The 51,093-nt window shown below is 28.0% G+C and carries 61 protein-coding genes and 2 tRNA genes; 25 read left to right on the forward strand and 38 right to left on the reverse strand.

Annotation, left to right across the window (positions count from 1 at the left end; translation table 11 throughout):
* Positions 1-9 precede the first annotated feature (9 nt).
* Both ACTTA5_RS01015 and ACTTA5_RS01020 read right to left on the reverse strand, forming a co-directional pair.
* Positions 10-525 (reverse strand): hypothetical protein, encoded by a 516-nt coding sequence (locus ACTTA5_RS01015; RefSeq protein ID WP_440647232.1) that lies wholly within the window; start codon positions 523-525, stop codon positions 10-12.
* Positions 522-1,052, reverse strand: coding sequence for a hypothetical protein (locus ACTTA5_RS01020; protein WP_440647234.1), 531 nt, complete (start codon positions 1,050-1,052; stop codon positions 522-524). Before ACTTA5_RS01020 ends, ACTTA5_RS01015 begins: the two co-directional genes overlap by 4 nt.
* 92 nt (positions 1,053-1,144) lie before the next feature.
* Between ACTTA5_RS01020 and ACTTA5_RS01025 the strand changes: the two genes are divergently transcribed.
* Genes ACTTA5_RS01025 through ACTTA5_RS01040 form a run of 4 tightly spaced genes read left to right on the forward strand, consistent with a single transcriptional unit; the run spans position 1,145 to position 6,024 of the window.
* Complete coding sequence (locus ACTTA5_RS01025; RefSeq protein WP_440647236.1) at positions 1,145-3,367, forward strand: DEAD/DEAH box helicase family protein; 2,223 nt, start codon at positions 1,145-1,147, stop codon at positions 3,365-3,367.
* Positions 3,351-3,521 (forward strand): hypothetical protein, encoded by a 171-nt coding sequence (locus ACTTA5_RS01030; RefSeq protein ID WP_440647238.1) that lies wholly within the window; start codon positions 3,351-3,353, stop codon positions 3,519-3,521. The genes ACTTA5_RS01025 and ACTTA5_RS01030 overlap by 17 nt, the downstream gene beginning before the upstream one ends.
* Complete coding sequence (locus ACTTA5_RS01035; RefSeq protein ID WP_440647240.1) at positions 3,518-5,518, forward strand: coiled-coil domain-containing protein; 2,001 nt, start codon at positions 3,518-3,520, stop codon at positions 5,516-5,518. The genes ACTTA5_RS01030 and ACTTA5_RS01035 overlap by 4 nt, the downstream gene beginning before the upstream one ends.
* Positions 5,515-6,024 (forward strand): hypothetical protein, encoded by a 510-nt coding sequence (locus tag ACTTA5_RS01040; protein WP_440647242.1) that lies wholly within the window; start codon positions 5,515-5,517, stop codon positions 6,022-6,024. The genes ACTTA5_RS01035 and ACTTA5_RS01040 overlap by 4 nt, the downstream gene beginning before the upstream one ends.
* Here ACTTA5_RS01040 and ACTTA5_RS01045 read toward each other — a convergent pair whose 3' ends face one another.
* From ACTTA5_RS01045 to dndB, 5 genes are read right to left on the reverse strand one after another with little or no spacing between them, the layout of a single operon-like run.
* On the reverse strand, positions 6,025-7,947 hold the full coding sequence (locus tag ACTTA5_RS01045) for a DNA-directed RNA polymerase subunit alpha C-terminal domain-containing protein (protein WP_440647244.1): 1,923 nt from the start codon (positions 7,945-7,947) through the stop codon (positions 6,025-6,027). It lies immediately after the preceding gene.
* A 5-nt stretch (positions 7,948-7,952) separates the two neighbouring features.
* Complete coding sequence (gene dndE / locus ACTTA5_RS01050; protein ID WP_440647246.1) at positions 7,953-8,330, reverse strand: DNA sulfur modification protein DndE; 378 nt, start codon at positions 8,328-8,330, stop codon at positions 7,953-7,955.
* The gene (dndD, locus tag ACTTA5_RS01055) at positions 8,330-10,297 is read right to left on the reverse strand and encodes a DNA sulfur modification protein DndD (RefSeq protein ID WP_440647248.1); all 1,968 of its coding nucleotides are present in this window, start codon (positions 10,295-10,297) and stop codon (positions 8,330-8,332) included. The genes dndE and dndD overlap by 1 nt, the downstream gene beginning before the upstream one ends.
* Positions 10,297-11,784, reverse strand: a complete 1,488-nt coding sequence (gene dndC / locus ACTTA5_RS01060) for a DNA phosphorothioation system sulfurtransferase DndC (protein ID WP_440647250.1) — start codon at positions 11,782-11,784, stop codon at positions 10,297-10,299. The genes dndD and dndC overlap by 1 nt, the downstream gene beginning before the upstream one ends.
* Positions 11,774-12,859 (reverse strand): DNA sulfur modification protein DndB, encoded by a 1,086-nt coding sequence (gene dndB / locus ACTTA5_RS01065; RefSeq protein ID WP_440647252.1) that lies wholly within the window; start codon positions 12,857-12,859, stop codon positions 11,774-11,776. Before dndB ends, dndC begins: the two co-directional genes overlap by 11 nt.
* A gap of 81 nt (positions 12,860-12,940) precedes the next feature.
* Here dndB and dndA point away from each other — a divergent pair, with 81 nt between their 5' ends.
* From dndA to ACTTA5_RS01090, 5 genes are read left to right on the forward strand one after another with little or no spacing between them, the layout of a single operon-like run.
* Complete coding sequence (gene dndA, locus ACTTA5_RS01070; protein WP_440647254.1) at positions 12,941-14,074, forward strand: cysteine desulfurase DndA; 1,134 nt, start codon at positions 12,941-12,943, stop codon at positions 14,072-14,074.
* Positions 14,075-14,650 (forward strand): DarT ssDNA thymidine ADP-ribosyltransferase family protein, encoded by a 576-nt coding sequence (locus tag ACTTA5_RS01075; RefSeq protein WP_440647256.1) that lies wholly within the window; start codon positions 14,075-14,077, stop codon positions 14,648-14,650.
* On the forward strand, positions 14,640-15,311 hold the full coding sequence (locus tag ACTTA5_RS01080) for a DarT1-associated NADAR antitoxin family protein (RefSeq protein ID WP_440647258.1): 672 nt from the start codon (positions 14,640-14,642) through the stop codon (positions 15,309-15,311). Before ACTTA5_RS01075 ends, ACTTA5_RS01080 begins: the two co-directional genes overlap by 11 nt.
* Positions 15,312-15,351: 40 nt before the next feature.
* On the forward strand, positions 15,352-15,957 hold the full coding sequence (locus ACTTA5_RS01085) for a hypothetical protein (RefSeq protein ID WP_440647260.1): 606 nt from the start codon (positions 15,352-15,354) through the stop codon (positions 15,955-15,957).
* Complete coding sequence (locus tag ACTTA5_RS01090) at positions 15,957-16,409, forward strand: hypothetical protein (protein ID WP_440647262.1); 453 nt, start codon at positions 15,957-15,959, stop codon at positions 16,407-16,409. Before ACTTA5_RS01085 ends, ACTTA5_RS01090 begins: the two co-directional genes overlap by 1 nt.
* Here the strand turns inward: ACTTA5_RS01090 and ACTTA5_RS01095 are convergent.
* The 8 genes from ACTTA5_RS01095 to ACTTA5_RS01130 all read right to left on the reverse strand — a co-directional run bounded on the left by ACTTA5_RS01095 (position 16,406) and on the right by ACTTA5_RS01130 (position 19,863).
* Positions 16,406-16,783, reverse strand: coding sequence for a hypothetical protein (locus ACTTA5_RS01095; RefSeq protein WP_440647263.1), 378 nt, complete (start codon positions 16,781-16,783; stop codon positions 16,406-16,408). The two genes, ACTTA5_RS01090 and ACTTA5_RS01095, sit on opposite strands and share 4 nt — an antisense overlap.
* A gap of 4 nt (positions 16,784-16,787) precedes the next feature.
* Entirely contained in the window at positions 16,788-17,162 is a 375-nt protein-coding gene (locus ACTTA5_RS01100; protein WP_440647272.1) for a hypothetical protein, read from the reverse strand.
* 1 nt (position 17,163) lies between these two features.
* Positions 17,164-17,736: a hypothetical protein gene (locus ACTTA5_RS01105; protein WP_440647273.1), complete on the reverse strand. Its 573-nt coding sequence runs from the start codon at positions 17,734-17,736 to the stop codon at positions 17,164-17,166.
* Between the two features lie 407 nt (positions 17,737-18,143).
* Positions 18,144-18,344 (reverse strand): hypothetical protein, encoded by a 201-nt coding sequence (locus ACTTA5_RS01110; protein WP_440647275.1) that lies wholly within the window; start codon positions 18,342-18,344, stop codon positions 18,144-18,146.
* Between the two features lie 50 nt (positions 18,345-18,394).
* Positions 18,395-18,535, reverse strand: a complete 141-nt coding sequence (locus ACTTA5_RS01115) for a hypothetical protein (protein ID WP_440647277.1) — start codon at positions 18,533-18,535, stop codon at positions 18,395-18,397.
* A complete protein-coding gene (locus ACTTA5_RS01120; RefSeq protein WP_440647279.1) occupies positions 18,519-18,755 on the reverse strand; it encodes a hypothetical protein in 237 nt (78 codons plus the stop codon). The genes ACTTA5_RS01115 and ACTTA5_RS01120 overlap by 17 nt, the downstream gene beginning before the upstream one ends.
* 76 nt (positions 18,756-18,831) lie before the next feature.
* Positions 18,832-19,401: an HD domain-containing protein gene (locus tag ACTTA5_RS01125; RefSeq protein ID WP_440647281.1), complete on the reverse strand. Its 570-nt coding sequence runs from the start codon at positions 19,399-19,401 to the stop codon at positions 18,832-18,834.
* Between the two features lie 9 nt (positions 19,402-19,410).
* Complete coding sequence (locus ACTTA5_RS01130) at positions 19,411-19,863, reverse strand: hypothetical protein (RefSeq protein ID WP_440647283.1); 453 nt, start codon at positions 19,861-19,863, stop codon at positions 19,411-19,413.
* Between the two features lie 124 nt (positions 19,864-19,987).
* On the opposite strand from ACTTA5_RS01130, the gene ACTTA5_RS01135 reads away from it, so the two are divergent.
* Positions 19,988-20,788: a hypothetical protein gene (locus ACTTA5_RS01135; RefSeq protein ID WP_440647285.1), complete on the forward strand. Its 801-nt coding sequence runs from the start codon at positions 19,988-19,990 to the stop codon at positions 20,786-20,788.
* A 4-nt stretch (positions 20,789-20,792) separates the two neighbouring features.
* Here the strand turns inward: ACTTA5_RS01135 and ACTTA5_RS01140 are convergent, their stop codons facing one another.
* The 13 genes from ACTTA5_RS01140 to ACTTA5_RS01200 all read right to left on the reverse strand — a co-directional run bounded on the left by ACTTA5_RS01140 (position 20,793) and on the right by ACTTA5_RS01200 (position 29,923).
* Complete coding sequence (locus ACTTA5_RS01140; RefSeq protein ID WP_440647287.1) at positions 20,793-20,984, reverse strand: hypothetical protein; 192 nt, start codon at positions 20,982-20,984, stop codon at positions 20,793-20,795.
* A gap of 197 nt (positions 20,985-21,181) precedes the next feature.
* Positions 21,182-21,865: an ATP phosphoribosyltransferase gene (gene hisG / locus ACTTA5_RS01145; RefSeq protein ID WP_440647289.1), complete on the reverse strand. Its 684-nt coding sequence runs from the start codon at positions 21,863-21,865 to the stop codon at positions 21,182-21,184.
* On the reverse strand, positions 21,862-22,908 hold the full coding sequence (locus ACTTA5_RS01150) for an ATP phosphoribosyltransferase regulatory subunit (RefSeq protein WP_440647291.1): 1,047 nt from the start codon (positions 22,906-22,908) through the stop codon (positions 21,862-21,864). Before ACTTA5_RS01150 ends, hisG begins: the two co-directional genes overlap by 4 nt.
* Complete coding sequence (hisS, locus tag ACTTA5_RS01155) at positions 22,886-24,280, reverse strand: histidine--tRNA ligase (protein WP_440647293.1); 1,395 nt, start codon at positions 24,278-24,280, stop codon at positions 22,886-22,888. Before hisS ends, ACTTA5_RS01150 begins: the two co-directional genes overlap by 23 nt.
* Before the next feature lie 318 nt (positions 24,281-24,598).
* Positions 24,599-24,811 carry a cold-shock protein gene (locus ACTTA5_RS01160; protein WP_075505957.1) on the reverse strand — a complete coding sequence of 71 codons (213 nt, stop codon included), beginning with the start codon at positions 24,809-24,811 and terminating at the stop codon, positions 24,599-24,601.
* 116 nt (positions 24,812-24,927) lie between these two features.
* Positions 24,928-25,002 (reverse strand) — tRNA-Phe (locus ACTTA5_RS01165).
* A 5-nt stretch (positions 25,003-25,007) separates the two neighbouring features.
* Positions 25,008-25,223, reverse strand: a complete 216-nt coding sequence (gene infA, locus ACTTA5_RS01170; RefSeq protein WP_440647295.1) for a translation initiation factor IF-1 — start codon at positions 25,221-25,223, stop codon at positions 25,008-25,010.
* A 2-nt stretch (positions 25,224-25,225) separates the two neighbouring features.
* Positions 25,226-26,512 carry a histidinol dehydrogenase gene (hisD, locus tag ACTTA5_RS01175; RefSeq protein WP_440647297.1) on the reverse strand — a complete coding sequence of 429 codons (1,287 nt, stop codon included), beginning with the start codon at positions 26,510-26,512 and terminating at the stop codon, positions 25,226-25,228.
* A 2-nt stretch (positions 26,513-26,514) separates the two neighbouring features.
* Positions 26,515-26,907: a DUF2948 family protein gene (locus ACTTA5_RS01180; RefSeq protein ID WP_440647299.1), complete on the reverse strand. Its 393-nt coding sequence runs from the start codon at positions 26,905-26,907 to the stop codon at positions 26,515-26,517.
* Positions 26,904-28,166: a UDP-N-acetylglucosamine 1-carboxyvinyltransferase gene (murA, locus tag ACTTA5_RS01185; protein WP_440647301.1), complete on the reverse strand. Its 1,263-nt coding sequence runs from the start codon at positions 28,164-28,166 to the stop codon at positions 26,904-26,906. The genes ACTTA5_RS01180 and murA overlap by 4 nt, the downstream gene beginning before the upstream one ends.
* A gap of 3 nt (positions 28,167-28,169) precedes the next feature.
* Positions 28,170-28,730 carry a dCTP deaminase gene (gene dcd / locus ACTTA5_RS01190; RefSeq protein ID WP_075505953.1) on the reverse strand — a complete coding sequence of 187 codons (561 nt, stop codon included), beginning with the start codon at positions 28,728-28,730 and terminating at the stop codon, positions 28,170-28,172.
* Positions 28,731-28,827: 97 nt separating this feature from the next.
* The gene (locus tag ACTTA5_RS01195) at positions 28,828-29,028 is read right to left on the reverse strand and encodes a hypothetical protein (RefSeq protein ID WP_075505952.1); all 201 of its coding nucleotides are present in this window, start codon (positions 29,026-29,028) and stop codon (positions 28,828-28,830) included.
* Positions 29,029-29,200: 172 nt separating this feature from the next.
* Positions 29,201-29,923: a TVP38/TMEM64 family protein gene (locus ACTTA5_RS01200; RefSeq protein WP_440647303.1), complete on the reverse strand. Its 723-nt coding sequence runs from the start codon at positions 29,921-29,923 to the stop codon at positions 29,201-29,203.
* A 94-nt stretch (positions 29,924-30,017) separates the two neighbouring features.
* Here ACTTA5_RS01200 and rpmH point away from each other — a divergent pair, with 94 nt between their 5' ends.
* The 10 genes from rpmH to ACTTA5_RS01250 are packed head-to-tail and all read left to right on the forward strand — an operon-like array spanning position 30,018 to position 37,404.
* Positions 30,018-30,158: a 50S ribosomal protein L34 gene (gene rpmH / locus ACTTA5_RS01205; RefSeq protein WP_023854404.1), complete on the forward strand. Its 141-nt coding sequence runs from the start codon at positions 30,018-30,020 to the stop codon at positions 30,156-30,158.
* Positions 30,159-30,162: 4 nt separating this feature from the next.
* Positions 30,163-30,504 carry a ribonuclease P protein component gene (rnpA, locus tag ACTTA5_RS01210; RefSeq protein ID WP_075505950.1) on the forward strand — a complete coding sequence of 114 codons (342 nt, stop codon included), beginning with the start codon at positions 30,163-30,165 and terminating at the stop codon, positions 30,502-30,504.
* Complete coding sequence (gene yidD, locus ACTTA5_RS01215) at positions 30,504-30,752, forward strand: membrane protein insertion efficiency factor YidD (protein ID WP_075505949.1); 249 nt, start codon at positions 30,504-30,506, stop codon at positions 30,750-30,752. The genes rnpA and yidD overlap by 1 nt, the downstream gene beginning before the upstream one ends.
* Position 30,753: 1 nt before the next feature.
* Entirely contained in the window at positions 30,754-32,430 is a 1,677-nt protein-coding gene (gene yidC, locus ACTTA5_RS01220) for a membrane protein insertase YidC (protein ID WP_440647305.1), read from the forward strand.
* Positions 32,430-33,296: an acetylglutamate kinase gene (argB, locus tag ACTTA5_RS01225; protein ID WP_440647307.1), complete on the forward strand. Its 867-nt coding sequence runs from the start codon at positions 32,430-32,432 to the stop codon at positions 33,294-33,296. Before yidC ends, argB begins: the two co-directional genes overlap by 1 nt.
* The gene (locus tag ACTTA5_RS01230; RefSeq protein ID WP_075505946.1) at positions 33,293-33,964 is read left to right on the forward strand and encodes a pyrimidine 5'-nucleotidase; all 672 of its coding nucleotides are present in this window, start codon (positions 33,293-33,295) and stop codon (positions 33,962-33,964) included. The genes argB and ACTTA5_RS01230 overlap by 4 nt, the downstream gene beginning before the upstream one ends.
* 4 nt (positions 33,965-33,968) lie before the next feature.
* Positions 33,969-34,796, forward strand: a complete 828-nt coding sequence (dapD, locus tag ACTTA5_RS01235; RefSeq protein WP_440647309.1) for a 2,3,4,5-tetrahydropyridine-2,6-dicarboxylate N-succinyltransferase — start codon at positions 33,969-33,971, stop codon at positions 34,794-34,796.
* A gap of 1 nt (position 34,797) precedes the next feature.
* On the forward strand, positions 34,798-35,955 hold the full coding sequence (dapE, locus tag ACTTA5_RS01240) for a succinyl-diaminopimelate desuccinylase (protein WP_440647311.1): 1,158 nt from the start codon (positions 34,798-34,800) through the stop codon (positions 35,953-35,955).
* Positions 35,952-36,881, forward strand: coding sequence for a histone deacetylase family protein (locus tag ACTTA5_RS01245; protein WP_440647313.1), 930 nt, complete (start codon positions 35,952-35,954; stop codon positions 36,879-36,881). Before dapE ends, ACTTA5_RS01245 begins: the two co-directional genes overlap by 4 nt.
* A gap of 31 nt (positions 36,882-36,912) precedes the next feature.
* Positions 36,913-37,404, forward strand: a complete 492-nt coding sequence (locus tag ACTTA5_RS01250) for an SET domain-containing protein (protein WP_440647315.1) — start codon at positions 36,913-36,915, stop codon at positions 37,402-37,404.
* Here the strand turns inward: ACTTA5_RS01250 and truA are convergent.
* Genes truA through ACTTA5_RS01275 form a run of 5 tightly spaced genes read right to left on the reverse strand, consistent with a single transcriptional unit; the run spans position 37,384 to position 41,506 of the window.
* On the reverse strand, positions 37,384-38,124 hold the full coding sequence (truA, locus tag ACTTA5_RS01255; RefSeq protein ID WP_440647317.1) for a tRNA pseudouridine(38-40) synthase TruA: 741 nt from the start codon (positions 38,122-38,124) through the stop codon (positions 37,384-37,386). The two genes, ACTTA5_RS01250 and truA, sit on opposite strands and share 21 nt — an antisense overlap.
* The gene (fmt, locus tag ACTTA5_RS01260; protein WP_440647319.1) at positions 38,125-39,045 is read right to left on the reverse strand and encodes a methionyl-tRNA formyltransferase; all 921 of its coding nucleotides are present in this window, start codon (positions 39,043-39,045) and stop codon (positions 38,125-38,127) included. It abuts the gene before it with no gap.
* A 3-nt stretch (positions 39,046-39,048) separates the two neighbouring features.
* Positions 39,049-39,567, reverse strand: a complete 519-nt coding sequence (def, locus tag ACTTA5_RS01265; protein WP_440647321.1) for a peptide deformylase — start codon at positions 39,565-39,567, stop codon at positions 39,049-39,051.
* A gap of 24 nt (positions 39,568-39,591) precedes the next feature.
* A complete protein-coding gene (locus ACTTA5_RS01270) occupies positions 39,592-41,349 on the reverse strand; it encodes a hypothetical protein (RefSeq protein ID WP_440647323.1) in 1,758 nt (585 codons plus the stop codon).
* Complete coding sequence (locus tag ACTTA5_RS01275) at positions 41,324-41,506, reverse strand: hypothetical protein (protein ID WP_075505937.1); 183 nt, start codon at positions 41,504-41,506, stop codon at positions 41,324-41,326. The genes ACTTA5_RS01270 and ACTTA5_RS01275 overlap by 26 nt, the downstream gene beginning before the upstream one ends.
* Before the next feature lie 57 nt (positions 41,507-41,563).
* Here ACTTA5_RS01275 and ACTTA5_RS01280 point away from each other — a divergent pair, with 57 nt between their 5' ends.
* Both ACTTA5_RS01280 and aroB read left to right on the forward strand, forming a co-directional pair.
* Positions 41,564-42,076 (forward strand): shikimate kinase, encoded by a 513-nt coding sequence (locus ACTTA5_RS01280; RefSeq protein ID WP_440635168.1) that lies wholly within the window; start codon positions 41,564-41,566, stop codon positions 42,074-42,076.
* The gene (aroB, locus tag ACTTA5_RS01285) at positions 42,063-43,166 is read left to right on the forward strand and encodes a 3-dehydroquinate synthase (RefSeq protein ID WP_440647325.1); all 1,104 of its coding nucleotides are present in this window, start codon (positions 42,063-42,065) and stop codon (positions 43,164-43,166) included. Before ACTTA5_RS01280 ends, aroB begins: the two co-directional genes overlap by 14 nt.
* Here aroB and ACTTA5_RS01290 read toward each other — a convergent pair.
* The gene (locus ACTTA5_RS01290) at positions 43,158-43,418 is read right to left on the reverse strand and encodes a BolA family protein (protein WP_440647327.1); all 261 of its coding nucleotides are present in this window, start codon (positions 43,416-43,418) and stop codon (positions 43,158-43,160) included. The genes aroB and ACTTA5_RS01290 overlap by 9 nt on opposite strands.
* A 17-nt stretch (positions 43,419-43,435) precedes the next feature.
* Between ACTTA5_RS01290 and ACTTA5_RS01295 the strand changes: the two genes are divergently transcribed.
* From ACTTA5_RS01295 to ACTTA5_RS01305, 3 genes are read left to right on the forward strand one after another with little or no spacing between them, the layout of a single operon-like run.
* On the forward strand, positions 43,436-43,969 hold the full coding sequence (locus ACTTA5_RS01295; protein WP_428079254.1) for a J domain-containing protein: 534 nt from the start codon (positions 43,436-43,438) through the stop codon (positions 43,967-43,969).
* Entirely contained in the window at positions 43,953-44,927 is a 975-nt protein-coding gene (cobS, locus tag ACTTA5_RS01300; RefSeq protein ID WP_440647329.1) for a cobaltochelatase subunit CobS, read from the forward strand. Before ACTTA5_RS01295 ends, cobS begins: the two co-directional genes overlap by 17 nt.
* The gene (locus ACTTA5_RS01305; protein ID WP_440647331.1) at positions 44,928-46,727 is read left to right on the forward strand and encodes a cobaltochelatase CobT-related protein; all 1,800 of its coding nucleotides are present in this window, start codon (positions 44,928-44,930) and stop codon (positions 46,725-46,727) included.
* Here ACTTA5_RS01305 and ACTTA5_RS01310 read toward each other — a convergent pair.
* From ACTTA5_RS01310 to ACTTA5_RS01325, 4 genes are all read right to left on the reverse strand, one after another.
* Positions 46,724-48,004 (reverse strand): ActS/PrrB/RegB family redox-sensitive histidine kinase, encoded by a 1,281-nt coding sequence (locus tag ACTTA5_RS01310; RefSeq protein WP_440647333.1) that lies wholly within the window; start codon positions 48,002-48,004, stop codon positions 46,724-46,726. The two genes, ACTTA5_RS01305 and ACTTA5_RS01310, sit on opposite strands and share 4 nt — an antisense overlap.
* 2 nt (positions 48,005-48,006) lie before the next feature.
* On the reverse strand, positions 48,007-50,070 hold the full coding sequence (locus ACTTA5_RS01315; RefSeq protein WP_440647335.1) for a DNA gyrase subunit B: 2,064 nt from the start codon (positions 50,068-50,070) through the stop codon (positions 48,007-48,009).
* Between the two features lie 113 nt (positions 50,071-50,183).
* Positions 50,184-50,273: transfer RNA gene (locus ACTTA5_RS01320), tRNA-Ser, on the reverse strand.
* 244 nt (positions 50,274-50,517) lie between these two features.
* Positions 50,518-51,093 (reverse strand): TIGR02466 family protein (locus ACTTA5_RS01325; protein WP_440647337.1); only part of this gene is annotated, 576 nt, incomplete at its 5' end.

Below are 51,093 nucleotides of genomic sequence, written 5' to 3' on the forward strand. Positions count from 1 at the left end.
GCATTTTTACTAATAATACTTATACTTTTTTTCAATTCTCCATTGTTGTGATGAACCTAATTTATTTTGATTAATTGGCTTATTAGGGTCTACCCAATAAATATATCTCCGTTCTTTCTCGAATGTCTCACGGTTATATCTAAGTCGTTCTTGTTCTTTTCTTTCTTTTTCTCTTTTGATCTTTAATGCTTGTTCCTTTTCTTTTCGTTCACTAATTTGTTTTTCTAAAGATTGATCAAGTTCTTCCCTACTCATCCTTGATTGAGGAGGTATATAAGAATTCACAGGTGTTATTACTTTTTCTTCTTTAATATACTTTTTAGGCAGTTTTCTATTGATCATTGAGTAATAAATCTCAGGCTTATTTGCTAACAAATAATCTTTATTTTCTCTTAGAAATTTATCAGTCTCCTTTTTAATTAACCGCATATAATAATGATGATTTGGGTTCGTTTTTCCAAGATTAGATTTCCTCCATTTACAGGTATAATTAGTAAAATGATCTCTTTTATTTCTCCAGCTCATCTTGCCTCCTGCATCATCTTTAAAATATCTAACAATCGGTAATATTTATTCATCAGCTTATCCTCGATGGTATTAAGCTTTAAAATAGCACTTCCATATTTACTATCTCTGCAGAAAGCTAAACCCTTTAAATTGATAGATTTATCTGAAGACTGAACCAATTCCTCCTCCTCTTTGAACTCAATCTTTTCAGCTATTTTATTTTTATATTCATCTGCCTCGTGATGGAGAATCTCCTGGTTGTAAATACCAGCCTCAATTCCCCCTATTCTTCGAAGTCTAAAACCTACATCAATGATCTTGAATACTACTTGTTCTTCTAAAATCCCCTCAGGTTTTAAAGCATCAATCATCCGATCTCGGTATTTTTCAAACTCCTTTAAATTTTCACCAATCACTAATTGCTTAGCGGTCAGTCCATGTTTCAATGAGTTTTTAGATGAATTAAGCTTACCAAGTTTAGACGTTGGTCCCCTTGATAGTAATGCATTTTTTCTATTAGCATTAATCTGTTTAATTGTTGCCATAAGGCCTCCTTTAAGTAATTTGTAGAATTATTCCTACAAAAGTTGATTTATTGATTTTAAAGGCTCACCTAAAAGGCTTTATTTAAGGCCGCATGGCTACTTGCCAAGAAAGATTCTTTATTAAAAGAATAAGTCATTATAACATAAGTTATCTAAAAGAAAAGATGTCTAATAAAGATTTAATTAATAAAGTTGAAAATCTTAAACGTAGATACAAATCTATAAGAGGAGATCATATAGCAAAAGATTTTTATGCTCCCTGTTTGCTTGCAAGTAAAAAGCTTAAGAGAGCAACATGTGATTTTACTAGTAGTGTTTTGTTTCAATATGGAGAAGCTTTACCTAAATTAGTTGATGTAGAAAATGAAAGTTGCCAAATTCAAATTCTAGCAGAGCCTAAATTGTCACCTGAGGACATTAAAGTTTTAAATGAAGGATTAAATAAAAATAAAAATATCGATGACTTTTATGATGAAATACAAAACCGTATTATTGAAGATGCTATGGCTATCGCAAACGGTGATCAGGATAGATCTAAAATATTTGCAGTTTTAGCGTGGTTAATTAAGACCAAAAGATTAATTCTTAAATTTGCCTATGTTAAACACGTGGCTAATTCAAATTTGTTCCATGACAAAGAAGGTGTGTTTTATTTAGATTGGGAAAATAAGAAAATTGGATTTAATGGTAGTGAAAATGAAACATATAGTGGGATGGAGAGAAACGGAGGAAGTTTCTCTTTGTTTAAAAGTTGGGTTCCAGGCCAAAAAGAATACGTTGATGACATTGAAGAGGCATTTGATTTGGCATGGGAAAATGAACTCGATGGTTTGGAAGTAAGAAATTTAAATAAAAAAATTCTTGAAGCTATAAAATCTAAAGCACCAGAAAATATTAAAGAATTTTTTAAGAAAAATAATTTTGTAACAAAAGAAAATTGGAGAAATTATATTAAAGATTTAGATCAGGAAGATAATAGACCATTTGAAAATGCTATTGCAGAGGATGTTAGAAAAAAATTAAAGGAAAAATTTTTAAATCAATTAAATCAAAATAAAGAAGATTATTTAGAAGTGACAGAAAAAAAATGGGAATTCCAAAAAAAAGCAAGGGAGACTTTTATTGAGGCAAAAAAAGGATTGCTAGAAATGGCAACAGGCACAGGCAAAACAAGGACTGCTTTATCAATAGCTACACAATTAATTAATGAAGGAAAAATTAACAAAATTATAATTCAAATGAAAGGAACTGATCTTATAAGGCAATGGAGAGATAATATAATTAAATGGACCAGTTCAAAAATTTCAGAAACAGTAAATTTTTTAGAATATAGTGCAGATAAAAATGAATTTGATTCTTTTCTCTTAGCTTATGAAAAACCTGGGGTAGATTTAATATTAATAAGACAGAGTAATTTTCCAGACTTGTTAGATAAAATTAGTGATAAAGATCAAAGCAAAACCCTAGTAATACACGATGAGGTGCATGATCTTTTTGCGCCAGATATTGGATCAAAGGTAATTGGAAAACAAAATAAATTTGAATATAAATTAGGTTTATCAGCAACAATTAGAGAACCTTTCGACAAAGAAAGAGAAAAAACACTATTCAATGAAATTCAAGGTGGTGGGGAAGATCCAATTGTGAGTTACAAATTAACTCAAGCAATTAAGGATGGTGTCTTGGTGGAGTCTAAATTAATCCCTTTAACTTACAAATTATATCCAGATGAAAAATCGAAAATTACCGCCCATAGGCTTAGATATGATAAGAGAATTGAAGAAGGGGTTCCAAAACATGAAGCTGAAGCTGAGAGAAATATTGCAATTTCAGATGTAAGAAAAAATGCAAGAAATAAATTAGAAGTTTTTGAAGAGAATATTAATTTTCTCAAAGAAAAACTACATAGAAGTTTTATTTTTGCTGATGAAACTGATTATGGAAAAGATATTTTAAATTTATTAATCCCTCATATAAATGTAAAAACTCATTTTCAGGATGCAGATAAAAAAAATTTAGAAAATTTTTCAAAAAATAAGATTGATTGTATTATAAATGTTCTAAAATTATCTCAAGGAATTGATATACAAAATTTAAATTGTATTGTTCTTTTCGCTACTCCAATAGGACGGCAATTCATTCAAAGAATAGGCAGAGTTTTAAGAAAAGATAATGATAATCCAGATAAAAAAGCAATAATTATTGATTTTTTTGATGAAGATGATTTAAAAGATGAGGATGAAGATTCTTCTGACTATAGAAGATACTTAGAATTGCAGGAGATCACAGGCACTAGTTATGAGCATAGACAATAATATCACAAGTTCAATTGAGGAAAAAATAAAAGAAGCTAAAGAGAGTGATCAAATATCAAAAATTCTAATCAAATGGCTAGATGAAATTGATGATGGTAAAAAAGATATTGATACTGAAAAAGTAATTCAAGAACTTATCGATAAAATTAAATGAGTACAAAAGTTCAAAATTTAAAAATTACTGGATGGGAATATAAAGGTTTTAAAACTCCAGATGTAATCGTAAATATTGATGATAAAAATAACACAAGAGATTTTACATTATATCAAATGCTAAGTGGTGAGGGAAAAACTACAACCCTCAATCTTCTTAGAAACTCTTTTTATGATATTAATAAAAAAAATAACGCTACAGAAATCAAAAGATATATAGAGGAAGTAAGAAGTGACGATTCTGATATAAAAAAAGGAACTTTTGAAGTTAGATTTAAAATAAACAACGAAATTAATTATAGAGTAAATGTGTCTTTTGATTATTCAGAAGATACAATTAAGTACTCTACTTTTAAGGGAGATGGATCAGGTTATGAAGATGGCCTAGTTTTGCCAGATGGTATTAGCAGATTCATTACACCCGAATTTTTAGAAATAACATTTTTTGATTTAGAATTAACCGAAAGCTTGTACAGAGCTGATAGACAACAGACTGACAAGATTATTAAGAAACTTTGTAAATTGGATTATTTGGATGAGATATCTAAAAGTTTAGAAGCATTCATTAAGAATTTTAGAAAAAAAAATCAGGGTAAATTAAAAGATAGTCAATTAGAAAAAAATGAACAGACATTAGAAAAAATTATTAAACATCATGAAAAAATAATAGAGAAATCTGAAAAACAAAAAGATAAAAAATCTAATCTTCAAAAAAAAATTAAAGATATAGAAAAAAAAATGGAAGAAATTAAAAATGAAAAATCAGATATTAAGGAACAAATTTCTATAGCAAAGGAAATTTTGGATGAAAAAAATGAAAAATTAAGAGAAGCATTTGAGATTGTGTTTAATGGTCTCAAAAATCCTATGTCTATAAATAAAGAAATTAAAAGTGAATTAGAATTATTTGAAAAAAATCTAACAAAAAAAAGAATTCCAAAAGGAGTTGGAGAAGCTTTCTTTGATGAAATTATTGAATCAGCAGAGTGTTTGTGTGGAAATCACATGACACCCGAAATGCAAGAAAACATTAAAGAAAGTAAAAAATTGTTTCTTGATGAAGAAAATATAGCAATCCTCAATCCCATTAAAACAGCTATCAAAAATTTTGAGGCAACAGGTAATTATGAAAAAATTTCTGATGATTTAATTTCTTTTGAAAGAGAAGTTAAAATAGCAAAAAATACTTTTGACCAAGTATATCAAAATACTGATGACGAAATGTTTAATGAATTAGCTCAAAAAAAAGCAAAACTTGACCAAGAACTGGAAGAGGTTGAATATTGGTTAAAAAATGTCTTTGATCAACCATACAATCCTTTGGAACCACCAATGACTGAAAGTAAAAAAACGCTAGAAAGAAGAATTAATGATCTTACAGAAGATGTAAACAAAAGATCAAAAGCAGTTACGGAATCAAGAAAAATTAATCAACTGAAGGGATGGTTAGAGGACATACAGGCAGTATCTTTAGACAAAATATCGAAAAAAATAATTGAAGATATTAACAAAGAGGTAAAAAGAGTTTTACCTTTGGAGGAAATTTACGTTAAAAGTATCAAAGACAAGATAACCTTAGAAACTCCAGAAGGAAATCAAAGAAGTGGAGCATCTAGAGGACAAATGGCCAGAATTGCCTATTTATTTTTAATTAACCTATTAAATAGATCTAATCTAAAATTTCCTCTTATAGTTGATAGCCCAGTTACAGCGTTGGATGCAATTGGTAGATCTGAAATAGCAAAAGGTTTAGTAAAAGATCATACAGGTCAATACATTGGCTTTATTTTTGATGTGGAAAAAGAGCAGTTTGCTGAAGTTTTACAAAAAGAATTATCAAATAACATTAACCTAATAACTGTATTTAATAAAAGTGAAGCTTCACAACACATGCTCCAATTAGCAGAAACAAATAAAATTGATACAAATGAATTCGAAAGTGGTGTTGTTGCTTATAATGAAAAATTCTTTAAAGAATTTACTGGAGTTAAAAAATGAATCTACAGAGATTTAATTTTATTGATAAACACAAATCTAATGAAAAAATAATTAGCATGTACGATTTTTGGGATACAATCAAAAAAACGAATTCATCAAATTCTCAAAATCTATATTCTCCTTTATCAAATCAATTAGATTTATTTTACATATGTTTACTTGTTGGTTTAAAACATGAGTTAAAGGAAAATACTTCAGACTTTGAATGTACTGATATTACAAGCAGATGGACAATTAATTTAAAAGATTCAAAAGCTTCAGACATAATAATTGGATTATATTTAAATAAGATAACTAAAAAAAATTTTGATGAAAAAAATAAGATAAATGAACAATTGAATTCTATTTTAGATCATAATTCAGATACTAAATTAAGTGATGAGGGAAATAAAGAATTGCATAGTTATGCATTTGGTGGTTATAAAAAAATTCTAGAAGAGTTAGATTACAATACTCCATCTACACTAGTTAAATTTTTTGATACTATTTGTAGACTTATTAAGTAGTTAACTTACAATATAAACCTGATTTTCAAAAGAAACTCCTTTATAATCTTTCATCACTCTTCTTAAGGGTCTTGGATAGTCCATAGTTAATTTAAATTCTCCAAAATCATAAACATCAATGTAGGCAATTTGATTTTTTAAAATTTCAGTTTCTTGGACCGAATAGCTTTCATTTGATAAATCAATTTTAAAATTGTTAATGTTTTTAAAATCAATTTTTTGATTTGATAAAGTATATGTGGCTCTATCTATTCTTTTAAAAAAAACTGAGTATTGCATAATCATTATAAATGATGCCTCAGAAACATTATTTTTTTTAATTAGTTCTTTTAAATCCCACCAATTCAAAATTGGTCCATAATCATTAAAAATATCAATTATTTTTTGCTCATTTGGGGCTACAATTTTCCCTTGGTAACCCTCATAATTAGACAATTTAGATTTTGATGAAATAAAGTTAATTTCATCTTCGTTTAGATTTGCATCAAAGCAAATTTGACAAAAATTTTTAAAAACCTCTTTAGAATACAATACCTCTTCTAATCTATGATATTTCTTTATTTTTTTGAATAAATCATCAATATTTTGTTTTTGTAAAGCTGTTGCTGCCTTAGAAACTAAATTAGATAAACGATTTCTATTTGAATAAAAAGTGAACCAATTTTCCTCGGAATCTAGCCAATAAAATACTGGCATCGTTTGAATAAAATTTTTAACTGTATCTCTTTTTATATTATTTAAATATATTTCTCTAAAACTCATACAATTAGATAGTGACATTAATCCTGAATTAGATATTTTTTTTTTTACATTTTTCATTACTTCTCTAAAAACATTGTCAATAGATGATTTAGAAATAACTCTTATGTTATTAATTTTTGAAATATAAAAATCTTGCTTGAGACCAAAGCTCTCATAAAAATCTTGCAATCCTTTAAAATCCCACTCAAGGTTTGTAAGTCCTTTATCTTTTAATATTCTATTAAATTCAATCTCTGTAATTGGAAGCGACTGATCTAAAATTTTAAAAACTTTTTCCAATATTGGTGTAATCGGGTTAGAAAATTTTAATTTTCTTAATCCATAACTTTCATTTTGTCTTATACGTTCTCTAGTTACATTATATTTTTGACCAATTATCTCTAACGTTTTTGCTGGTGTTCCATCTAAACCAAATCTACTATTTAAAACATCAATTACTCTATCCTTAATTGAAATATCTTTTTTTGATATTTGAATTGCTTCATTTAAAACTCTTTTTAATTCTATCTCTAATAATTTATCTTGATCAATTAACTCAAATTTTTTTGTTTCCGAAACTTCTTCTCTTAATTCGTCTCGTAATTTAATTACAATATCTTTATCCCAAGGATCTAACTGATCACCAAAATCTAAATTTAAATTTATTAAATAATCTTCAATTTCCAAGATTGATTTATAGCCAAGGGCTCTAATTTTAAATAATTCTGATTTATTTAACATAATTATATCGCCCACATAATTACAACCTAAATTTAATAGAGCATTTTTTGCTCTTAAAGGTAATGGAATTTCGTTAAAATCTTTTATCAATTCTAGAAGTAATGTTTTTGAAACTTCTGTCCATTCCTTATTTTCTGGTTCTACTGTATTATTATTTTCCTCAAAATTGATTGGTTCTAAATTCATACCTAGGTATAAAGAAAAATCCTCTAATATATTTTTAATTTCTTCAATACTTGTCCTTCCCATGTTAGGAAAAGATTTTAAATCATTTTCAGTATAAACAATTAATTCACCTAGAGTTTTAATTCCTTGATTGGATAAAGAGTTTATTGCACGAACAGAAAACTCTAAATCTTTTAATTCTATAGATAGTTTGTCTTTATTTTCTAACTTAACAAAAGCTTGGTAATTTCTCTTTTTTAAAAATATTTTCGTCAATTTTTTTAAGAATTTGTAAAGGCCATCAACCCTGAAATATCTTTTAACTTGTTAGTATAAATAATATTTACACCTCGGTTCACGTGAGCGTATAGGTATTTAGTTAGATTTTTCTTATCTATTTCAACTTTATGGGTAACCAAATTATTGATTAAAAGCTGCGTGTATATTGGTTTATTTTTACCAAATAAGACGTCGTAATCTATTTCTATTCCATCCAATTTCTCTTCCACTTCTCTAGGTAGAGCAGTTTGTTTGATAGATAAACAAAAAGCCCATCTACAAATAATATTCCAATTGGGTATTCCAGTAATTGTCTTAATTCTTGTTAAAGAATTTTTAACATTCGTTGAGGTTCTTAGTACGTCTAGATCAATATCCATTAGAAAAAATAACCCTCCGATAATTTACTACCACTTAATTTCTCATCATATTCAATTTTGTAAGACCTTGATAAATATGGAGAAATAAACTTGTGATATTTTTTATTAATCTCCTCATCTGTCGACAATAATATTACTTGTTTAGATGCGGTTGGAAAATATTGTTCTACTAAATTAAATCGATGTTCACTATCTAATCTTCCCAAAGGAGTGTCAATAATAGTTGGTGCTGCACTATTGGATGCTTTTGCAAGTCCCCATAGAATAGCCACTGCAAGTAATTGTCGTTCACCTGCTGAAAGATCCTCTGTATTTATCTCAGTATCTTTTTTGTCTGAAATTTTTAAATCAAATTCAATTGTATCAATTTTGATTGATTTAATAAAATTCTTTTTACGATGAAGACTTTTGAAACAATTTAAAATTAATTTTTCTAATCTTTTAATATGATAATCTAGTGCTTTTACATGGAAAGAGCTTAAAACGTCTTTAACTTTAATTGAGTAATCAATAAATCTCTTGTTGTCTAAATTATCAATATCTTTTGCTGTTTTTCTTTCATATTCTTTTTTAAGATCAAAATTTAATTTTATTAAAGGACCATTTGATCTTCCACGTTCTTCTCTTAAAAGATTCATTTTAGTAATTAAAGTTTCTTCTTCTTTTTTAAGTTTTTTTGATTTCTCAATTAAAGGTTTAATTTCATCATCACTTGGTATTTTATTTATTAATTGAGAAACTTTTTCGTATTCTTCATCTAATTTAATTTTTTTAGATGTTAATTTATCTATATCTTTTTTCGTATTTGGAAGATTTTCATTAAGTAAAAAATTTGTTTCAAATGGATTGATACTTTTTAATAAAAATTCAGTCTTTTGATTATTTGTATCTTTTTTGATTTTTTGTTGGTCACTAAATTTTTTAAATTTACTTAGATAATCTTTATCTGAACAATTTTTTTCAGAAAATTCATTAAATTGGTCTACTAACTGATTAATTTTTTCCTGTATAATTGACTGATCTATTGAAGAATTGTGTTCTTTTGATTGTAAATTAATTTCATTTAGTTCTTTTTCTACAATAAGTAATGGTGCTTCACTTGCTGCAACTTTGACTAAATCTTCTTGCAAAGTTTTTCTTTTTTCATCAATTTCTAATTGTTCTTTTTCATATTCTTTTTTCTTATCATAGTAAGCTACCCCTTTTTGAGATAGTTCTATATCTAGTTCTCTCGTCTCATATTTAACTTTAGTTAATTTATCTTCTTCCTTAACAATTTTCTCATCAACAACTTTAATTGCTTTTTCATATTCTTTGATCTTTGCTTCCATTTCTTCAATTACTTTTTTTTCATCATCATCTTTTATTTGAAGAGAAGATCTTTTCTGAAACTCATCAACATCAACATTTAATTGGTCTACAATCTCAAGACCTAACAGTGAATTAATGGCTTTTTTCAATACTTTTTTAGATTGATCTAAGTCTGCCAATTGTTCAATCTTTTCTCCATCAAAAAAGAATAAAGAGGCAACTCTGGAAGGTAAAATCTGATCAACAAAATTATCCCAATCTTTAGTGATGTCTTCATCGTATTTATCATCAATAAAAACAAAGAATTCTTCTTTCATTTTTTTTCCAACTAACTTCCAGTTCCTTGAGATTTTAAACTTTTGTTTTTTACCTTTATATTTTCTATTAAAGGTTAGTTCTATTTGTGCACCCTCATCAAAGTTTTTTTTATTAATATTTTTAGTTAAGAAGTTTTCATAAGAAAGCTTTTGTGAATAAAAGTAATTTGAAAATTTACCATAAAGAACAAAATCTATTGCTTGTAAAAATGTAGTTTTACCAGAACCATTAAGAGCCCCAATTAATATAACTGGTTTTTTTGATTTTGTACTTAAATCAAAATTTTGCTTTCCACAATAAACACCAAAATTATTGATTAATAAATTTTCAAAGATCATTAATTAGTCTCTAAAGGTAATTGTTTATTTGCTTGATTTTTAATTTTTTTCTTTTGCTTAGCGTATTCAATTGCGTCTGTTTTATCTTTATAAAACGATTTTCTAAAAATATTTTCAAACTCATCAAATAACCCTGTTCGACGATTACTTTTAAAATGCTTACGCTCAACTTCTAAAAGACTTCTTGCGATTTCAAAAATCATTTCATCATCACCACAAGTTTCTTTTAATATTTTCAAAATATCATGGTCAAAAACATGGCTGTCTTCTAAAGGTTCAAAGTTGTATTCTCCTTTAGCTTCTATCTCACAAATTTTAGGCAAAATATCATCCGTTTCTAATTTATCGTAAAACCATATTTTTCTAATCTGATCTAATTCTTCTTGATTAATAAGTTGGATTTTTTTCAAATCTTTAGGAAGCTGATTGTTACTTCTAATTTTATTTTGTGCTTGTAATAATTTTCTAAGCCACTCTTCTCTGCTTGTTTTGGTATAAGGTCCTGGTACTGTTGTTTCTTCATCCTCAGGTCCCATTAATTGTACGTGACCTTTTAGTCTTCTAAAATCTCTTTTATCATGATCTTTAATAGTTAGATCATTTCTTAATTGCAATAAAGGTTCCATCCATGATTTTTCAGAGTCGTTTTGAACCATTGCTGACATTGATTTGTCTTGTTTAACAAGTGTACAAACCCAGCAACCAAATCTACTATCTCCACATGAAGGTGTCGAAGTATCTACCACTAAAGGACACTCTCCTCCATCTGTTGCACCTTGGTACATTGATAGAAGATCTTTATTGTTTATTCCCCACGGAGACGGTTCTTGAAGTAAATAAAGCCAAACATCATCATTAGTCCAATCCTTGATAGGTAAATATGAACTGACATTCATAAGGTTTACATGTTTTGAAAAGTTTTCTCTTGTAGCCTCTTTTTCAAAACGAGTAATGGAAATAGCTCTATTAGAACTCTCCGCTTTTCTAGTCCCAATTACTAAAACAGCTTCTCCACTTTCTGATGATATTTTCCTTAAAAAACGGTCACTAGGCCTTATTTTCATACGTTCTGTGCACCATCTAAATTTAGTATTGGGCGCTGGATAACCTTTGCCAATTAAGTTTACCCAGAACGTCTCTTCAATATTGGGCGTTAATAAGTTTGGAAAGATTGGCAGTCCTTTTTCTTTTGCTTTGTTTCTCAATAAATCTAAGGAAGTTCGAACCCATGTAGCAACTACAGGGTTTTCAACTAATGTATCTGTAGTAATCACCTGTAATGGTTTAATGGGTTTATTTTCTGATTTAATTTTTTCTAATACTCTCCACATCAATTGCAAACAAGCAGAACTATCTTTTCCACCCGAATAACCAACGACCCATGGATTATCATCTTCTAAATAAAGTTTAGCAGTTAAATCTACTAATTTTTCAATAGTTGGCTTAAAACCAATTTCATTAAAAAAAGATTTTCTTTTACTTTCCACTTTTTTTCACCTGACTTTCTAATGCTTTTTCTTTTATATTTAATTTAACACCCAAAGCTTTTTTAATTATGTTTGAAGCTAAAATAATGCTGTTGTTATTTTTAACTACTCTTCCATTAATAATTACTCGCTGATGCCATTCAGGGTTATTCTTAAGCCAATTTATTTTTTTTAAATTCTTTAACTTAGATTTCCAATTACTTGTAAATTGTGCAATTAGATCTTTACCAGCATGACCTAAAGCTTGTAAGATAATTACGTGTGTGTGAATATAATCTCTTCTTACTTCTGTAGGTGACAAGTTTCCTATTCTAACTCCACGCCATTGATCCATGTTCTCTCCAACAGTTTCCCAAAAAGAACTTACCAAATTAACAGCTTGTTCAATTTTTTTATTTTTTTCTAAATCAATTAATGTTTTTGAAGCTGAATAAATTCCTGAAAATGGAAATAGTTTTGAAGATCGTTCAGCAATAGTAGATCGTTCCATTTCTACTACACCTTTAAATACTTCAGTTTCATAAACAACTCTTCTTATCACTTCAGCAATTGGGTCTCTATGATCATAAAGTTTAGCAATACTTGTTGCTGGTCGAATAGCATGACGATTTAAATCAGAAAACATTTGTTGTGATTTTTTTAGTCCTTTATCTTTAAAGAATACAACAGCAACAGTATCTTTTGCTAAATCTGGATTTTCAGTTAATGCTTTTTCAATTGCTGCACGACGATGCTGACCATCATTAATCATTAATTTTGCATCACCAGCAATTTCTAATTCACCTATTTCACTATCTTTGCCATTTAACTTTAATGGTTTGAAAGTAACATTGCCATCTATTGATGCTGTAAGGGCAGAAAAAATATAGTTCTTAGGATTATCAACAATGTATCTTGCCATTTCAGGGATCCTTGATTTATTGATATGTCTTTGTGCACGAAGTTCTGTTGGAATAGTTGCTTCATTAAATAAAAACAATCTTGGAATAATTGCCATTTCACAAACAACGGTGTAATAATCATCCCCTGATTGTTGTCCTTTGATGGCTGCAAATTTGTGAACATTTAAAGTCATAAAAACCAATAAAATATTAGATTATTTATATATTGTATGTTATTTATTTAACATACAAATATTAAAATTCAACATACTAAAATGAGCATTTATTTAGACTGCAACGCTACTACTCCAATTGAACCTGAGGTTGTAGAGAAGATGAATAATTATTTAACGACAGACTTTGGTAACGAGGGTTCTCATACACACAGCTTTGGTTCTGTTGCAAAGAAAGCAGTTCATGAAGCAACAGATAATGTAGTAAGTTTAGTAAATGCATCAAGAAACGAAATAATTTTCACAAGTGGCGCAACAGAATCGAACAATATCGCAATCCTTGGTTTAAAATATTATGGTATAAAAAATAATAAAAAACATATCATCACTTCAGCCATAGAACATAAAGCAGTACTAGAACCAATTCAGGAATTAGAAAAAGTAGGATTTGAAGTTGATGTTATAAATGTAGATAAATCTGGAAGAGTAAATCAAAAAGATATCAAAGATAAATTAAGAGAAGATACTCTTCTTATCTCAATTATGGGAGTTAACAATGAGACAGGTGTAATACAACCTATTAATGAAATAATTGAAATTATTAAAGATCATGACTGTTATTTTCATGTTGATGCAGCACAAATGTATGGAAAAGATATTGATACACTTTCGAATAAAAGAATTGATCTAATAAGCATTAGTGGCCATAAAGTATTTGGTCCTAAAGGAATTGGGGCATTAGTTACTAGATTAAGAAATTTTAATAAGCCACCTTTACAACCATTATTTTTTGGTGGTGGACAACAAGCAAAGTTAAGACCTGGTACTCTTCCAGTTCATTTAATTGTTGGTTTAGGTGTGGCCGCCAAAATTGCTAAGAAAAATTTAAAAAAAAGACAGGAACAAAATAAAAAAATTTATGATCAAATAATTAAATTAATGAAAAGTTTAAATGGAAATTTAAATGGTGATGAAAAATATTTGTTAGGAAATTGCATCAATTTTTCGATCCCAACTGTTGATGCAGAAGCATTTATGTTAACCACTAAAGATTTAATTTCAATTAGTAATGGTTCTGCTTGTACTTCATCAACTTACGAACCATCCCATGTAATAAAAGCAATGAATAACAACGAAAATATTGTCAAAGGGGCTGTGAGGATTTCATGGTGTCATTTGACTGATAATAAAATTCCTGTTGAAGAAATTAAAGAAAGATTACAAAATATAATTTAAATGAAGTATGAGCTTAAATTTCAAGAAATAATTCAGGAAAAAGGAATAATAAAATTAGTTCATGTAACAAGAAGAGACAATTTAAAATCAATATTAAAACATGGAATTATTCCAAGACAGACTTTAGATAAAAATAAAATTAAATATTATTACAACGATAAAAAAAGATTAGATGATTGGCTAGATGCAGTATGTGTTTCAGTTACGAAACTAAATCCTCATTTAATAAAGAAATTTTCACACGTCTATAATCTTCAAAGAAAAGATTGGTTTCAAATACATATTAAGCCAGTAATTCTAACTAAAATCGAAGCTATTTTTTGTGAAACAAACGCTGCTAGTTCAATTTATAATGATTTTAGAGAAGCATCAAAAATTAAATATTTAAAAACACCTAATGCATTTTTGAGATTGTTTAATAAAAATACTTTCAATTCCAGAGGTGTTTTTCCAAGAAAAAATAAAAAACCAAATGAGACAACGGATAATCAAGCAGAAATATGTATACTTGGAAAAATTAGTCCTGAACACTTTATTAATTATAAAAACATTGAAAGAGCAATAGATGGCAAATAGACCTTTTTTTATTCCATCTCAAAATAAAGAAGAACTAGTCACAACAAATTCAGTTGAATTCACATGGTTCTCTGGTTTTGCAAAAAGTCAAAAACAAAAATCTATTTCATCTTTGCATGAAAATATATCTAAAGAATTTAAGTTGGATAAAATATTAGAAATCTCAACTAAATCTGAAAATAAATTAGGAATTCAATTAAGTGCATTCAATTTAAGAATTAATTATAAAAATAAAGAATATTTTTTAGAAAGCTTGTTTCAAGGCAGCAAAATATTTACTGACCAAGGACCAAACGAGGATATTTATGAAAAATCATCGATTGATGCAAAAACAGATGAAAGAATAAAAAGAAGTGATTTAAAAGAATTTAGTTTTTTTGGTGAAACTTTTTCTTTGGATTTTGATTTTTATTCATGGCTTTATTTCATAGCTTTAAATCAAAACAAAAACTTGAAAGCTGAAATACTTAATTATGAAGCTTTTACTGATATAGAATTTAATCCAGAAAAATCATTAAATTGTCAGGCATATAGTGCAGCTTTATATTCATCAATGGTTCATAATAAAATATTAAATAATAATAAAGAATATAAGCTTGAAGAGCTAAAAAATTTAATACCTTCAAAAAAGTTTAAAAATTATCAACAAAAATTAATATAAATTTCAAACTTTTGCCTATTTTGTGTTATAAGACTTTTCTGTGAAAAAAATTTTGCATTCACTACCTATTATTTCATCTGCCATACATTCAACTTACTCTAAATCATATACAATTATTTATGATCAATTTAATGAGGCCATCAAGATTCCTCAAAGATGGCTAGACGATATCAAGCACGTTGAATTTAATGAATTGCTTGCAAGTTCTATTGGACCACTTGCTTTATTTTTTAATTGGAAAAAAAGACATAAAGAAGAGTTTTCTGAAATAGCATCAGGGGTACTTGCTTCTAGTTTTGTGCATGGGGACCCAGTTGGTTCTATTACTTCAATAGTAGTGCTTGCTTATCGATATGATCAATCTTCTAACAAACAGGAAATGCGAAATCTTAAGTGGGGTATCATTAAAGGTGGTGCTAGTGTTAGTGCTTTTGCTTTAACAGTAAAAGCAATGGGTGTTTCTTTACTAAGCTTTTTAGTAGGATTATGTATTGCAGCTGTTGTTAGAAAAACTGTTTCTACACTTAGATTTTTTGAATATTTAAAGTTTGTAAGATCTCTTAAAGTTAAAATACCAAAATTAAAAAAGAAAATATCTAGAAGAGACTTTATATCTCTAAAACTATTTGAGTTTAAAAAAGCTTAATGAGCAATAAAGAATTTAATAGAAACCCACAAGGTAATAATCAGTGGGTTCTTCGTACTGATGAAGAACTCCAAAAAATAATTGATAGCAAACCACGGAATTGGACTAAGAAAGATTTTAGAGGAGAGACAAAATTAAATCAGGTAAAATATTTAACTAGAAAAGAAACTGATAGACCAGGTCTTAAATTTTATCATTCAGGCAAAAGAATAAATATGAACAACATTTTAAAGCACTCTACTAAAGAGAGTATTCAAGAATTCAAAAAGGGTAAAATAGACATAAGTGTATTAAAAAATAGAGCTTCTACTAAAAAAATAAGAGATGAAATGACACAAAAAGAGAAAGAACAATATGATAAAAAAATCTATGCTAATTTAACTGAGGAACAATTAGAAGCTAAAAGAGACAGACAAAAAAAATGGTATTACGAGCAAAAAGATAATAATTAAAATCTAATTTTGCTGCCAAACAAATAATTTAATTGTTTAATTAATTCCTTAAATTTTCTAGGAAAACTCATATAGCCTGAACAATATTTAGCTTTACCATTTCTATCTCTTAATTTTAATTTCCATCTATACCCGTCTAAGAGTTGTTCTAATTCTGGTTCTTTTACAGGATATTTTTTACTCCAATTCCATACTCCTAATTCATTTATTTTATCCCAAAAAGATAAGATCTTATATTCTTCTAATTTTATAATCTTGTGTGTTCGATTTGAAATTATCTTTCCTTTTAAATTATCTAAAAGTTCTACAGTTTCAGGTGGTTCCATTGAAAAACCACTATAATAGATTGTTTCTTTTTTATTTTTAATAAACATATAATTAATCAATATACGTTGTTTCTACATCACATTCATAGTGAGCTAGAAATTTATCATTTATAAAATCATATTTTGACATAGTTATTATCTGCTCTGTTTCACCAGCATATACTATTCTTTGAAACCCTAATTCATAGTCAGGAAATTTAGCAACAAACATGTCGTCTCCAAATACCAATTCCTCTGATGGAATGACCTTAAATTCATTGTGATCTTTATCAAAATAATGAAATCCGGTTACTTCAAGCTTAAAGTTTAAAGGTTCGTATTGTCTTCCAAGTGCTGATAATAAATTTTTACAGGTAAGATTAAGACCCTCATCTGCATAAGAAATATTGGGAAACAAAAGTATAATTAATAAAAAAATTCTAAGCATTTTAACTCTCCATATCGTTTAATTGTTTACAAAGCTTATGGGCTGCTAAAACAGATGGAACAAGTTTATCTAATTTCCAACTGTTTACAGAAATATCGAAGTATTTATCTGCTTTAAAATCAATGCCATCAATGATTTTGATTTCATATTTTTTTTCTTCTATATAAAAATTATTTAATACATTAATGTATTCTTTTACAGGATATGTGCCGATCGTAAAAAGTACTCTCCAACCAAGTTTTAAGAAAGGAGAAATAAATTCAACTTTTGCTGTTATTTCTTCACCGTTAATTGTTATTGGAATATGTTTTCCCACAAGCTGTTTAATGTCTCCAGGGTCATTGTAAGTAACAAATGTAAAGTTATTCCATACTTTTTGACAATCATCTCTAGAGTCGATGAAGAAGTTTAAATTATCACCATGAATAACTTCTCCTGAAACTCTTGCATAAGCCATAGTTTCTAAACTATCTATAGTCCATTCCTCATCTTCAGCATGAGCTTGGGCTTGATAGGCGAAGACAATAAAAAATAGCAATAAGTGAGATAAAATAATAAGAAGAACTCTCTTCATGATTTGAGCTCCACTTTGTATCCATTTTTCTCAAATATTTTAATGATCTTATCCCAGACTAAGCTGTTATGTTCTCCAGGTTTTATTTCAAATTTAAATGATTGTTTGTAAACGGGGCTACAGTTATCGTATGCAATGTATGTATTCACGTGGCAATACTTACAGACACGGTTTATTTCCATGTATTAGAACTCCTGAGGTTTGTTGATTTTTTTAAAGTTAAAAGTTTATAGTTGGTAATAGACTCAATCCTTTTCTGCTTGCTCGAATTACGCAACAAGGGAGATAATAAAAACAGCGGAATACGATAGAAAAGGATTGAAATCCAATGCATGATCCCACTAAATCAATAGTGTTTGTTTGAATTTTGCTACAAACTTGTTTTATTTATGAGATAAGAAAAAAAATTATTTTGTTTTTTTTCTAAATGTTTCGTTGATTTGATTTAAATAAACTCTAATTTTTTCACCTTCGGCCACTTCTCTGCCATGCTTTAAAGCTTGCTCTACTTTTTGTTTCTCAATTTTTTTTTGATAAGAATAATAAATAGGCATCACTATAGACAAACCAACAATTAACACTGCTAAAGCTATTTCCCAATTTATCATTTAGTTACTCCCTAACTCTATCAAATAAAGCTAGGGAGTTCAATTTATGGTTATTTTTTATTTTTTCTTACCTTGGGCTTTTTTCTATTTTTCTTAAAATTTTTTTTAGGTTTAAAAATTTCATATGTTCCTAAAAGACCCATCGGGTCATATTTATCAGTTGCGAGCCTTGCACTAATTATCTTTCCCATTAGGCCCTCCTTTAATTTTCCAACCATTTTCTTTTAAGACTCTAAAGAGATTTTGAAGTTTTTCGTCTCGAGTGGAGTTTTTGTCTCCTATTTTTTCAAAAAATAAAGGTTTTAATCCTCTATCTTTCTTTGATTGGAAGTAGTCCTTAATAGAACTTATGGTAAACTCTTTTTTATAAATTGGGTCGTCTTTTTTTGCTTTATTGATTTTATATTTCATATGCTCCTTTAGCGTTAATGTTTAATGTCCGAAGCAAGTAGAGTTATTTCTAAATCACAGACAATAAATTATATTATCATAAAATTTTCTTTAATTCTAATACTAATTTTGAAAAATTTTGTTTTAAAACTTTTTTTCCTTTAAGATTTTTATTAAAACATTTGGCAAGACTATCATAATACCAATAGATTTGTTTTGGTTTTGCAGAAAATCTTTTCCATAATTTCTTACTTACTCTTTTGTGGTCATTGATGATACAAGACGCATTATGGGTTTTATCACACATAGAAACAAAAAGTGAAGATTGAGATTTATTTTTAAGGCTTTTAATGTAACTTTTTTTTCTTTCTAACCAAGGTGGTTTTGGTTCTATCTCAGCATCTGTGCAGTCACTAACAATTTTAGCAACTTTACTGCCAAATTTTTTGCTTATAATTTTTAAAGTTTTTAATCCTCCTTGATCTTCAACTGCATCATGTAGTAATCCAGCAATCGCTTCATCAGTATTACCACCATTTTCAATTACATTATTACTTACTGAAATAAGATGAGAAAAATAAGGAATTTCTGTTCCTTTTCTGATTTGTTTAAAATGAAGCTTGTAGGCAAAATCTAAAGCTTTTTTGTATTTTATTTTATCAATCATAAATCAAATTTATTTTCTATAATAAGGTTTATAAAAAGTACACCACTCCTTCGCATATTTCATGCTAGGTGTAATTCCTATATCAGTATCTCTCCAAGGATTGGGTTCGTATAATTCAAATATTCTTATTTCTGGGTGATCAATATTAGTGCCACCAGCAAACCAATATTCTAAAGTAGTAGCAAAATAAATATCCTTACTTTTTATTTGCTCACATTTAGAGGCAAGATCAATAAACCCCCAAACACCTGCGATTTCCTTAAATTTATCTAATCCTTGATCATATTCCCATATAATATGACCTCTAACAAATCGCTCAATAAAAATAAATTTACCATTATCTAATTTATATATTCTCTCGATCTCAGCATTTTTATGAGGAAGTTTAGTTACTTTTAAAATTGCAAAAGAAGAATTTGTTAAAACAAAAAAAGTTAATAGAAAAATAAGAGTTATTCTCACAAAATAATAATAATAAAAAAAATTGTTAGAAATATGATTATTTCTTTACTTTTATCTCTATATCTTTGTCTTTTTAAACAACTCTACTAGGATCAAGTGTGATATCTTTATTTTTTATTGTTTTATGAGAAATAAAAAAATTAAAAATGATTATCTAAAAAAAAGGCAACTACTTAATTCATACGATATTTATCAAGCAGAACATAAAAAATTACCCATAACTATAGAAGAGTATCAAAATCTTAAAGATGAAATTCTAATACTGGAAAGTCGTCACCCAAGTATAAAAGAAATGGGTGATAATTTAGTAATAAGAGCAGAATTAAGTTACCCTGATGGAAGAACTTATAAAGGTGCAATAAAAAGTGCACAAGAACAGATACCGCATGGTCATGGTTATATGTATTTATCTAGATATGATTTAAATATTGAATCAAAAACATTTCGTAAGAAATTAACTGACAATCCTTGGGACTACGTAGGTGAATTTAAAGATGGTGTTTTTGATGGACAAGGTGAGTATGAGTGTGAAGGAAATTATTCATATAAAGGCCAATGGAAAAAAAGCCACTTTCATGGAAAGGGTAAATTGATTCTTGAAAAGGCAAAAGAGGTTTATGAGGGTGAGTTTATTGAAAGCAAAAAAAACGGAGAAGGTACTTTAATAGTATCAGATCAATTTAAAACAGAGGGTGAATGGAAAGATGATGAATTACACGGTAAAGGTAAAATAACATTTTTAAAAGATATTGATGATCAGGAAAAAGGAACAATTATTAAAGGAAATTTTGTAAAAGGTAATTTGCACGGTCAGTCTGAAATAATTTACCCAGATGGGGATATTCTAGATTGTGTAAATGATAATGGAGTACGTATCAAATCAAGGTTTAGAGGAGAAAGAAAATGGAGGTATTACAAAAAATAAAATTTTATTTTTTAACTTTAACTTCTATTTGCCTATTTTTCCTAACTTCTTTTCTCCATAATATAAAGAATAAAAGGATTAAACTTGGCTGTAAAATTACGAAAATAACAATATTAGCAAGTTCATATCCCATCCCAGTAACATTGCCAATTACTTCTAAAATATAGACACACCAATTAAAAAACTGATTAATCATTACATAAATTAATAATATTAATTGATGTCATAATTAAGATTATAATAATATTGATAAGTTAATTTATTCAGCTAAGTTTTGTTATGGAATTAATTTTGTTATTTAAAATATTAGTTTGTATTGGATTGTTAGTTGGTCTTTATGCGGTACTAAGAAATTTAGATATAATCAAAATCATTCTAATTTACTGGAAGGACTTAATTTTTAGAAAGTAATTTCAGTATTTTCTTTACGCCTTTTTTCTTAATTGATTTCTTGGAATAAAATAAACAAGCAGAAGAACTCAAAATGGTATCAATAACTTTTAGATTATTTTGTCTTAAAGTTTCCCCTGTTGAACTCAAATCCACTATTAAGTCAGCCGTACCTAATTTATTTGCACCCTCAGTAGCCCCCAATGAAGTAATTAATTCATATTGAGTAATCCCTTTAGAATTAAACCATCCATGAGCAAGGTTTTTAAATTTAGTTGCACAACGCATTAATCTTTTCTTTTTTTGATAAAACTCATAAGAGATATCTTCTAAGTCTGTAGGATTTACGCAGTCTAGCCACATATTATCTACAGCAACTACTAAATCAGATTTTCCCCAACTATATTCCTTAGAAAGTGCAATATTTGATTGGATACTTTGCTCACTTTCACGCCATAAATCTTTTCCACTAATACCAATATCTCCAATTCCTTTACCTAAAGCTTCAATAATTTCAGTAGCATTCATATAAAGTACACGAATATTTGGATAACCCTTAATAGATCCAATCAATGAACGTTCACTTTCTTGAGTTATTTTCAATTTGCTTTTCTTAAAAACTTGCTCGGCCTCAGCTTTCATTCGGCCTTTAGATAAAGTTAAAATATTAATTATATCTTTATTCATAAAATACTTCTGTTAATTGCTGCACCTACAGCATTTAGGTCTTTCTTGTTCCCGAGATCTTTGATTAAATTATCAAATCTTCCACCTGATAAAAAAACCTCTTTTTTACCATTTGTTTTTACCTCTATATTAAAAGTCATCCCCGTATAATAACTAACAGTTCGGTTTATATTGGTATTAAAAATTACTTTTATATTTTTATTATTATTTTTATTAATTGGAAAATAATCTGAACTGATAAAAATATTTAAATTATTCTTTTTAAAGAAATCATTTAAAACTTTAGGTGCTTTTTCAATTGGACAAGAAATTTTTAAATAATCTTTAATTATTTTAACACTATTCTTATTAGAAAGATTTCTTGGGTCTTGATAATTTTTTAAATCAAACCTCTCCAAAATTTCTTTTAAAGATCTTCCAGAATACATCTTCGATGGATCTTTTTTTCTTAATCGTTCTGCTTTTGCTTTGTCTTGCTCAACAATTTTGGGATTAATATCTTTGTTATCAGATAATTTCTTAAGTAATTGATCAAAATAAACTTCTCTCGAATAGTGTCTTTTAATTTTTTCTCTCCATCTTAGTGGAAGAGAAGTTAATTTGTTAACGAGAACATGAAATATTTCGATATTACTTAAATTCAGTTCACATTTTTTAAACTTTGATTTCTTGAAGATATTGATTGATGTTTTAAGGATTTCATAATCATCTTTTTCTTTAGTATTAGAACCAAATATTTCAAAACCTGTTTGTTTAATAATAGGTGATTTATTATTCTTATTTTGTTTCCGGTAAGCTTCACCACTGTATGACCATTTAGTCTTTTTTTGATCTTTAGTTCCTATAAATTTGATAACACTCGATAAAGTTAAGTCGGGACGTAAGCTCCATTCTACATTTCTTTGATCATAAAAAGAGAATAGATATTGTCTAAAGTTACCTCCAGATCTTTTTAGGATATGTTTAGACTCTATAATATTATCGAGTTCAATATTCTTAAATCCACTTGATTTAAGAATATTAGATAAATTTTCTGACTTCATCGATTAACTTTTCTTTAGGAATTGTTTGATTATTTTGGCCTTTTACACCTTTAAGGTTTTTTATCGTAACTGTGTTCTCTTTAAATTCATTTTCACCACAAATAATTGCAACATTTAAATCACGCTTATTAGCAAGATCAAGTTGCTTACCTAAATTTTTCTTTGTGTCTAAAAATATTTCAGCATTAATATTATTTTCTCTTAGCTGATCTACAATTTCATAATAATTTTTAAGGAATTTTTCATCCATGACACAGACTAAAACAGGTTTTTGATCATTAATTTTAATTTGATCAAGTTGCATTAGAGCAAACAATAATCGATCAACTCCAAAACTTACCCCTGTCCCAGGTTTATCAACTCCTTTAAATCTTGAGATTAGTTTCGCGTAAGCACCTCCGCTACAGATACTGCCAATATCAACTGTTTTACCTTTGTTATTAGTTACTTTAAAATTTAAATTAGTTTCAACGATAAAATCTGAGTAGTACTGGAGACCTCTTACGATTGTAAAGTTAGTTTTGACTTGGCCTAAATTTGAACTATAGCCAATTATTTCAAACACATCCTCTAATTCTTTTATTCCCTCTTGAGATAATGGATTTTTTAAAGTTTCTTTTAATTCTTTTAATTCTTTAACTTTTAAAAAATTTAGAATTTGTGATGCTTGTTCATCTGTTAAATCAGCACCTTTAGTAACCGCACCACTTGCATCTTTTCTCTCTTTTTTAAGAAGGTCTTCAACTCCTTTTAAACCAAATCCAGGCTTATCTAATTTATCTATTGCTCTTATAACTTTTAGCTGTTTATCTTCAGAAATTTTTAAATCATCAATTAAACCTTGTACAATTTTTCTATTACTTACATTAATTGTAAACTGATCTTTTTTTAGACCAATATCTTGAAGAGTATTTGATATTAAGTTGCACAACTCTGCATTAGCCTGTGCAAAGTTTACATTTCCAATAATATCAAAATCTGCTTGAAGAAATTCTCTATATCTACCATTTCCAGGTTTTTCATTTCTAAATACATTTTGAATTGCGTATCTCTTATAAATTGACGGGAGGTCTTGATTATTTTGAGCTACAAATCTGGCAAGTGGGCTCGAAAGATCATATCTTAAACTAATTTTTTTTTCTCTGTCGTCAAAACTGAAAATATCTGACATAGGGTTCTCCTCGTCATCTGCTAAAAACGATCCAATATTTTCACTGATTTCAAAAGATGGAGTTTCTAAAGGTTCTGCTCCAAATTTTATAAAATTTTTTTCAATCACATTTAAAAGCTGTTTTTTTAACACTAGCTTTTTGCCCCAACGATCTTCAAATCCAGATGGTAGGGAAGGATTGAGTTTATTTTCTTTATTCATTTTGGCCTTCACGGCGTTTTGGTACCTTGGATAGGTTACGCTCCTATGACTTCGGATCCACAAACCGACGTGATACTATTTCACCACCAAGGCATACTTTTTTGTTTTATCTTATTTTGTGTGGATTTGAAAATATAATATAAATAAATAGCCTAATGGCTATGGAAACAGTGTCTATGCGTAATTCTTAAAGTTTTTCTGTATGTAATATTTATATTCATGAACGGTCTTTTAGACAAAAATAATTGATATGCAAGAAATAAAAAAGGACGTTTATCTATTACAGATAAAACGTCCTTTAAGAATATTTTTATAAATTTAGTCTATTTTCTTTAAATTAACTGCAGAAGGACCTTTAGGGCCGTCTTCTAAAGTGAACTCAAGTTTATCACCTTCATTTAAAAACCTCATACCAGCAGCCTTCACGGCGCTCGCATGTACAAACGCATCTTTTTCTTTATCGTCTCTTTCAATAAACCCGTAGCCCTTCTTCCCATTGTACCACTTGATCTTTCCTTGTAATGTACTCATTTTTTTCTTAGTCCTTATGTTGTTAATTTTAATTAAGATTAATTTTTTTCAAAAAATTTTTCAAGATAAATTTAGATTAGTTTAACTAGTATAATTTAATGGCCACCAAAACGTTGTGGTGGCTGAGGAAGGATTCGCACCTCCGACACAAGCCTTTTCAGGGCTCTGCTCTACTCCTGAGCTACTCAGCCATTTATTATCCTCTAAAGATAATTCTTCCTTTAGTAAGATCATAAGGTGTCATTTCAACTGTAACCGCATCGCCTTGAAGGACACGTATTCGATTTTTTCTCAACTTTCCTGCAGTGTGTGCTGTTACTGTATGACCATTCTCTAATTTTACTCTAAACATAGCGTTCGGCAGTAAATCAATCACTGTACCTTTAAATTCCAAAAGATCTTGTTTAGACAAATTTATTTTCTCCTTATTCTTTTTATGATTGATTGTGCATGACCATGCAAACCCTCATAATTTGCCAACGTTATAGCTGATGGTCCAAGTTTATCAATCCCCTTTTTTGATAGCGTTATATATGAAATTTTTTTCATAAACTCTGAAACATTCAATCCACTAGAAAACTTACTGGTAGTATTTGTTGGTAAAACATGATTACTTCCAGGTACTCCATAATCAGTCATTGCCATAACTGCATACTTTCCAAGACATACAGACCCTGAATTTTTAATTTTACCTGCAAAATATTTATAATTTTTTACATTTAATTCCAAATGTTCAGGTCCAATTTTATTTATAATTTCAATAATTTTTTTATCTGAATTAGCTTGTATTAAAATTCCATTCATCATTAAGCTTTTTTTTGCAATAGATGATCTTGGTAGTTCTTTTAATTGTTTTAAAACTTCTTTTTTAGTTTCATCCAAAATATTTTTATTTTTTGAGATTAAAATACATTGAGCTAATGGGTCATGCTCTGCTTGACCAAGAAGATCGCTTGCAATCCATTCTGGATTTGAATTTTTATCAGCTACAATTAAAACTTCTGAGGGTCCAGCTGTCATCGCCTCTATACCAATATCCCCGGAAACTTCTTTTTTTGCAGCCGCTACAAATTGATTGCCTGGGCCTATAACTTTATTTACAGGAGAGATTTTCTTTGTTCCATAAGCAACCGCAGCAATTGCTGAAGGACCACCTATTGAATAAATCTCCTTTATTTTACATTTCTTAGCCGCATAGAGTACAGCAGGGTTTTGCTTTCCCTTATATCCAGGATTTATCATTATAATTCTTTTTACTTTTGCAACAATCGCTGGAATAGCATTCATTAATACACTTGATGGATAAGATGCTGTTGAACCTGGTACATATATTGCAACAGATTCTAATGGCAAATATTTGTACTCGATTTTGTTTTTATATTTATCAGTGTAAGAAATGTTTTGGAACTTTTGCAGCGAATGGAATTTATAAATTCTATTGTATGCATCATCAATAGATTTTTTTACTTTTTTATCTAAAGATTTAATTGAATTATTAATCTGTTTAGTAGTTGGAACGATAATATTGTTTTTATTAAATTTCTTTTCATACTTTAATAGAGCTTTATCTCCATTTTTTTTCACATCATTAATAATACTTAATACAGATACAGAATTTGATTTAAGGTTTTTACTTCTTTTCTGAAGAATAATGCCTAAAGCTTTATCAAAATTTTTTATTTTGCTATCTAAAACCTTCATCTCTAATTTGTTTCGCTTTGATCTTCTAATATTGCTTCAATCGTTTCGGCGGTCAAAGCGATATGAGCATTATTACTAAAAAAGAGATTTATTTCATAAACATCGTTATTTTTCAAATAATCTATTCCTACTAATTCTAAAACCAATTCTTGATTTGATTGATCAATATTTTTTGACTTTACCTTATCAACAAAATCAAATCTGCAGATACTATTGACTTTTTTGTCCTCATTTTCATTTTCTACTTTAATACGTTCAATTGATAATAAAAATACTTTATTAGATTCTAGATACTTAATGTCTGAAACTTTTACTTTAGCTCCTGAGCTACAAGCTGAAATCATTTGTAATCCCTCTTTGTCCGTGGCAATAATTTTAGCCAAATATTTGTTCATCTTTTTAATCTTTTTATTTTTACACCAATATTTTTTAATTTATTTTCAATTTTTTCATAACCACGATCTAAATGATAAATCCTATTAATTACAGATTTGCCTTGAGCAACTGAAGCTGCTAAAACAAGTGCTACAGATGCTCTTAAATCACTAGACATTACTTCTGCGCCAATAAATTTCGTATTACCCTCAATATAAGCTTTATTATTTTTAGTCGTAATATTTGCACCTAATCTCTGTAATTCAGCAACATGCATAAATCTGTTTTCAAAAATATTCTCTGTAATTGAACTTTTTCCTTTAGCTTTACACATTAAGACCATTAATTGCGCCTGTAGATCTGTTGGTATTCCAGGAAACTCTTTTGTTTTGATATTTTTAATAGACTTAATTTTTTCTGGTCCATTAATATGAATTTTATTTTTGCTTACTTTTATTTTGGCTCCTGTTTTTTTTAATAAATTAAGTTCTGTATTTATTATTTTTGGATCTAAATTATTAATTTCTAGAGTTCCTTTAGCTAAAGTTGCGGCTACGCAAAAAGTACCAGCTTCAATTCTATCAGCCATCACTGAATAATTTATTGAATTTAAAGAACTTACTCCGTTAATAGTGCAAGTTCTCCCTTTCCAATTAATTTTTGCACCAGCTGAATTAAGAAAATTAGTAAGGTCTTTTATTTCTGGCTCAACAGCGCAATTTCTTAATACTGTTTTTCCTTTTGCCAAGCATGCAGCAATTATAGAATTTTCAGTTGCACCAACAGTAATTTTTGGAAATCTAATTAACCCTCCTTTAAGTTTGCCAAAAGATTTTGCTAATATGTAACCATCCTTAATTTCATAATTCATCCCAAGTTTTTCTAAAGCTGACAAATGATAATTAACTGGTCTTGCACCAATTAAGCAACCACCGGGTAGTGATGTTTTTGACTTATGATATTTTGCAACTAAGGGTCCTAATACTAAAATTGAACCTCTCATTGTTTTAACTAATGAATAACTAGCAAAAGTTTTCATATTTTTATTGTTTGAAATTTTTGCAGTTTTTTTATCTTTAGAAAGTTCAATTTTCGATCCAAGAGATTTAAGTAAATTAAGCATAGTACTGATATCTTTTACTCTTGGAAGGTTATGAAGAGTTACTGGTAAATCGAAAAGTAATGTTGCTGCTAATATTGGCAGTGAAGCATTTTTAGAACCTGATATTGAAACTTTGCCCTTAATTTTGCTAGGACCATCAATCAGAAATTTGTCCATAACTTACTTTTTAATTTTAGCAACCTGAATAGTAGTTTGTCCCTGATATTTACCGTTCTTAGATTTATAAGTTGTCTCTGGTTGAGTTTCTGATTTAAAAAATAAAAATTGGGCTATACCTTCATTAGAATAAATTTTTGCTGGATTAGGTGTAGTGTTGCTTAACTCTATAACTATATTTCCCTCAAATTCGTTTTCTATAGGAGTTACGTTGCAAATTATACCTGTTCTTGCATAAGTACTTTTCCCAACACATATACAAAGTACATCTTTTGGAATTCTGAAATATTCTACTGTTTTAGCCAAAACAAATGAGTTTGGAGGAATAATGCAATGTGGTCCCTTTTTCTCAATAAAATTATCATCAGAAAAATTTTTTGGATCGACTAAGGAATTATTTACATTAGTGAATATTCTATATTCATCAGAGATTCTAACATCATAACCCATACTACTTAATCCATATGATATTTTTCCCTCCGCAACTTGATGATCTAAAAATGGTTCGATCATATTGTGCTCTTTGCACATCTTCTTAATCCACGAGTCAGGCTGAATAGACATTACTTAGATTTTTTTTTATTTTTTTTTTGAAATAGTTTTCTTTTTTTTAAATTTTTTCTTAAAGCTAAGCTCAAACGCTCATTTTTATCTTTTGAACTCATTCTTTGTTGGGATTAGTCAAAAAATCTAACGATATTGGTTTATTAGGATCTAATGGTTTTGATGTGGGTTCTTCTTTTTTGGGGCCTTCTTTAGCTAAACGTTTAGCTTTTTTTTCGGCAAGCTTTCTTTCTCTTTTAGCTTGCTTCTCCATAAGCTTGTTGCCTTTTGTTGATTTATAATCGTAATGAATTCCCATAACATTTTTTTAGTAGATATAGATCATTATAATCAAAAAATTAAGGCAATAATTTGAAAAAAATGCTTTATTATCAATAAATTACTAAATGTATTTTAGCTCCTGTAGTTAAATGGCATAACAAGTCATTGGTAATGACTAGTTCCCTGGTCAGTACAGGGTGGGAGCACCATTATTTTCTATAAAATTTTTTTCTAAAAATAATTGAAATAGAAATTAGTACAAAAAAAGTTAAAAGAGGAATGTAAATATCTGGAGAAAAAATAATGTCTGCAATTTCTGGTACTTCAGAATTTTCATCAATTAATTTTTCAATACCGGACCCAATAGATACAACCAAGAAAACTTGGGGAATTATTCCCAATAATGTTGCAAATAAAAAATTTTTTACTTTTACATTAAACAAAGTTGGTAAGAGACAACTTATTTGCCATGGAACTCCTCCTATAAATCTATAAATAAGTAAATAAATAAATTCAGATTTTTTAAATTTAATTTCAAGATTTTCAAATTTATCAAGAAATTTTTCTTTTATTAAATCTTTTAAAAAATAATTTCCAAATAAGTATAAAAAAGTTGCACCTATGCTCAAAGATAGTACAACAACTATTGTTCCTATCCACTTTCCAAGAATGAATCCACCCAATAAACAAAGTGGAGATCCAAAACCTAAAAAAGGAAATACCCAAATTATTGCAATCATTAAAAATAAAAATGAAACTAAGACCAAATTAGAGTCCCTTAATTCAATAAAATAAGATCTATTGTTTCTCAGGAAGTCATAAGAAGTAATTTCTTGAATACTAAATTTTGAAAAGAAAAAATATAAAAACAAACTAACAATTAATAAGTAAGATAAACCTATAAATAGTTTAATTTTTTTTGTTTTTTCCATGAATATTGTTATTTTATTCCTAAATCTTCTATTTGCTATTTTTATTATTGCTAATATAAAGGGGCAAAATTTATAAAATTTAATCAATTTATTTATGAAAAGAACATACCAACCTTCAAATAAAAAAAGAGCACGAAAACACGGCTTTAGATCAAAAATGAAGACTAAAGGTGGAAAGAAACTTTTAGCTAGAAGAAGAGCCAGAGGAAGAAAATCTTTAACTGTATCAGTGTAAATTGATGAAAAGCAAAATTGTTGCTCTTTCAAAAAACGAAGAATTTAAAAATTTACTTAAACAAAAAAAGTTCTCGAATAAGTATGTAACTATTTTCTTTGGTAAATTAATGAATAAAAATAATAATAAACTCAATATTAGTTTTGTAACAAAAAAGAAATTAGGGAATGCAGTTAAGAGAAATAAGATTAAAAGAAGATTAAGGAATATTTTAAACGAGGCAGTTAAAAAAATATCAATAAATTTTAACTATTCATTCCTTGTTATCGCTAAGTCATCTATGCTAAATAATGAATACAAATTAATAAAAGAAACTCTATTTCAGGATTTTGAAAAAATAAAATAATGAATATTTTTACAAATATATTAATTAAAATTATCAAAGGTTATAAATATTTGATTAGCCCTTTATTTGGACATTCTTGCAGATATTTACCTACTTGCTCAGAATACAGTATTGATGCACTTAAAGAATTTGGTCTGTTAAAAGGATCATTTTTAAGTATTAAAAGAATCTTATCTTGTCACCCAATCAAATTTTTAGGTGGTGGTGAAGGTTTTGATCCTGTTAAAAAAAACACAAAATTAAAATAATATGGATACTAAAAATATAGTAGCAGCAATTTCATTATCAGCAGCAGTTATAGTTTTGTATTCACTATTTTTTGCTCCTCCACCAATTACTAAAGAAAATATGGCTGAAGGAAATAAAGTTGAACAAAACAGCGATACACCTTCACTAGATCAAAAAGAAAATGTTGCTGAAATTTCTAGAGAAGAAGCTTTAAATCAAAGTGAAAGAATTAATTTTGAGAATGAGAGTATAGTTGGTTCTATTTCACTTAAAGGTGGTGTTATTGATGATCTAACTTTTAAGCAATATAATGTCAGTCTAGACTCTCAAGAAAAAGTTACACTTCTTTCACCAAGAAATTCAAAAGATGGTTATTTAATTGAAAGTGGTTTTATTACATCTGATAAAAATGTTGAAATTCCAAATTCAAATTCTATTTGGAAAGTTTCAGAAAATAATAAGTTAACAGATCAATCACCTATAAAAATATCTTGGACAAATGATCAAGGTATAACATTTGAGAAAGAGATCGCCTTAGATGACAAATATTTATTTTCAATTAAGCAAAGTGTAATTAATCCTACAGATAAAAAATATGATTTTTATACTTATGGGCAAATCATTAGAAATGAAATGCCTGATATATCTAACTTTTACATCCTTCATGAAGGATTGGTGGCAACACTTGATGATGAACTTATTGAAGAAGATTACGATGATATACAAGAGAAAAAATTTTCAAGAACAGCTCAAAAAGGATGGTTAGGGATTGGAGATAAATACTGGGTAACTTCGCTAATTCCACCTAGAGAAAAAGAATTTAAAACAACATTTGATTATAAAGATAAGTTCAGAGCAAATTTTGTATCAACAGAGCCATTAGAGCTTAATGAAAATTCATTGATTGAAGAAACCTTACAAATCATTGTTGCTGCAAAAAGAGTTGATGTAATTGATGGATATGCTGAATCTTTAAACATTGATAAATTTGACTTAACAATTGATTGGGGATTTTTATACTTTATTACTAAACCGTTATTTTTTGGAATAGATTATTTCTTTAAATTACTTGGGAATTACGGCTTAGCTATCATAGCAATTACTATTTGTATAAGATTAGCATTTTTCCCACTTGCAAACTTTTCGTTTAGAAGCATGGCAAAAATGAAAGCCTTACAGCCTGAAATGGCAAGACTGAAAGAGCTACACAAGGACGATAAAATGAAATTACAACAAGCAATGATGGCTCTATATAAAAAAGAAAAAGTAAACCCAATGTCTGGTTGTTTGCCAATACTTGTGCAAATTCCAGTTTTCTTTGCTTTATATAAAGTTTTATTTGTAACAATTGAAATGAGACAAATGCCTTTTTATGGCTGGATACAAGATTTATCTGAGAGAGACCCTACCTCTTTGTTTAATCTATTTGGATTATTGCCTTATGATGTGCCATCATTTTTAGTCATTGGAGCATGGCCTGTTGCAATGGGTGTTTCTATGTGGGTTCAACAAAAATTAAATCCTGCACCAACAGATCCGATGCAAGCAAAAATATTTATGTTCTTTCCATTATTCCTAACAATAATTTTAGCACCTTTCCCAGCAGGGTTGGTAATATATTGGACAGTAAATAATATTTTAACTATGGCACAACAAGTTTTCATAATGAAACGAACCACTGTTAAAACAACAACTTAATGTTGGATATTAAAGAAGAAGAATTAAAAACAATTCTACCGTTAGATGGTCCATCAACTGAAGAAGTTAAAAAATACTTAGAAAAATATAACGATGAATATATTGTTATTAAATGTGGTGGTAGCGTTTTAATTGATCAAAATCTTTTTGATATTTTTATTAAAGATATTTCAACACTAAATAAACTAGGATTTACTCCTATTATTGTTCATGGGGGTGGAAAAAGAATAAGCAATAAACTTAATGAGATAGGTTTAGAAAGTAAATTTATAAAAGGATTGAGGGTAACTGATAAAGAAACTATTAAAGTTGTAGAAGAAGTATTAATTGATTTTAATAAAGAAATTATCAATGCTCTAGATCAGCAAAATTGCGAAAGTCAGAGTATTAATTCCAAGGAAAATAATATTTTAACAGTTGTACAAGAAAATGAAGAGCTTGGTTTTGTGGGCTCTCCTACAAATGTAGATCAATCAATAATAGATAAAATTATAGCAGATAAAAAAGTTCCTATTATTGCACCCTTGGGTTTAGATAAAAATGATCAAACTTATAACGTCAATGCAGATACTGCAGCTGGATATATTGCTAAAAAAATTAATGCCAGAAGGTTGATTATATTAAGTGACGTAGAAGGTGTTTTGGATAACAATAAAAATCTAATTCCGGAAATTAATTCAGAATCTATAAAAGAGTTAATAGATAATGAAACAATTACTGGTGGTATGATTCCAAAAATAAATAATTGCTTAGATGTTGCTAGTAACGGAGTAAAAGGAGTTGTTATAATAGATGGAAGAAAAAATCATTCTGTTCTATTTGAACTTTTATCAGATGAGGGATCTGGAACTTTAATTAGAAAATGAAAAATTTAAGTCATATTAAAAATATTCTATTTGATTGTGATGGTGTACTTTATAGTGACCTAGAGGCAGTATTTGGCCAAGTAAGTCGAAAAATGACTGAATATATCTCAAGTAAACTTAATGTAGATTTAAAAAAAGCCAAAGAGCTTCAGACAAATTACTTTCACAAATATAACACAAGCTTAAATGGTCTAATGATACATCATGAAATTGATCCTAAAGAATTTTTAGATTTTGTTCATGATATTGATTTATCTTTTTTAGAAAAAGATACGGCATTAAGATATGAGTTAGAGAATATAAATCTAAGAAAATTTGTCTTCACTAATGGTAGTTACAATCATGTAAAGCACATCACTACAACACTAGGAATTGACGACCAATTTGAAGGAATATTTGATATTGTGGATGCAGAATATCACCCAAAACCAGAAGCTAAAGCTTTCGATTTAATGGTAGAAAAATTCAAAATTGATCCAAAAGAAACTTTGTACATTGAAGATATAGCAAAAAACTTATCGATAGGTAAAGAGCGAGGAACAATTACTGCTTGGTTAATTAATGATGAGGAATGGGGCAAAAAAGAATCTAATAAAGAATATATTGATTATAAAATTGAAAATCTTACTTTATTTTTAAAAGAAATAAGGTTATTAAAAAACCAATAAAACTATGAGTATAGAAAACATTATAAATGAAGCTTGGGAAAACAAAGATCAAGTTAATCAAAATTCAGATCAAAAATTAAAAGATACTATTAATCAAGTAATAGAAGATCTAGATAGTGGTAAATCTAGAGTTGCTGAAAAAATTGATGGTGAATGGGTAACTCATCAACACTTAAAAAAAGCAATTATGCTAAGTTTTAGAATTCATGGAATGGAAACTTTAGATGGGCCCTATTCAGCTTGGAGAGATAAAGCTCATTTGTTAAAAGGAAAAACAGCCGGATGGTCAAACGCTGATTTTGAAAAAGCAGGTTTTAGAATGGTACCAAATACTGCAATGAGAAAAGGATCATATGTTGCTAAAAATGTTGTTCTAATGCCAAGTTATGTAAATATTGGTGCTTACATAGATGAAGGAACAATGATGGATACATTTAGTCGTGCAGGTAGTTGCTGCCAGATTGGAAAAAATTGTCATATTTCAGCAGGAACTGGTATTGGTGGAGTTTTAGAACCAGCGCAAGCGCTTCCGACTATTATTGAAGATAATGTTTTTGTAGGTGCTATGTCAGAAGTTGTGGAAGGGGTAATAGTTGGTGAAGGATCAGTATTAAGTATGGGTATGTATATTGGCCAATCAACTAAAATTGTTAATAGAAAAACTGGTGAAGTAGCTCACGGTAAAATACCTCCATACTCAGTCGTTGTTCCTGGATCATTACCAGACAAAAACAATCCTGCTGCGCCCTCATTGTATTGTGCAGTAATCATCAAACAAGTAGATGAAAAAACAAGATCTAAAACATCAGTAAACGATCTTTTAAGAGATTAAAATGCAAACCATTAATGAATTACAATTAGCCAAAGAGCTAATTCGTTACCCGTCTATAACACCAATAGATGCTGGAGTAATGAAATTCTTAGAAAAACAATTAAGAAAACTTGGTTTCAAAACTAGAATATTAGAGTTTAAAGAAAAAAAAACTAAACCAGTAAAAAATCTTTATGCAAGACTTGGAACCAAAGGTCCAAATTTTTGCTACGCTGGTCACTTAGATGTTGTACCTGCTGGAAACTTAAAAGATTGGACAGTAAATCCTTTCAGACCCTCAATTAAAAAAGGACATTTAATTGGAAGAGGAGCAAATGACATGAAAAGCTCTATTGCAGCTTTTGTTTCTGCTGTCAGCATTTTTGTTAAAAATAACAAAGAATTTAATGGCTCTATAAGCTTACTAATTACAGGTGATGAAGAAGGAATTGCTATTAACGGTACAAAAAAAGTTGTTGAATACTTAAAAAAAAGAAAAGAAAAAATTAATTTTTGTTTAGTTGGAGAGCCAACTAATCCAAATAAATTGGGAGAAATGATTAAAATTGGTCGAAGGGGAAGTATGACCGGCAGACTTTCAATTATAGGTATTCAGGGTCATGTTGCTTATCCTCATAGAGCTAACAATCCATCAACTACTCTTGTTCAAATATTGAAAGAATTGAAGGAAATTAAATTTGATAAAGGAACAAAAGATTTTCAGCCAACAAACCTAGAAGTTACAAAAATAAATATTGATAATACTGCTGATAACGTAATTCCAGGTTTAGCTAATGCAACTTTTAACATTAGGTTTAATAACAAACATTCATCGAATTCAATTAAAACAAAAATAAATAAAATATTGAAGAAAATTTGTAATAAAAATAAGTCAAATTACAAAATTGAATATAGTGTATCTGGTGAAGCTTTTTTAACTAAACCAAATCAAACTACATATATGATACAAGATATAATTAAAAAGATTACTAAAATTAAGCCTGAACTCTCAACAACAGGAGGCACATCTGATGCAAGATTTATTAGAAAAATTGCTCCCTGTTTAGAATTTGGTTTGGTTGGAAAAACAATGCATAAAGTAGATGAGGCAGTTTCTTTAGGTGATTTAAAAAAATTAACTTTAATTTATTCAAATATTTTAAAGAATTATTTTAAGTGAAAACAGCTTTAATTACTTCTGATACATACAAAAATCATAATACAGGAGATGGACATCCTGAAAAAATAGACAGGGTTACAGCTGTTATTGATAACTTTAAAAAATTAGATAACAAAAATTTAATATGGAAAAAGCCTTCAAAATTTGAAAAATCAATATTAATAAAAACTCATTCTTCTGAATATATTGATCATGTCGATCGATCATACCCTCAAAATGGATTTAATTTTTTAGATGGAGATACAGTTGTCTCCCCTGGTAGCAAAGAAGCAACAATGGACGCTGTTGGATCAATTATAACAGCGATTGATGGTGTGGAGGAAAAAGAATTTAAAAATGCTTTTTGCGCAGTAAGACCACCAGGTCATCACGCAGAAAAAGAGAAAGCAATGGGCTTTTGTATTTACAACAATGTTGCAGTTGGGGCTAATTATTTAATTGAAAAATATGGTTATAAAAAAATAGCTATAATTGATTTTGATGTCCATCATGGAAATGGGACACAAGATATTTTTTTCAATAATGAAAAAGTTTTATATATTTCTACACATCAATTTCCATATTATCCAGGTTCAGGTTCAGAAAAAGAAATTGGAAAATTTAATAATATTTTAAATATTCCACTAGAAGCTGGAACAACTGCTAGAGAATATTTAAATGCATATGAACTAGTATTAAAAAAATTAAAAGAATTTAAACCAGAATTTCTATTGTTTTCTGCGGGTTTTGATGCTCATATTGACGATCCTTTGGCACAATTAAAACTTAATGCTGAAGATTATTATACAATAACAAAAAGAACTTTAGAAATTTCAAAATCATTTTGTAGAGGTAATGTAGTATCTATACTAGAAGGTGGATATGACTTAAAAGCACTACAAGATAGTACTCAAAGACATGTTGATGCTTTAATAGAATTTAATTGATAATTCCCAATAAAAAACTAAATAAAACTCAATGAAATTATATAAAATTAAAAAATCTGATATCGATAAAAAAGGTAGAGGACTTTATGCTACTAAAGATATCAAAGAAGGTACAAAGATAATCGATTACGTTGGTAAACTAATTACAAAAAAACAAACTGAAGAGTCTGATAAATATGACAATAGTAAACCAATCTATTTATTTACTATCAACAAAAGATATGACCTTGATGGAGATTTTTCATGGAATACTGCAGGATTAATTAATCATTCTTGTGACAATAATTGTGATTATGATGGTAAGGGTCTAAAAATTTGGGTTAAAGCAATTAGAGATATCAAAAAAGGTGAAGAATTTACCTGTGATTATGGTTTTGGTTATGATGAAAATTACAAGCAATTTCCCTGTAAGTGTAAGTCAAAAAATTGTTGTGGGTACATTGTAAGAGCAGAATCTAGATGGCGAATAAATAAAAAATTTGCCATGAGTAATAAAAAAAAACTAATAAAAAACTCTAGATAAAAATAATCCTGTAGGTGGTGCTGGTGGAGCGCACAGCGACCTTTTTTTAGATTTTAGGGCTTTGTCAAATTTTTTTAAATCCCATTTCTTTTCACCTAAATATTTTAAACAACCAACCATAGATCGTACTTGCTGTTGAAGAAAAGATTGAGATTTAAACTGAATTTCTATTTTATCATTTAAAGATTTTAATTTTACAAAATCCATTGTTTTAATTGGACTCTTAGCATTACAACTTGAAGCCCTAAATGTTGAGAAATCTTTAGTGCCAACTAATTTCATTGCCCCTAATTTCATCAAATCTAAATCTAATTTTTTTCTTACATGCCAAACTTGATTTTTTTCAATTACAGGTGAACTTGTTCTATTTAAAATAAAATATTTATAAACTCTCTTTTTTGCAGAAAATCTTGAGTGAAAGTTATTAGTTCTTTTTCTTATTTTAAGAATTGTAATATTTTCATTTTTTAAAAAGTGATTAATTGAATTAATAAATTTATCTAAGTTCAATAATTTATTTTTTAAATCAAAATGTGCTGACTGCTCGATAGCATGAACACCAGCATCTGTTCTACCTGATCCAACTATGGTAATATTTTCTTTTAATAACTTTCTAATTTTGTCTTGAAGTATTCCTTGAATAGTTTTATTTTTTTTTTGAATTTGCCAACCTTTATAATTTGTGCCTAAATATTCTATCAAAAGCTGATATCTAAACATTTATATTTTTGAGCCTTTTTTTATCTGCGAACCTTGAATAAATTCGCCAATATTTTGAGGTCTTTTCCCTTGCCTCTGAATTTCCTTAATAATTATCGATTGATTATTACCACAAGCAATTTCAAGATTATCACTCAATACTGACCCAGGATTTCCTTGAGCTCTTCCAACTTGAGCTTTTAGAATTTTATATCTTTCTCCATTAAACATAAAAAATGCTCCTGGTGATGGATATAAACCGTTTATCTTACCAATAATTTTTTCAGCATTTTCATCCCAGTTAATTTGACCTTCAGTTTTTTGAATTTTAGATGCATAGGTTGCATTCGAATGATCCTGCTCAATAAAATTTGCTTTACCATCTAAAATATCATTTACGTTATCTAAAATTTTTTCTGCTGCTAAGCTAGAAAGCTTTTCACTAATTTCTAACGCATTCAAATTTTCATTAAGTTGGATTTTATAATTATTACAAACTGGTCCTGTATCTAATTTTTCAGCAATTCTCATTATACTTATTCCAGTCTCCTGATCTAAATTCATAATTGACCTTTGAATTGGTGCAGCACCTCTCCATTTAGGCAGTAAAGATGCATGTATATTTATAAAACCTTTTTTAGTTAGGTTTAGAAATTTTTTAGGTATGATTTGTCCATAAGCAACAACTATTGCTAAATCAGCATCTAAAGAATTTAAAAAATTATACTCCTCTTCATTATTTATAACTGGCGGCGTTCTATATTCTAAATTTAAAGTTTCAGAAATACCTTGTATTGGAGACTTATTAATTTTTTGTCCTCTTTTTGATTTTTGAGGTGGCTGTGTATAAACATAAGAAATATTATATCCATTTTGATATAAAGATTTTAAAATCGGTACAGCAAACATGGGTGTACCCATAAACACTAACTTTTTTGACATTTTTTAAACTTCAGCTGTATTTGATTTTAATTTTGAAAGTTTCTTTATGATCATTGATTTTTTTAGTTTTGAGAGATAATCGATGAATAATATCCCTTCCAAATGATCCATTTCATGCTGTATGCATGTTGCAAGTAATCCATGTGCCTTTAGTAACTGTTTCTTTCCATTGTAATCTAAATACTCTACTTCACATTTGCTTGGTCGATCAATTTCAGCAAATTGATTTGGCACAGATAAACACCCTTCTTCATAAGTTGCCTTAAGTGGATCTTTATTTTTTATTACTGGATTTACAAAGTATCTAGGCTCTTTTTTGTTTTCATCCTTGCTTATATCCATCACTATAATTCTTTTTGGTATACCAATCTGAATTGCTGCAAGACCAATACCATTAGCATAATACATTGTATCGAGCATATCATTCATTAATTTTTGCTCTTCACTTCCAACGGCTTCTACAGGTTTTGATACTTGTCGAAGTAATTTGTTTGGTTCTGTAATAATCGTTCTTATCGCCATAAAATTTGTATGTTATTATAATTTTTATACTTTTAAAGGAAGAACTTTTAGCAATAGCTTATTTCTAATTAAATCAGCATTTATTTGATTTAAGGTATTCGAAATAAAATAAAGTCTTTTTTCATCAATATTTTCTATTTTGTCATTACCTATTATCTCAATTAAAGATAATAAAACTGTTCCAACTTCATTTGCTTCTATCAACTCAGCTAAATTTTCGTCTAATTCAAAAGGTTTTTGTGAATACAAACTTTCATACTCTATTGGTATTTCTACTCCGTCTGATTTCAGACTTTCTATAAAAATTATATCTTTAATGGACAAAGTTTCATTACTAAAAATTATTCTATCAAGAAATTTTTTTAAATCTTCTTGTATTTCAGATTTTGAATAATCTCCTCTAAAATAATTTACCCACTTAGATTGATGTAAAATATTATTGTTGTATTGAATTTTTTTGAATTCTGAATTCTGATTTTTTGAATAGTTATTATAAAAACTTAAATAATCTGAAGGAACATTATTTACTTCAATTTCCTTCAAAAAGTTATTGAGCTCTTTATCAAAAGCTAAACCAATTTTGTTATCCTCAAATAACTGCTTCAGCAACTGTAAAAATTTCAATTTCAATTCTGGTTCACTCGTTAAAAGTGCTCTTTGATAAATTAATGCTCTAGCTTCTAACGGAGACAGCAACTTGTAAGTATCCGTTGCACCTAACAATTGATCAATATTAAATTGAAATTTTTTATAATATTCAAATAAGTCTTTTTCCGAGAAAATTTTATAATTTGCAGCTTTCTCAATAATTAAGATTTTATCTTGATCATTTATGTCAACATTACTTAGATCTGGTAGTAAATTTGAATTTGATAGATATTTCCAAATTAATTTAGGCGTATTTTCATTGGGTTCAAATGAAAATTCTGGATTTGTTCTATGAGCTAAATGAAATTCAAATACTGAACTTTCAGAGACTTCTTTGGATGCTTCTTCAATATAACCAAACAGGTAATTCATTTTATTTTCAAAATATTCATCTTGAAAACCTAACTCTTTTTTAAGATCTAGAATTAATTGGGCTTCTTCGTTTTTTCCATAATTAACTAAACAATATAAATTTAATTTAGATAAATATTCATCTTCAACTGGTTCTTTAATTTTTGTAAAAAATTCACAGGTCTTCTTTATATTTTTATCTGATAAATAGTTATCTAATAAATGTCTGGTTAGTTTGGGATGAGAATTTACAATTTGATTATTAACCAAAAATTCTTCAATGAGTTCTAAATTAGAATTTTTAATTAACCAATCAGATTTGAATTTTAAAAATTCGGTTTCAGTAATATTTTGATTAGGATAATGAGCGTTAGTTAATAATGAGACTTCCATAATTTCTAATGCATCACTAGAAAGATTAATTTTCTCTAAACTGTTAAATAAATTTTTTAACTTTTGACCATCAGAATTCGTCCACATATCAATAGTCAAACCATGTTCTGCAGGATCGTATAATCCTACTATTTTGACTTCTTTTGATATTAAATTTTCATCTAATTCTATTGAGCCAGTATTTTTATCTGACTGCATATCAAAAACACTTATTTGATCATTATTATTTTCACCTTCGGTAATAACTGCTTCCTCAACAGTTTCATTTTCTTTTTTTTCAAGATTCCATATATCAATTGGATTATCTTCTGCGTGAATAGGATTTAAAATAATTAGATTGCTTAAAAAAATAAAAAAGAATTTTTTATTTAACAATTTTAAAATTTTCATTTGGAATAATTTTTTCAATTTCCTTTTTAGGAGCAGGAAAATCAATTGAATTGAGAATTAAAACAACGCCAAGAACAATTACTAGCCCAAAAATAGATTTAACAACTAGTCCGATTATACTTTTTTTACCTGAACTTGTATTTTTGTTGAATTGCATATAACTTTAGTTAATTTCAAATTAAGACATATTTGTGTTTTTTCAATATTTAAACTTATGAAATCAAAAAAAAATCTAGTTTTTCTAGGTATGATGGGATCTGGTAAGAGTTCTATAGGCTCTTTAGTAGCAAAAAAATTTAAATTAAATTTTGTAGATGTAGATAAAGAAATAGAAAAAAATTTAAATACAACAATTCGAAAAATATTTGAAACAAAAGGAGAAGAATATTTTAGAAAAATTGAAGAAAAAATTACACTTAAAAAATTAAAACTTAGTTCTACAGTTGTCTCTCTTGGGGGAGGTGCTTTTGCAAATAAAAATATTAGAAATGAAGTTTTAAAAAATCATTATTCATTTTGGTTAAATTGGAATGAAAAAATTTTAATTGAAAGAATTAAAAATAGCAAAAAAAGACCTTTAACAATTAATGCTACAGATAATGATTTAATTGATTTAATTAAAAAAAGAACTAACATTTATTCTAAAGCCTTATATGAAATCAAGTGTGATAATCTCACTAAAAATGAAATAGTAGGCAAAATTAAAGAAATTTATGAAACCAATTAAATTAAAAATTGAAACAAAAACTCAAAAATATCCAATAATAATTGGATCAAATTTAATTACCAACCTATCAAAAATAATTAAGAATAATTCCTTAACATTCAATCAATGTCTTCTTGTAGTTGATAAAAATGTACCAAAAAAATTTATCACTAAAATAAAAAATTCATTAAAAGAAAAGAAAATACATATATGTTTTTTTAATGCCAGCGAGGCCAATAAAAACTTTAATATTATTAATAAGATCCTAGAAATTTTATTAAATAAAAACTTTTCTAGAGATGACTGTTTAATATCAATAGGTGGGGGTATTACAGGTGATGTAAGTAGTTTTGCATCTAGTATCTTTAAAAGAGGTATGAAATTTATAAATATACCAACAACACTTTTATCCCAAGTTGACTCTTCGATTGGTGGCAAAACTGGCATAAATTCACATTACGGAAAAAACCTAATTGGTAGTTTTTATCAACCAAACTTGGTTATATCAGATGTTGATTTTCTTAAATCGTTGCCAAAAAGAGAGATTATTTGTGGATATGGTGAAATTTTAAAACATTCTCTGATAAGAGATAAAAATTTCTTTAAATTTTTAAATAAGAATGTGAATAAAATTACTAAACTGAGTTCTCCATTTATTGAAAAAGCAATTTATGAAAGCTGTAAAATTAAAAAAAATGTGGTTGAAAAAGACGAGAAAGAGAAAAATTTAAGAAAAGTTTTAAATTTTGGACATACATTTGGCCATGCTTATGAAGCAAGCTTAAATTACAATAAGAAATTAAATCATGGTGAAGCAGTAATCCTAGGTATAAAGACAGCATTAAGTTTTAGTTTAAATTTAAAAATACTTAAAAAAAGTGATTACAACCTAATATTAAATCATATCAATAATTTAAATCTAGCAATATCTGTTAATAAATTTTTTACAAAAAAAGATATAAATAAAATATTATTTTTCATGACAAAGGATAAAAAAAATAAATCCCAAAAGATTAATTTGGTGCTTTTAAAAAAAATTGGGTCTCCGCAAATTAATATTGAATATCCAAAAGAAAGATTGAAAAGATTTTTTAATGATTACTTAAGATAGTTGAATTTGAATTGAGTGAATAGTTTCTTTCAATTCTTTATCTAATACTTTATAAATTTTTTTATTACTTTCAATTCTGTTCATACTTTTTAACTCATCAGAAACTATGTTTAATTTTAAATGATATTTGCCTTCTTGATTACCTTTGTGATTTTTGTGAAGAAAAGATTTATCTTCTATTTCTATACTTTGAATATTTATTTGATCTGATAATTTTTTTTTTATAATTGCAATTAATTCATTTATATCCATATAGTAATTATTATATCATGAAAAATATTTGTGACTGGAATAATTGTAATGAAATTGGTGAATACAGAGCACCAATTGAGAAGGATAATAGCAGGAAATATAGAATGCTTTGTCTAGAACATGTTAAAGAATTTAACAAAAACTGGAATTATTTTTCTGGGATGAGTGATAACCAAGTAATCAATTTTTTAAAGTCAGATATGACTTGGCACAAACCTACTCAAAATTTTAGTTCTTCAGATAATTTTTTTAAAGTCCTATGGAACACAACATTAAAAGATGAATTTGATAAAGATAAATTCAATGGAGACTATAATCATATGCGTCAATTTAAATTCGATCATAAAGATATTAAAGCATTTGGAATATTAGGAATATCTGTGGGTTTAAAATGGCAAAAAATACAAGAAAAATTCAAAGTGCTTGTTAAAAAATTTCACCCTGATATGAATGCCGGAAATAAAAAATATGAGGAAAAATTAAAACTGATCACTTTAGCTTACACACAGCTAAAAAACACTTATAGGGAAAAAATTGACTCCAAATCTTAACATTCAACCTGACATAAAAGTTTCTTTAAAACAATCTTTTGGAATAGATTCTGAAATGGAAGTAGATGCATTTTCAAAAAAAAGTGAATATGTGCCTGAAATAGATAAAAACTATAAATTTGATAGAGATACTACACTTGCAATCATTTCAGGATTTGCGTTCAATAAAAGAGTATTAGTACAAGGATATCATGGTACTGGAAAATCAACACACATAGAGCAAATAGCTGCAAGACTAAACTGGCCTTGTATTCGAGTAAATTTAGACAGTCATGTTAGTCGAATAGATTTAATAGGTAAGGATGCAATTGTCCTAAAAGATGGAAAACAAGTCACACAGTTTAATGAGGGTATTCTACCATGGTCAATTCAAAATCCAGTTGCTTTAGTATTTGATGAGTATGACGCTGGAAGACCTGATGTTATGTTCGTTATTCAAAGAGTTTTAGAGGCTGAAGGAAATTTCACGCTACTAGATAAAAACAAAGTAATAAGTCAAAATAAGTATTTCAGATTGTTTGCTACATCTAATACAGTTGGGCTTGGTGATACTACTGGACTTTATCACGGAACACAGCAAATTAACCAAGGTCAAATGGATAGATGGAATATTGTAGCAACATTAAACTATCTAAGCCTAGATAGAGAAATGGATATAGTTTTATCAAAGAATAAAAATTTAAATAATGCTAAGGGAAAAGAAAAAGTTGCTAATATGATTAAAGTAGCATCCTTAACTAGAAAAGGTTTTATTGCTGGAGATATATCTACTGTAATGAGTCCAAGAACAGTCCTTCATTGGGCTGAAAATTCTGAAATTTTTAAGGATACCGGATATGCATTTAGAGTAACCTTTTTAAATAAGTGCGATGATATTGAGAAAAATACAATCGCGGAATATTATCAAAGATGTTTTGGTGAAGAATTGCCTGAGTCTTTGATCAATATTCAAATTTAAATGAGCAATAAAGAAACAAATTTAAAAGAAAAATTTAGAATTGCTTTATCTTCAACAGCAAAAGTAATCGCAGACGATATTGATATAAACAACAAATCTTCTGAAGATAAAAAAACGAAAGATATTTCATCTTTTGAAATAAATGATCTAACCAGTCCAAGTGATTTTATAAAATTAAGGGCTGAAACAGACTCTACAGCACTTAAAAAAAGGTTTTCTAATGAAAAAATTTACAAAAAAAATTTACCTTCAAACACTTCATCTAGATCTTTATATAATATAGCTGAAAAGATTAGATATGAAGCCCTAGGAGGCAAAATGTTAAAAGGAATTCAAAAAAATTTTTCTGAAAACTATTCGCAAATAATTAATCGCAAAAGAAAAGATCAGCTTAAAACAAAAGAAGATGTTCCTGTTGCTGAAGCATTTGAGCTATATATGCTTAAAAATTTTCATAATATAGACCTAAATCCTTTAACGTCTAGAATGCTTAATTTCTGGGAAAAAGATTTTGAGCAATCAATTAAGAAGCATAAAGAGTTTTTATTAAATAATTTAGAAAATCAAAATACATACAGTTCTAAATTTTCCGAAATACTTGAAGAAATGGATATTTTTCAAAGCGATGAGGAAGACCAAGAAGAAGAAGAAAATCAAGACCAAGGTCAAGACAATCCATCAAATGATGACCAAAATAAAGATAATGAAGATAGCAAAGATGAAAATGATGAACAGCAAACAGAGGCATCTGTTGATGCTGATTATAGTATAGACGAGTTTAATTTGGATGAGCAATTATCTGATGTTGAGTCTGATGAACAAAACTCTGAGCAGGTAATTCAAAAAAAAATTGATAATGTAAATATTGATTATAAAATATTTACTACACAATACGACGAAGTCGTTAAAGCTGAAAATCTAGAAAATGCTGATGAAGCTACTAAACTTAGAAAAAATTTAGATCAACAGTTAATTGGTTTCCAAGATGTAATTACCAAGTTAGCTAATAAACTTCAAAGACAATTACTAGCAAAACAAAATAGAGCTTGGGAATTTGATTTAGAAGAAGGCTTACTTGATAGTTCAAAGTTACCAAGAATAATAATGGATCCATATAACTCTTTGTCATTTAAAAAAGAAAAGGATTTAGATTTTAAAGATACGGTTGTAACTTTACTTATTGATAATTCTGGTTCTATGCGAGGAAGACCAATAACGATTGCTGCTATTTGTGCAGATATCTTGTCAAGAACACTCGAAAGATGTTCGGTTAAAGTAGAGATTTTAGGATTTACCACAAAAAACTGGAAAGGTGGACAGAGTAGAGAATTTTGGACTAAAAATTCAAAACCAAAAACACCTGGGAGACTTAACGACCTAAGACATATAATTTATAAAGGTGCTGATACACATTGGAGACAAGCAAAAAATAATTTAGGCCTGATGTTAAAAGAGGGTTTGTTAAAAGAAAATATTGACGGAGAAGCTATATCTTGGGCTTACAATCGGATTAAAAAAAGAAAAGAAGAAAGAAAAATTTTAATGGTAATTTCTGATGGAGCTCCAGTTGACGACTCAACACTTTCAGTAAATTCAGGAGACTTTTTAGAAAAACATTTAAAGAAAATGGTCAAATTTATTGAGAATAAATCTGATATTGAAATTTTAGCGATTGGCATTGGACATGATGTTTCGAGATATTACGACAGAGCTATAAAAATTACTGATGTAAATGAGTTAGGAGATGTAATGATATCTCAACTTAGCTCTTTGTTCGAAACAAAGAAAAAATTTCATTAAATATTAAATAAATCTGTATTTCTCCATTTAATTATTACTTCTGCACCAGATCTTGTTTTAGAGTTTCTGCAAATCACAGCAGCAAAATTTTTTTCTAACAGTGTTTTTCCTATAAACAAACCTAATCCAAGTCCTGTTTTTGATTTATCTTGAGGATTATTTGATTTTAAATATGGCTCTCCTATTTTTGATAATATATCCTTTGGATAGCCTGGACCATCATCCTCAATACTAATTTCGGTAATTTCACTATCACTCTTTAAATTTATGAAAATATTTTCATCAGAAAATTTATTAGCATTGCCTATAAAATTTCTTAGTCCATAAACAATTTCTATAGATTTAACTATTTTTTTCGAATTAGAGTCTTGATCAAAATTAAAAATAAACTTCTTTGTACTTATCTCTTTAAATGAATTTAAAATTTCATTTAGGTAATCTCTAATTGTAATATCTACATCAATAAACTCATCCTCTTCGTCTGGATTTAATGTTAATTTTTTTAATATTTCATTACATCTTTCAACCTGACTAGATAATAAATTAATATCTTTTTCTACGTCTTTGTTGCCCTCAAATTGTTTTAGTAATTCTTGAGTAATTATTTTTATGGTTGAAAGAGGTGTTCCCAAAGAATGTGCAGCAGCTGCAGCTTGACCACCTAAAGACAATAGCTCATGTTCTTTAGCCATTACTTCTTCCATTTTAGTTAGAGCTTCCTTCCTTAACCTAGACTGAGTTCCAAAAGTCATTGCAAAATAATTCAAAAAAACAAGAGCAACAATCAAAGCGATTGGGATTGAATAATAGTAATAAGGGCTTACATGAAATTGATCACCAAGTGGAGAAGGTAATTCTGTTGAATAAAAAGTTAAAAATATAATTGAGAAAGCTGTTAACAATACAAGCAAAGTATTTGTTCTAAAACTTAAATTAGATGATGAAAATACGCTTGGAATAATTATAAAAATAACAAATGGATTAAGAATTCCTCCTGACAAGTAAAGTAAAATAGCTAATTGCAAAATATCAATAACTAAAAAAATGAAAGCTGATCTGTCTGATAATTGAGTTTTTTTATAAATAAAAATTAAGTAAAAATTACTTATGATGCCTATAAATATAACTAGATTAGAAGTTATAAAATCAAATTTAAAATCTAATACAAAATATACAAAATTAACTGCAATTAACTGTCCAATTATTCCAATCCATCTTAAGGTAATATAAGTAGATTTTTTGAATGAATGATGTTTTGAAGTTTCAAAAAACTTCATTTTTAAATATCAAGATTTTTTACATTGATGGCATTTGAGACTATGAAGTCTTTTCTTAACGCAACATCACTTCCCATTAGTGTATGAATAAGACTTTGATCTTTTTTAAGATCTTTAGAGTACTGAACTTGAAGCAAATTTCTTGTTTCAGGGTCCAAAGTTGTATTCCACAACTCTTCTGGATTCATTTCGCCAAGACCCTTGAACCTTTGTATATTCATTTTTGATTTTTCCAAATCTAAGGTATTTAAATAATCTTTTGAGCCTCTTTTCAATTTCTTTAATTCCTTGTTATTATTTACGATATAATCCTCTAATTCTTTTTCATCTTTAATATAAATTCCTTTTGAACCTTTATTAATTTTAAATAATGGTGGTTGTGCTAAATAAACATGACCATTTTCAATTAATTTATTAAATGGTTTGTTATTAAAAAAAGTTAATAATAATGCTCTTATGTGAGAACCATCAACATCGGCATCGGTCATTATAATTATTTTACCATATCTTAAATCTTTTAAATCTATCTCATGTGATTTGGGATCAAGTCCGAGTGCATTAATTAATGTTACTATCTCATTTGAAGATATCATTTTTGCAAGAGCCTTTGTTCTTGCATCTGAACCACTACCGTTACCGTTACCATTCTTTTTTAAATTTATATCCTCGACATAAGTATTTAAAATTTTACCTCTTAAAGGCAAAACAGCCTGATTTGCTCTATTTCTTCCTTGTTTAGCGGAACCACCTGCTGAATCTCCCTCAACTATAAACAATTCCGTACCCTCTTGTTTTCCTATCTGACAATCGGCTAATTTTCCTGGTAATCCACTTAACTCAAGGGCTCCTTTTCTTCTTACATTTTCTCTAGCTTTTCTTGCAACATCTCTAGCCATAGCTGCCTGAATAACTTTAGCCAAAATTATTTTGGCAATAGATGGATTTTGATCAAACCAAATTGATAGTTTTTCGTTAACCAAAGTCTCAACAATCATTCTTACTTCTGATGAAACTAGCTTATCTTTAGTTTGTGAAGAAAATTTAGGATCAGGGATTTTTGTTGAAAGCACACATGTTAAGCCTTCTTTAATATCATCTCCTGATATAGCTAATTTATTCTTTTTTAATAAGTTATTTTCATTAGCATATTTATTTACAACTCTTGTAAGAGCACTTCTAAAACCTAATAAATGTGTTCCACCATCTTTTTGATAAATATTATTTGTGTATGGAAATATATCTTCTACATAACCAGCGTTCCATTTTAATGAACACTCTATTTCAATGTTATTCTTTTTGCCTTCAATGTAAATTGGTTTTCGAAATAAATCATTACCATTTTTATTTTGTAGTTTTTCTCTTTTCTCATCTAAAAAATCTACAAACTCTAAAACTCCACCATCATATTTAAATTCAGATGTTTTTTCTTTTTTTTGACTAGCATCAGTAAAAATTATTTTAATACCTTTGTTTAAGAAAGCTAACTCTCTCATCCTTTTAATTAAAATATTTGCACTAAATTTAATTGATGAGAATATATCTTTTGAAGGTAAGAATGTTATTTGAGTACCTGTATTTTTAGATTTTCCAACTACCTTTAGAGGTGATTTTGCTTCACCATTTTTAAACTCTATAAAATGTTTTTTTCCATCTCTATTAATTTCTAATTCTAATTTTTCTGACAATGCATTAACAACCGAAACACCAACTCCATGTAATCCACCAGAAACTTTATATGAGTCATGATCAAACTTACCACCAGCATGCAGTTGAGTCATAATTACCTCAGCTGCAGATTTTTTTTCTCCTTTATGCATATCAACAGGGATACCTCTTCCATCATCATTTACAGTGATTGTTCCATTAGCATTAATTTTTACGTTAATATTTTTACAATGACCCGCTAATGCCTCATCAATAGAGTTATCTACAACCTCATAAACCATATGATGTAAACCTGTACCATCATCAGTATCTCCTATATACATCCCTGGTCTTTTTCTAACTGCCTCAAGACCTTTAAGAACTTTAATTGAGTCTGCTTGATATGTATTTTTGTTTGTCATTTTTTAAATTTTGGAAAGATAAAATTATAACATTTTTTTTAAAAATTACTGATTTATCTTAACGATTTAACCATTAAATACTTAAGTTATTGATGAAAACAAAGCAAATTTAATGGCGGAGAGAATGGGATTCGAACCCATGATAGAGTTTCCCCTATACACGCTTTCCAAGCGTGCTGATTAAACCACTCTCACATCTCTCCATTTGGCGTGTATTTATCTTTTTTAAATTTTTCAAAATATATTCTGGCATAAAACTTCTATTATAGAAGAAAAATTTCTCAATACTAAATTTGTTTTTATTCTTTTGGATTTATATTATTGTTTCAGTTATTTATAAATTCATTATCTTTATTTCTATTTTATTTAATTCAGTATGCACAAAACTTTTTAATTTTTTTTTAAATTCAACGTCTACCATCAAATTAAAATGCTAATCTCCACTCTCTATTGATTTAAAATCAAATCAAATGGGAGTGATATACGTTCACTTATCTTTGAATTATCATTACTAACACTATGTTCCAAGTATGAATTAAAAATTATTAAATCATTTTTGTTTGGTTTTAGTAAAATTGTTTTTTCATTGGTTACTTTTTTTATTTTAAATTTACTTTCACCCACTGAATAACTTAATATTTCTAAATTTTCTAATGTATTATATAATTTTAGACCATTGCTATTTTCATTATTTTCCTCAACATTTAAATAAAAAGCTCCAGAAAATTCAGAATGAAAATGACTGTGTCTTTTGATTATACCTGAATTTTTTGTAACAACAAACCAAAGTTTGTCAATTTTTAACTTATTATAATTAATAAATTTTTGTAATTTTAAGTTAATAAATTTTTCTAATTTATTTGATATTTCCTCAAATGCAGGGTTTTGATGTAAATTATGCTCTGATTGATAAACTCCAATATGCCCATCATTTGAAAATTCATTTTTTTTATATAATTTCTCATATTTATAAATTTCATTAATTATATTTTCAGTATTTTCTGGAAACTTAATAATAAAAAC

It is taken from the genome of Candidatus Pelagibacter sp. HIMB1521, assembly GCF_052047875.1.
Classification (GTDB): domain Bacteria; phylum Pseudomonadota; class Alphaproteobacteria; order Pelagibacterales; family Pelagibacteraceae; genus Pelagibacter.

Coding starts and splice junctions, on each gene's coding strand:
- ACTTA5_RS01015 (WP_440647232.1), bottom strand. CDS start 525: ATGAGCTGGAGAAATAAAAGAGATCATTTTACTAATTATACCTGTAAA.
- ACTTA5_RS01020 (WP_440647234.1), bottom strand. CDS start 1,052: ATGGCAACAATTAAACAGATTAATGCTAATAGAAAAAATGCATTACTA.
- ACTTA5_RS01025 (WP_440647236.1), top strand. CDS start 1,145: ATGGCTACTTGCCAAGAAAGATTCTTTATTAAAAGAATAAGTCATTAT.
- ACTTA5_RS01030 (WP_440647238.1), top strand. CDS start 3,351: ATGAGCATAGACAATAATATCACAAGTTCAATTGAGGAAAAAATAAAA.
- ACTTA5_RS01035 (WP_440647240.1), top strand. CDS start 3,518: ATGAGTACAAAAGTTCAAAATTTAAAAATTACTGGATGGGAATATAAA.
- ACTTA5_RS01040 (WP_440647242.1), top strand. CDS start 5,515: ATGAATCTACAGAGATTTAATTTTATTGATAAACACAAATCTAATGAA.
- dndE (WP_440647246.1), bottom strand. CDS start 8,330: ATGGATATTGATCTAGACGTACTAAGAACCTCAACGAATGTTAAAAAT.
- dndD (WP_440647248.1), bottom strand. CDS start 10,297: ATGATCTTTGAAAATTTATTAATCAATAATTTTGGTGTTTATTGTGGA.
- dndB (WP_440647252.1), bottom strand. CDS start 12,859: ATGACTTTAAATGTTCACAAATTTGCAGCCATCAAAGGACAACAATCA.
- dndA (WP_440647254.1), top strand. CDS start 12,941: ATGAGCATTTATTTAGACTGCAACGCTACTACTCCAATTGAACCTGAG.
- ACTTA5_RS01075 (WP_440647256.1), top strand. CDS start 14,075: ATGAAGTATGAGCTTAAATTTCAAGAAATAATTCAGGAAAAAGGAATA.
- ACTTA5_RS01080 (WP_440647258.1), top strand. CDS start 14,640: ATGGCAAATAGACCTTTTTTTATTCCATCTCAAAATAAAGAAGAACTA.
- ACTTA5_RS01090 (WP_440647262.1), top strand. CDS start 15,957: ATGAGCAATAAAGAATTTAATAGAAACCCACAAGGTAATAATCAGTGG.
- ACTTA5_RS01095 (WP_440647263.1), bottom strand. CDS start 16,783: ATGTTTATTAAAAATAAAAAAGAAACAATCTATTATAGTGGTTTTTCA.
- ACTTA5_RS01100 (WP_440647272.1), bottom strand. CDS start 17,162: ATGCTTAGAATTTTTTTATTAATTATACTTTTGTTTCCCAATATTTCT.
- ACTTA5_RS01105 (WP_440647273.1), bottom strand. CDS start 17,736: ATGAAGAGAGTTCTTCTTATTATTTTATCTCACTTATTGCTATTTTTT.
- ACTTA5_RS01110 (WP_440647275.1), bottom strand. CDS start 18,344: ATGATAAATTGGGAAATAGCTTTAGCAGTGTTAATTGTTGGTTTGTCT.
- ACTTA5_RS01115 (WP_440647277.1), bottom strand. CDS start 18,535: ATGGGAAAGATAATTAGTGCAAGGCTCGCAACTGATAAATATGACCCG.
- ACTTA5_RS01120 (WP_440647279.1), bottom strand. CDS start 18,755: ATGAAATATAAAATCAATAAAGCAAAAAAAGACGACCCAATTTATAAA.
- ACTTA5_RS01125 (WP_440647281.1), bottom strand. CDS start 19,401: ATGATTGATAAAATAAAATACAAAAAAGCTTTAGATTTTGCCTACAAG.
- ACTTA5_RS01135 (WP_440647285.1), top strand. CDS start 19,988: ATGAGAAATAAAAAAATTAAAAATGATTATCTAAAAAAAAGGCAACTA.
- ACTTA5_RS01140 (WP_440647287.1), bottom strand. CDS start 20,984: ATGATTAATCAGTTTTTTAATTGGTGTGTCTATATTTTAGAAGTAATT.
- hisG (WP_440647289.1), bottom strand. CDS start 21,865: ATGAATAAAGATATAATTAATATTTTAACTTTATCTAAAGGCCGAATG.
- ACTTA5_RS01150 (WP_440647291.1), bottom strand. CDS start 22,908: ATGAAGTCAGAAAATTTATCTAATATTCTTAAATCAAGTGGATTTAAG.
- hisS (WP_440647293.1), bottom strand. CDS start 24,280: ATGAATAAAGAAAATAAACTCAATCCTTCCCTACCATCTGGATTTGAA.
- ACTTA5_RS01160 (WP_075505957.1), bottom strand. CDS start 24,811: ATGAGTACATTACAAGGAAAGATCAAGTGGTACAATGGGAAGAAGGGC.
- hisD (WP_440647297.1), bottom strand. CDS start 26,512: ATGAAGGTTTTAGATAGCAAAATAAAAAATTTTGATAAAGCTTTAGGC.
- ACTTA5_RS01180 (WP_440647299.1), bottom strand. CDS start 26,907: ATGAACAAATATTTGGCTAAAATTATTGCCACGGACAAAGAGGGATTA.
- murA (WP_440647301.1), bottom strand. CDS start 28,166: ATGGACAAATTTCTGATTGATGGTCCTAGCAAAATTAAGGGCAAAGTT.
- dcd (WP_075505953.1), bottom strand. CDS start 28,730: ATGTCTATTCAGCCTGACTCGTGGATTAAGAAGATGTGCAAAGAGCAC.
- ACTTA5_RS01195 (WP_075505952.1), bottom strand. CDS start 29,028: ATGGGAATTCATTACGATTATAAATCAACAAAAGGCAACAAGCTTATG.
- ACTTA5_RS01200 (WP_440647303.1), bottom strand. CDS start 29,923: ATGGAAAAAACAAAAAAAATTAAACTATTTATAGGTTTATCTTACTTA.
- rpmH (WP_023854404.1), top strand. CDS start 30,018: ATGAAAAGAACATACCAACCTTCAAATAAAAAAAGAGCACGAAAACAC.
- rnpA (WP_075505950.1), top strand. CDS start 30,163: ATGAAAAGCAAAATTGTTGCTCTTTCAAAAAACGAAGAATTTAAAAAT.
- yidD (WP_075505949.1), top strand. CDS start 30,504: ATGAATATTTTTACAAATATATTAATTAAAATTATCAAAGGTTATAAA.
- yidC (WP_440647305.1), top strand. CDS start 30,754: ATGGATACTAAAAATATAGTAGCAGCAATTTCATTATCAGCAGCAGTT.
- argB (WP_440647307.1), top strand. CDS start 32,430: ATGTTGGATATTAAAGAAGAAGAATTAAAAACAATTCTACCGTTAGAT.
- ACTTA5_RS01230 (WP_075505946.1), top strand. CDS start 33,293: ATGAAAAATTTAAGTCATATTAAAAATATTCTATTTGATTGTGATGGT.
- dapD (WP_440647309.1), top strand. CDS start 33,969: ATGAGTATAGAAAACATTATAAATGAAGCTTGGGAAAACAAAGATCAA.
- dapE (WP_440647311.1), top strand. CDS start 34,798: ATGCAAACCATTAATGAATTACAATTAGCCAAAGAGCTAATTCGTTAC.
- ACTTA5_RS01250 (WP_440647315.1), top strand. CDS start 36,913: ATGAAATTATATAAAATTAAAAAATCTGATATCGATAAAAAAGGTAGA.
- truA (WP_440647317.1), bottom strand. CDS start 38,124: ATGTTTAGATATCAGCTTTTGATAGAATATTTAGGCACAAATTATAAA.
- fmt (WP_440647319.1), bottom strand. CDS start 39,045: ATGTCAAAAAAGTTAGTGTTTATGGGTACACCCATGTTTGCTGTACCG.
- def (WP_440647321.1), bottom strand. CDS start 39,567: ATGGCGATAAGAACGATTATTACAGAACCAAACAAATTACTTCGACAA.
- ACTTA5_RS01270 (WP_440647323.1), bottom strand. CDS start 41,349: ATGAAAATTTTAAAATTGTTAAATAAAAAATTCTTTTTTATTTTTTTA.
- ACTTA5_RS01275 (WP_075505937.1), bottom strand. CDS start 41,506: ATGCAATTCAACAAAAATACAAGTTCAGGTAAAAAAAGTATAATCGGA.
- ACTTA5_RS01280 (WP_440635168.1), top strand. CDS start 41,564: ATGAAATCAAAAAAAAATCTAGTTTTTCTAGGTATGATGGGATCTGGT.
- aroB (WP_440647325.1), top strand. CDS start 42,063: ATGAAACCAATTAAATTAAAAATTGAAACAAAAACTCAAAAATATCCA.
- ACTTA5_RS01290 (WP_440647327.1), bottom strand. CDS start 43,418: ATGGATATAAATGAATTAATTGCAATTATAAAAAAAAAATTATCAGAT.
- ACTTA5_RS01295 (WP_428079254.1), top strand. CDS start 43,436: ATGAAAAATATTTGTGACTGGAATAATTGTAATGAAATTGGTGAATAC.
- ACTTA5_RS01305 (WP_440647331.1), top strand. CDS start 44,928: ATGAGCAATAAAGAAACAAATTTAAAAGAAAAATTTAGAATTGCTTTA.
- ACTTA5_RS01310 (WP_440647333.1), bottom strand. CDS start 48,004: ATGAAGTTTTTTGAAACTTCAAAACATCATTCATTCAAAAAATCTACT.
- ACTTA5_RS01315 (WP_440647335.1), bottom strand. CDS start 50,070: ATGACAAACAAAAATACATATCAAGCAGACTCAATTAAAGTTCTTAAA.